At 70.2% G+C, this 55,367-nt stretch carries 53 protein-coding genes and 4 pseudogenes (1 of these 57 running past the window's edge); 37 read left to right on the plus strand and 20 right to left on the minus strand.

The genetic code is table 11. The annotated features are described in order from the left end of the window. Positions 1 to 404: pseudogene (locus RLT59_RS22025) on the plus strand (TIGR03086 family metal-binding protein); it begins 237 nt to the left of the window's first position. Here the strand turns inward: RLT59_RS22025 and RLT59_RS22030 are convergent. The 3 genes from RLT59_RS22030 to RLT59_RS22040 all read right to left on the minus strand — a co-directional run bounded on the left by RLT59_RS22030 (position 337) and on the right by RLT59_RS22040 (position 2,506). Further along, a complete protein-coding gene (locus RLT59_RS22030) occupies positions 337 to 654 on the minus strand; it encodes a hypothetical protein (RefSeq protein WP_311304987.1) in 318 nt (105 codons plus the stop codon). The pseudogene RLT59_RS22025 and the gene RLT59_RS22030 sit on opposite strands and share 68 nt — an antisense overlap. 473 nt (positions 655 to 1,127) lie before the next feature. After that, positions 1,128 to 1,736, minus strand: coding sequence for a hypothetical protein (locus RLT59_RS22035; RefSeq protein WP_311304988.1), 609 nt, complete (start codon positions 1,734 to 1,736; stop codon positions 1,128 to 1,130). Positions 1,737 to 1,912: 176 nt separating this feature from the next. Continuing rightward, entirely contained in the window at positions 1,913 to 2,506 is a 594-nt protein-coding gene (locus RLT59_RS22040; RefSeq protein ID WP_311304989.1) for a hypothetical protein, read from the minus strand. Between the two features lie 130 nt (positions 2,507 to 2,636). Between RLT59_RS22040 and hemL the strand changes: the two genes are divergently transcribed. The 7 genes from hemL to ccsB all read left to right on the plus strand — a co-directional run bounded on the left by hemL (position 2,637) and on the right by ccsB (position 10,532). Continuing rightward, a complete protein-coding gene (gene hemL, locus RLT59_RS22045) occupies positions 2,637 to 3,953 on the plus strand; it encodes a glutamate-1-semialdehyde 2,1-aminomutase (protein ID WP_311304990.1) in 1,317 nt (438 codons plus the stop codon). Further along, positions 3,950 to 4,675 (plus strand): histidine phosphatase family protein, encoded by a 726-nt coding sequence (locus RLT59_RS22050; RefSeq protein WP_311304991.1) that lies wholly within the window; start codon positions 3,950 to 3,952, stop codon positions 4,673 to 4,675. Before hemL ends, RLT59_RS22050 begins: the two co-directional genes overlap by 4 nt. A 293-nt stretch (positions 4,676 to 4,968) precedes the next feature. Continuing rightward, positions 4,969 to 6,222: a polysaccharide deacetylase family protein gene (locus RLT59_RS22055; protein ID WP_311304992.1), complete on the plus strand. Its 1,254-nt coding sequence runs from the start codon at positions 4,969 to 4,971 to the stop codon at positions 6,220 to 6,222. Positions 6,223 to 6,289: 67 nt separating this feature from the next. Then, entirely contained in the window at positions 6,290 to 6,898 is a 609-nt protein-coding gene (locus RLT59_RS22060; protein WP_311304993.1) for a TlpA family protein disulfide reductase, read from the plus strand. Positions 6,899 to 6,941: 43 nt separating this feature from the next. Then, positions 6,942 to 7,664, plus strand: a complete 723-nt coding sequence (locus RLT59_RS22065; protein WP_311304994.1) for a cytochrome c biogenesis CcdA family protein — start codon at positions 6,942 to 6,944, stop codon at positions 7,662 to 7,664. A gap of 7 nt (positions 7,665 to 7,671) precedes the next feature. After that, on the plus strand, positions 7,672 to 9,453 hold the full coding sequence (locus RLT59_RS22070; RefSeq protein ID WP_311304995.1) for a cytochrome c biogenesis protein ResB: 1,782 nt from the start codon (positions 7,672 to 7,674) through the stop codon (positions 9,451 to 9,453). Continuing rightward, on the plus strand, positions 9,450 to 10,532 hold the full coding sequence (gene ccsB / locus RLT59_RS22075; protein WP_311304996.1) for a c-type cytochrome biogenesis protein CcsB: 1,083 nt from the start codon (positions 9,450 to 9,452) through the stop codon (positions 10,530 to 10,532). Before RLT59_RS22070 ends, ccsB begins: the two co-directional genes overlap by 4 nt. Positions 10,533 to 10,600: 68 nt before the next feature. On the opposite strand, the gene RLT59_RS22080 is transcribed toward ccsB, so the two are convergent. Next, positions 10,601 to 11,926, minus strand: a complete 1,326-nt coding sequence (locus tag RLT59_RS22080; protein WP_311307813.1) for an aldehyde dehydrogenase family protein — start codon at positions 11,924 to 11,926, stop codon at positions 10,601 to 10,603. Next, a pseudogene (locus RLT59_RS22085) lies at positions 11,912 to 12,604 on the minus strand (type 1 glutamine amidotransferase domain-containing protein); the annotation flags it as partial. The pseudogene RLT59_RS22085 and the gene RLT59_RS22080, both read right to left, overlap by 15 nt. A gap of 136 nt (positions 12,605 to 12,740) precedes the next feature. Between RLT59_RS22085 and RLT59_RS22090 the strand changes: the two are divergent. Further along, positions 12,741 to 13,208 (plus strand): MarR family winged helix-turn-helix transcriptional regulator, encoded by a 468-nt coding sequence (locus RLT59_RS22090; RefSeq protein WP_311304997.1) that lies wholly within the window; start codon positions 12,741 to 12,743, stop codon positions 13,206 to 13,208. A gap of 12 nt (positions 13,209 to 13,220) precedes the next feature. On the opposite strand, the gene RLT59_RS22095 is transcribed toward RLT59_RS22090, so the two are convergent. From RLT59_RS22095 to RLT59_RS22110, 4 genes are all read right to left on the minus strand, one after another. After that, a complete protein-coding gene (locus tag RLT59_RS22095) occupies positions 13,221 to 13,625 on the minus strand; it encodes a PLD nuclease N-terminal domain-containing protein (RefSeq protein WP_311304998.1) in 405 nt (134 codons plus the stop codon). A gap of 132 nt (positions 13,626 to 13,757) precedes the next feature. Next, the gene (gene galE / locus RLT59_RS22100) at positions 13,758 to 14,756 is read right to left on the minus strand and encodes a UDP-glucose 4-epimerase GalE (protein ID WP_311304999.1); all 999 of its coding nucleotides are present in this window, start codon (positions 14,754 to 14,756) and stop codon (positions 13,758 to 13,760) included. Between the two features lie 47 nt (positions 14,757 to 14,803). Next, positions 14,804 to 15,694: a formylglycine-generating enzyme family protein gene (locus RLT59_RS22105; protein WP_311305000.1), complete on the minus strand. Its 891-nt coding sequence runs from the start codon at positions 15,692 to 15,694 to the stop codon at positions 14,804 to 14,806. Position 15,695: 1 nt separating this feature from the next. Continuing rightward, positions 15,696 to 16,952, minus strand: coding sequence for an SDR family NAD(P)-dependent oxidoreductase (locus RLT59_RS22110; RefSeq protein ID WP_311305001.1), 1,257 nt, complete (start codon positions 16,950 to 16,952; stop codon positions 15,696 to 15,698). A gap of 581 nt (positions 16,953 to 17,533) precedes the next feature. Here RLT59_RS22110 and RLT59_RS22115 point away from each other — a divergent pair. The 4 genes from RLT59_RS22115 to mqnP all read left to right on the plus strand — a co-directional run bounded on the left by RLT59_RS22115 (position 17,534) and on the right by mqnP (position 21,232). Next, on the plus strand, positions 17,534 to 17,797 hold the full coding sequence (locus tag RLT59_RS22115; protein WP_311305002.1) for a hypothetical protein: 264 nt from the start codon (positions 17,534 to 17,536) through the stop codon (positions 17,795 to 17,797). A 604-nt stretch (positions 17,798 to 18,401) separates the two neighbouring features. Further along, entirely contained in the window at positions 18,402 to 18,770 is a 369-nt protein-coding gene (locus RLT59_RS22120) for a GNAT family N-acetyltransferase (protein ID WP_399125868.1), read from the plus strand. Positions 18,771 to 18,872: 102 nt separating this feature from the next. Beyond that, positions 18,873 to 20,330: a menaquinone biosynthesis decarboxylase gene (locus tag RLT59_RS22125; protein ID WP_311305003.1), complete on the plus strand. Its 1,458-nt coding sequence runs from the start codon at positions 18,873 to 18,875 to the stop codon at positions 20,328 to 20,330. Positions 20,331 to 20,392: 62 nt separating this feature from the next. Next, positions 20,393 to 21,232: a menaquinone biosynthesis prenyltransferase MqnP gene (mqnP, locus tag RLT59_RS22130; protein WP_311307814.1), complete on the plus strand. Its 840-nt coding sequence runs from the start codon at positions 20,393 to 20,395 to the stop codon at positions 21,230 to 21,232. Here the strand turns inward: mqnP and RLT59_RS22135 are convergent. Beyond that, positions 21,168 to 21,809, minus strand: a complete 642-nt coding sequence (locus tag RLT59_RS22135; RefSeq protein WP_311305004.1) for a rhomboid family intramembrane serine protease — start codon at positions 21,807 to 21,809, stop codon at positions 21,168 to 21,170. The genes mqnP and RLT59_RS22135 overlap by 65 nt on opposite strands. A 116-nt stretch (positions 21,810 to 21,925) precedes the next feature. Here RLT59_RS22135 and RLT59_RS22140 point away from each other — a divergent pair, with 116 nt between their 5' ends. Beyond that, positions 21,926 to 22,591 carry a UbiX family flavin prenyltransferase gene (locus RLT59_RS22140; protein WP_073737181.1) on the plus strand — a complete coding sequence of 222 codons (666 nt, stop codon included), beginning with the start codon at positions 21,926 to 21,928 and terminating at the stop codon, positions 22,589 to 22,591. Positions 22,592 to 22,602: 11 nt separating this feature from the next. Here RLT59_RS22140 and RLT59_RS22145 read toward each other — a convergent pair whose 3' ends face one another. Next, complete coding sequence (locus RLT59_RS22145) at positions 22,603 to 22,737, minus strand: hypothetical protein (protein WP_260255715.1); 135 nt, start codon at positions 22,735 to 22,737, stop codon at positions 22,603 to 22,605. Positions 22,738 to 22,869: 132 nt separating this feature from the next. Between RLT59_RS22145 and RLT59_RS22150 the strand changes: the two genes are divergently transcribed. The 6 genes from RLT59_RS22150 to RLT59_RS22175 all read left to right on the plus strand — a co-directional run bounded on the left by RLT59_RS22150 (position 22,870) and on the right by RLT59_RS22175 (position 28,217). After that, positions 22,870 to 23,325 carry an Lrp/AsnC family transcriptional regulator gene (locus RLT59_RS22150; protein WP_073737182.1) on the plus strand — a complete coding sequence of 152 codons (456 nt, stop codon included), beginning with the start codon at positions 22,870 to 22,872 and terminating at the stop codon, positions 23,323 to 23,325. Between the two features lie 78 nt (positions 23,326 to 23,403). Further along, entirely contained in the window at positions 23,404 to 24,567 is a 1,164-nt protein-coding gene (gene mqnE, locus RLT59_RS22155) for an aminofutalosine synthase MqnE (protein ID WP_073737183.1), read from the plus strand. Between the two features lie 144 nt (positions 24,568 to 24,711). Continuing rightward, complete coding sequence (locus tag RLT59_RS22160) at positions 24,712 to 25,236, plus strand: GNAT family N-acetyltransferase (RefSeq protein WP_311305005.1); 525 nt, start codon at positions 24,712 to 24,714, stop codon at positions 25,234 to 25,236. Between the two features lie 155 nt (positions 25,237 to 25,391). Continuing rightward, on the plus strand, positions 25,392 to 25,646 hold the full coding sequence (locus RLT59_RS22165; RefSeq protein ID WP_311305006.1) for a DUF4229 domain-containing protein: 255 nt from the start codon (positions 25,392 to 25,394) through the stop codon (positions 25,644 to 25,646). Positions 25,647 to 26,083: 437 nt separating this feature from the next. After that, positions 26,084 to 27,430, plus strand: coding sequence for a dicarboxylate/amino acid:cation symporter (locus tag RLT59_RS22170; RefSeq protein ID WP_311305007.1), 1,347 nt, complete (start codon positions 26,084 to 26,086; stop codon positions 27,428 to 27,430). Positions 27,431 to 27,554: 124 nt separating this feature from the next. Further along, positions 27,555 to 28,217: a TetR/AcrR family transcriptional regulator gene (locus tag RLT59_RS22175; protein ID WP_311305008.1), complete on the plus strand. Its 663-nt coding sequence runs from the start codon at positions 27,555 to 27,557 to the stop codon at positions 28,215 to 28,217. Between the two features lie 40 nt (positions 28,218 to 28,257). On the opposite strand, the gene RLT59_RS22180 is transcribed toward RLT59_RS22175, so the two are convergent. From RLT59_RS22180 to RLT59_RS22190, 3 genes are read right to left on the minus strand one after another with little or no spacing between them, the layout of a single operon-like run. After that, positions 28,258 to 28,614: a hypothetical protein gene (locus tag RLT59_RS22180; protein WP_311305009.1), complete on the minus strand. Its 357-nt coding sequence runs from the start codon at positions 28,612 to 28,614 to the stop codon at positions 28,258 to 28,260. Continuing rightward, on the minus strand, positions 28,611 to 29,243 hold the full coding sequence (locus RLT59_RS22185; protein ID WP_311305010.1) for an Asp23/Gls24 family envelope stress response protein: 633 nt from the start codon (positions 29,241 to 29,243) through the stop codon (positions 28,611 to 28,613). Before RLT59_RS22185 ends, RLT59_RS22180 begins: the two co-directional genes overlap by 4 nt. Further along, positions 29,240 to 29,830, minus strand: coding sequence for an RNA polymerase sigma factor (locus RLT59_RS22190; RefSeq protein WP_311305011.1), 591 nt, complete (start codon positions 29,828 to 29,830; stop codon positions 29,240 to 29,242). Before RLT59_RS22190 ends, RLT59_RS22185 begins: the two co-directional genes overlap by 4 nt. Before the next feature lie 232 nt (positions 29,831 to 30,062). Between RLT59_RS22190 and RLT59_RS22195 the strand changes: the two genes are divergently transcribed. From RLT59_RS22195 to RLT59_RS22215, 5 genes are all read left to right on the plus strand, one after another. Further along, positions 30,063 to 30,563 (plus strand): Asp23/Gls24 family envelope stress response protein, encoded by a 501-nt coding sequence (locus RLT59_RS22195; RefSeq protein ID WP_311305012.1) that lies wholly within the window; start codon positions 30,063 to 30,065, stop codon positions 30,561 to 30,563. Between the two features lie 123 nt (positions 30,564 to 30,686). Then, the gene (locus RLT59_RS22200; RefSeq protein ID WP_311305013.1) at positions 30,687 to 30,872 is read left to right on the plus strand and encodes a hypothetical protein; all 186 of its coding nucleotides are present in this window, start codon (positions 30,687 to 30,689) and stop codon (positions 30,870 to 30,872) included. After that, positions 30,869 to 31,183: an Asp23/Gls24 family envelope stress response protein gene (locus RLT59_RS22205; protein ID WP_311305014.1), complete on the plus strand. Its 315-nt coding sequence runs from the start codon at positions 30,869 to 30,871 to the stop codon at positions 31,181 to 31,183. Before RLT59_RS22200 ends, RLT59_RS22205 begins: the two co-directional genes overlap by 4 nt. Then, positions 31,180 to 31,878 (plus strand): DUF6286 domain-containing protein, encoded by a 699-nt coding sequence (locus tag RLT59_RS22210; protein WP_311305015.1) that lies wholly within the window; start codon positions 31,180 to 31,182, stop codon positions 31,876 to 31,878. Before RLT59_RS22205 ends, RLT59_RS22210 begins: the two co-directional genes overlap by 4 nt. After that, the gene (locus RLT59_RS22215; protein ID WP_311305016.1) at positions 31,875 to 32,456 is read left to right on the plus strand and encodes a hypothetical protein; all 582 of its coding nucleotides are present in this window, start codon (positions 31,875 to 31,877) and stop codon (positions 32,454 to 32,456) included. The genes RLT59_RS22210 and RLT59_RS22215 overlap by 4 nt, the downstream gene beginning before the upstream one ends. Before the next feature lie 33 nt (positions 32,457 to 32,489). Here the strand turns inward: RLT59_RS22215 and RLT59_RS22220 are convergent, their stop codons facing one another. Both RLT59_RS22220 and RLT59_RS22225 read right to left on the minus strand, forming a co-directional pair. Further along, positions 32,490 to 33,317 carry a MaoC family dehydratase gene (locus tag RLT59_RS22220; RefSeq protein ID WP_311305017.1) on the minus strand — a complete coding sequence of 276 codons (828 nt, stop codon included), beginning with the start codon at positions 33,315 to 33,317 and terminating at the stop codon, positions 32,490 to 32,492. A 4-nt stretch (positions 33,318 to 33,321) separates the two neighbouring features. Further along, positions 33,322 to 34,641, minus strand: coding sequence for a 3-oxoacyl-ACP reductase (locus tag RLT59_RS22225; RefSeq protein ID WP_311305018.1), 1,320 nt, complete (start codon positions 34,639 to 34,641; stop codon positions 33,322 to 33,324). Positions 34,642 to 34,717: 76 nt separating this feature from the next. Between RLT59_RS22225 and RLT59_RS22230 the strand changes: the two genes are divergently transcribed. The 9 genes and pseudogenes from RLT59_RS22230 (at position 34,718) to RLT59_RS22270 (ending at position 46,817) form a co-directional block, all read left to right on the plus strand. Beyond that, positions 34,718 to 35,995, plus strand: coding sequence for an acetyl-CoA C-acetyltransferase (locus RLT59_RS22230; protein WP_311305019.1), 1,278 nt, complete (start codon positions 34,718 to 34,720; stop codon positions 35,993 to 35,995). Positions 35,996 to 36,071: 76 nt separating this feature from the next. Further along, the gene (locus RLT59_RS22235) at positions 36,072 to 37,976 is read left to right on the plus strand and encodes an AMP-dependent synthetase/ligase (RefSeq protein WP_311305020.1); all 1,905 of its coding nucleotides are present in this window, start codon (positions 36,072 to 36,074) and stop codon (positions 37,974 to 37,976) included. A gap of 423 nt (positions 37,977 to 38,399) precedes the next feature. Next, positions 38,400 to 39,344 (plus strand): LLM class F420-dependent oxidoreductase, encoded by a 945-nt coding sequence (locus tag RLT59_RS22240; protein ID WP_311305021.1) that lies wholly within the window; start codon positions 38,400 to 38,402, stop codon positions 39,342 to 39,344. 10 nt (positions 39,345 to 39,354) lie between these two features. Further along, positions 39,355 to 40,140: an SDR family NAD(P)-dependent oxidoreductase gene (locus RLT59_RS22245; RefSeq protein WP_311305022.1), complete on the plus strand. Its 786-nt coding sequence runs from the start codon at positions 39,355 to 39,357 to the stop codon at positions 40,138 to 40,140. A 126-nt stretch (positions 40,141 to 40,266) separates the two neighbouring features. Continuing rightward, the gene (locus tag RLT59_RS22250; RefSeq protein WP_311305023.1) at positions 40,267 to 41,388 is read left to right on the plus strand and encodes an LLM class flavin-dependent oxidoreductase; all 1,122 of its coding nucleotides are present in this window, start codon (positions 40,267 to 40,269) and stop codon (positions 41,386 to 41,388) included. A gap of 161 nt (positions 41,389 to 41,549) precedes the next feature. Next, positions 41,550 to 43,289, plus strand: a complete 1,740-nt coding sequence (locus tag RLT59_RS22255; protein WP_311305024.1) for an N-acyl-D-amino-acid deacylase family protein — start codon at positions 41,550 to 41,552, stop codon at positions 43,287 to 43,289. Beyond that, positions 43,286 to 44,749: an aldehyde dehydrogenase family protein gene (locus tag RLT59_RS22260; protein ID WP_311305025.1), complete on the plus strand. Its 1,464-nt coding sequence runs from the start codon at positions 43,286 to 43,288 to the stop codon at positions 44,747 to 44,749. Before RLT59_RS22255 ends, RLT59_RS22260 begins: the two co-directional genes overlap by 4 nt. Before the next feature lie 112 nt (positions 44,750 to 44,861). After that, a pseudogene (locus tag RLT59_RS22265) lies at positions 44,862 to 45,498 on the plus strand (phosphotransferase family protein); the annotation flags it as partial. After that, positions 45,456 to 46,817 carry an MFS transporter gene (locus tag RLT59_RS22270; protein WP_311305026.1) on the plus strand — a complete coding sequence of 454 codons (1,362 nt, stop codon included), beginning with the start codon at positions 45,456 to 45,458 and terminating at the stop codon, positions 46,815 to 46,817. The pseudogene RLT59_RS22265 and the gene RLT59_RS22270, both read left to right, overlap by 43 nt. 163 nt (positions 46,818 to 46,980) lie before the next feature. Here the strand turns inward: RLT59_RS22270 and RLT59_RS22275 are convergent, their stop codons facing one another. From RLT59_RS22275 to RLT59_RS22285, 3 genes are read right to left on the minus strand one after another with little or no spacing between them, the layout of a single operon-like run. Further along, positions 46,981 to 47,295 carry a hypothetical protein gene (locus tag RLT59_RS22275; protein ID WP_311305027.1) on the minus strand — a complete coding sequence of 105 codons (315 nt, stop codon included), beginning with the start codon at positions 47,293 to 47,295 and terminating at the stop codon, positions 46,981 to 46,983. Beyond that, positions 47,292 to 51,626, minus strand: a complete 4,335-nt coding sequence (locus RLT59_RS22280; RefSeq protein ID WP_311305028.1) for an RHS repeat-associated core domain-containing protein — start codon at positions 51,624 to 51,626, stop codon at positions 47,292 to 47,294. The genes RLT59_RS22275 and RLT59_RS22280 overlap by 4 nt, the downstream gene beginning before the upstream one ends. After that, on the minus strand, positions 51,623 to 52,000 hold the full coding sequence (locus tag RLT59_RS22285; protein ID WP_311305029.1) for a WXG100 family type VII secretion target: 378 nt from the start codon (positions 51,998 to 52,000) through the stop codon (positions 51,623 to 51,625). Before RLT59_RS22285 ends, RLT59_RS22280 begins: the two co-directional genes overlap by 4 nt. A 106-nt stretch (positions 52,001 to 52,106) precedes the next feature. On the opposite strand from RLT59_RS22285, the pseudogene RLT59_RS22290 reads away from it, so the two are divergent. From RLT59_RS22290 to RLT59_RS22300, 3 genes and pseudogenes are all read left to right on the plus strand, one after another. Further along, a pseudogene (locus RLT59_RS22290) lies at positions 52,107 to 52,338 on the plus strand (LLM class flavin-dependent oxidoreductase); the annotation flags it as partial. 246 nt (positions 52,339 to 52,584) lie between these two features. Next, positions 52,585 to 53,082: an eCIS core domain-containing protein gene (locus tag RLT59_RS39405; protein ID WP_399125879.1), complete on the plus strand. Its 498-nt coding sequence runs from the start codon at positions 52,585 to 52,587 to the stop codon at positions 53,080 to 53,082. An 11-nt stretch (positions 53,083 to 53,093) separates the two neighbouring features. Beyond that, positions 53,094 to 53,624: a hypothetical protein gene (locus tag RLT59_RS22300; protein ID WP_311305030.1), complete on the plus strand. Its 531-nt coding sequence runs from the start codon at positions 53,094 to 53,096 to the stop codon at positions 53,622 to 53,624. A 28-nt stretch (positions 53,625 to 53,652) separates the two neighbouring features. Here RLT59_RS22300 and RLT59_RS22305 read toward each other — a convergent pair whose 3' ends face one another. Then, positions 53,653 to 55,164 carry a CehA/McbA family metallohydrolase gene (locus RLT59_RS22305; protein ID WP_311307815.1) on the minus strand — a complete coding sequence of 504 codons (1,512 nt, stop codon included), beginning with the start codon at positions 55,162 to 55,164 and terminating at the stop codon, positions 53,653 to 53,655. Positions 55,165 to 55,367: the final 203 nt, after the last annotated feature.

Below are 55,367 nucleotides of genomic sequence, written 5' to 3' on the forward strand. Positions count from 1 at the left end.
GCCGCGCTGGTCGAGGCGTGGGCGCGGCCCGGCGCGGAGGACGGGACCACGGGTGCCATGGGGTTCCCGGCGCGGACCGTCGGCCACATGGTGCTCGGTGACCTGACCGTCCACGCCTGGGACCTGGCCCGCGCGACCGGCCAGGAATTCGTACCGGACGCGGAAGTGGTGGACGAGCTGGCCCCGGCGATGGCCGCGATGGCGCCGAAGGCCAGGGAGGCGAAGGTGCCAGTACAGGGGTCTGGGGCCGGCACGCCGATAGCACGCACCTGACGCCGCCCGGCCGCCCTTCGGGCAACGACGGCAGTTTGAAGAACGGCAGTTTGAAGACAGGCCCTAGCCCCTTCGCGCGGGTGCCGGCGCTGACCGGCCGGGACCCGGACTGGCGGCCGGCCCGGGGGTGACATCCGTGGCCGAAATATGTGCGCCCGGCGCACTCGGCCCGTCGTAGAGCGCCCCGACGCGTCCGTACGCGCCGTCCACGATCCTCTCGGCGTCCACCAGCATCGCGCGCTCGGCCAGCCGCGCCGCCTGGTGGGTGTACGGGGACGGCGGCGCCGGATGCCGACGCCGCCACCAGCTCTCACCTGCGGCGTAGATGCCGGAGGCGAAGACCAGCACGGGGATGGACAGGGCCGGCAGAATGTCGCCCATGGCAGGCCTCCCTCAGTTTCTGTGCCTCCTGCATCGGCAGGTCCGGCAGGTCAGCTGAAGATCATTCTTCGGCCAATGAATGGCCGGATATGGCTGGCCGGCGGGCGCCCGCCGTGCAGGTGGGCGCGCGTTCGGCGGGCAGGTGTTCAGCGGTCGCACCCGCACGCCTTGTTTCCGTGGTCTCTGTGGTCTCTGCGGCTCCCCGGCACCAGTGCCCCTGGATGACCGGGGTCCGCGCGCCCGGCAGATCCGGGGTCGCGAAGAGCGGGAGAAGATCCGGGCCGAGGAGCTGCCGGGTCGGTGTCATGGTGCTCACCTGCTGTGCGGGCCGGGCCCGCCGGGAGTGACTGTCGTGGTGACGTGCCGTCGCGGGAGTGCGGCCGGCCCACGTGAATGGTTCGGCACGGGCGGCCCGCCGGATTGGTCCGGCGGACCGTCGCGGGCGGGTGGCGGGGTGGCGGGTTGCGGGCGGTTCACGCCGCCAGGAGGACCTCGCAGGAGCAGTGGCGGAATTCCAGGCCGAGCTCGTGGTCCACGGCCGCGCTCGAACGCGTGGCGGCTTCGACGACCTGCTCCCAGGACCCGTACTTCAGGTAGAGCTGGTCCACCGTCGGGCCGAGCGGGTTGCCGTACTTCTTCTCGTTGCGCGCCTCCAGCTCCGCGACCTGCTCCGGGGTCATCCCGGCGCGAACGATGTCCTTGGCGTCGTTGCGCATCCGCACCAGCGTGCGGGCGATGTCCTCCTCCGAGCGCCCCTCGGCGCGCATGGCGCACTCCTCGCGCTCCATGTCCTCAAGGAGCTGGTGGTAGTGCATCCGCTGGTCGCGGGCGACCTCGCGCTGCTCCGGGGTCTCCCGCCGGATCAGGCAGACGACCGGCTCCGGGCTGGTGCAGTCACCGTCGTCGGGCGCGGCCTGGGAGACCGGCGCGACGACGACCGAACCGCAGCCGGCGGACGAGCCGCACGGGTGTGCCACGTGTTCGGCGGCGGAAGCGGGCTGGAGCGGGAGGAAGACGGCCTGGGCGAGCAGCAGCGCGGGAACGACGCGGCCGGCCAGCGAACGAATAGGGGTCAGTGACATGCGCCCATCGTCGGGCGGCCCGCGACGGGAGCGGAGCATGGCGAGGCCGAAGTCCCCCTCGCGGGCGGCCGACTCCACTCCGTGGAGTGAAGCGACGACCCCGGAGGTGCCGCCCGCCCGGACTCCTGCCCGTCCCCCTCAGACGTCGGGCCAGGGCCACACCGGCAGACCTTGGATCAGGGCCACACCAGGCAGTACGCCTGATGCCCCGCGTCATGCAGCCGGTGCGAGAAATCCTGCCACTCGTGCAGCAGTTGGTAGACGTTGTACGCGTCGCGCGGGCCGCCGCGGTCCGGGACCGTGGACCAGATGAAGGCAGCGGCACCCACCGACTCCTCACCGACTCCGCGCAGCGGGTCCACGACCGTCATCGGGAGCCTGACCACCGCGTAGTCGGGGTGCAGGACGACCAGCTCCAGCGGCGGGACCTTGTGCAGGGGTATGCCCTGTATGCCGGTCAGGACCATCGCGGCCACCGTCTCCGGCTTGATCTTGCTGAACATGCCGCCCATGCCCAGCTCATCGCCGCCGAGCTCCTCCGGGCGCATGGAAATGGGCACGCGTGCGGCAGTCGCGCCGTCGGGGGCCCCGAAGTACTTGTAGGTCACCCCCACCCGGCCACTACTCCTGCTTCCGGCTCCGTCTCCCACCTGCGCACCACCGGCCTGTATGCCCTGTCTGCGCTCAGCCTCGCGCCGGTGCCGACCCCGCCGGGCAGGCTCGGGCCCCAGGTCGTCGGTCCCTTCGCCCACTCCGCCACCGCGATGCATATCTCATCCACCCGACTACTAACTAGGAAACACAGCCCCCGCCGCGCAACCCGATCATCGTGTCAGTGACCTCCCCCACGGGCGTGCGGTGAAACACCTGTCCGCGAATACCGTCCGTGGCTCTGACACCATGGCATGTGTGAGCTTTCCCTATGACGCCCCAGTTTCGCAGACGCTTTTCGACCGCGCGTCCCTCGTGACGCCCGGCGGCGTGAACTCTCCGGTACGTGCCTTCCGGGCCGTGGGCGGTACACCCCGCTTCATGGTGTCCGGCACCGGCCCGTATCTCACCGATGCCGACGGCCGTGAGTACGTCGACCTCGTGTGCTCGTGGGGGCCGATGATTCTCGGTCATTCCCACCCGGAGGTCATCGCCGCAGTCCAGGAGGCTGTCGCCCGCGGCACCTCGTTCGGTACGCCCGGTGAGGGCGAGGTCGCGCTCGCGGAGGAGATCGTAGCCCGGGTCGAACCGGTGGAGCAGGTGCGGCTCGTGTCGTCCGGCACGGAGGCGACCATGTCCGCGATCCGCCTCGCCCGCGGTTTCACCGGCCGGGCCAAGATCGTGAAGTTCGCCGGCTGCTACCACGGGCACGTCGACGCGCTGCTCGCCGCCGCCGGGTCCGGGGTCGCGACCTTCGGGCTGCCGGACACGCCGGGGGTCACCGGCGCCCAGGCCGGCGACACGATCGTGGTGCCGTACAACGACCTGGAGGCCGTGCGGGCCGCGTTCGCCGCGCACCCCGGCGAGATCGCCTGTGTGATCACCGAGGCGTCGCCGGGCAACATGGGCGTCGTACCGCCGCTGGACGGTTTCAACGCCGGGCTCAAGCAGATCTGCGCGGCCGACGGCGCGCTGTACATCTCCGACGAGGTCATGACCGGTTTCCGTACATCGAAGGCCGGCTGGTTCGGCATCGACGGGGTGCGGCCCGACCTGATGACCTTCGGCAAGGTGATGGGCGGCGGCTTCCCGGCCGCGGCCTTCGGCGGGCGCGCCGACGTGATGGCGCACCTGGCCCCGGCCGGCCCGGTCTACCAGGCGGGCACCCTCTCCGGTAACCCGGTCGCGACCGCCGCCGGGCTCGCCCAGCTGCGACTGCTGGACGACGCCGCCTACGCGAAGGTCGACGCGGTCTCCGCGGAGATCCGGGGGCTGGTGAGCGAGGCCCTCGCGAAGGAGGGCGTCGCGCACACCGTGCAGGTGGCGGGCAACATGTTCTCCGTCTTCTTCACGGACCGGCCGGTCCGCGACTACGAGGACGCCAAGCGGCAGGAAGCGTTCCGCTTCACCCCGTTCTTCCACTCGATGCTGGCGCAGGGCGTCTATCTGCCGCCGTCGGCGTTCGAGTCCTGGTTCGTCTCCACCGCCCACGACACCCGGGCCGTCGAGCGGATCGCCGCCGCGCTGCCCGCCGCGGCCCGCGCCGCATCGGAGGCCACCGCATGAGCGAGAACGGCAGCGAGAACAGCAGCGAGAAGAGCGGCGACACCGGACGCAAGGACATCACCGTCGTCCATCTGATGCGCCACGGAGAGGTGCACAACCCGGACGGCGTGCTGTACGGACGCCGCCCCGGCTACCACCTCTCCGAGCTCGGCCGGGAGATGGCCGACCGGGTCGCCGAGCACCTGGAGAAGCGCGACATCACCCATGTCGTCGGCTCCCCGCTGGAGCGCGCCCAGGAGACGGCAACCCCGATCGCCAAGGCCCACGGACTGGACCTCGCCACCGACGGGCGGCTCATCGAGGCCGCCAACGTCTTCGAGGGCAAGACCTTCGGCGTCGGTGACGGGGCGCTGCGCAAGCCGGACAACTGGAAGCACCTGACGAACCCGTTCCGGCCGTCGTGGGGTGAGCCGTACATCGAGCAGGTCGTCCGGATGATGGGCGCCCTGGACGCGGCGCGTGACGCGGCCCGCGGGCACGAGGCGGTGTGCGTCAGCCACCAGCTGCCGATCTGGATCGTGCGGAGCTTCGTGGAGCGGCGGCGGCTCTGGCACGACCCGCGCAAGCGGCAGTGCACGCTCGCCTCGCTGACCAGCTTCACCTACCAGGGCGACAAGATCGTGTCGGTCGGGTACTCGGAGCCGGCGCGGGATCTCGTACCCGCGCACCTCCTCGCGGGCGCGAAGCCGGTGAAGGGGGCGTCCAAGGGGTTCGGCGCCTAGCCGGCCTCCGGGCCGGAGGACTCCGGCCCGGGTCGGCCGATGGGCGGGCCCGGGGCGGACCCGGCGGTGATCGCTGACCAGGAGTAAGCCAACCGGATGAAGTTCTCTCGTCCGGGGTTTCGGTATGCCCTTTTTGGCATATCTTCAGGGTCGATCTTATGTTCGACCATGGTCGGGGTCTGGATCCGTAAAGAATTGTGTGCTACTTCGAGGAACCCCCGTGTTGCTTCGCCCATCTAAGCCTTCGGCAGTTTGTATGGACTTAAGGCAAAACGACCGCAGATGGGAACCGCATGCGTGACATCAGCCGAAGGGGTCTGCTCGGAGCCGGGCTTGGGGCCGCGGCCGCCATCGGGGTGGCGGGCTGCAGTTCGTCCGACTCCCCCGACACCGGCCGGGCGGGGCCGGGCAAGGGCGAGAAGGGTGCCGACGGGACCGCCAAGGGGACCGGGCCCGCGAAGAAGGACGTGAGGTCCATCGGGGACGGTTCCACCGCCGACACCGGAAAGCAGCCGCACCAGCCGGCCGCGCCGGTCCCGCTCGAACCGGGCCAGAAGCCGCCGCAGTTCGTGATCTTCTCCTGGGACGGTGCCGGCGAGGTCGGCAACGGGCTCTTCCCGCGCTTTCTGAAACTCGCCAAGGAACACGACGCGGCGATGACCTTCTTCCTCTCCGGGCTCTATCTGCTGCCCGAATCGAAGAAATCGCTCTACCGCCCGCCCAACAACCCCGTCGGCGCCTCCGACATCGGATATCTCACCGACGAACACCTCAAGGCGACGCTGACGAACGTCCGCCAGGCCTGGTACGACGGCCACGAGATCGGCACCCATTTCAACGGGCATTTCTGCAGCGGCTCCGGATCCGTCGAGAACTGGTCCTCCTCCCAGTGGCAGAGCGAAATCGACCAGGCGATCTCCTTCGTCACCGAATGGCGCACCAACACCGGCTGGACCGACGAGGATCCACTGCCCTTCGACTACCGCAAGGAACTCATCGGCGGCCGCGCCCCCTGTCTGCTCGGACAGGAGAATCTGCTTCCGACGGCGAAGAAGCTCGGCTGGCGCTACGACGCCAGTTCGCCGGGCGGCACCCAGGTCTGGCCCAAGAAGCGCATGGACGTCTGGGACCTGCCGCTCCAGGGCATGCCGTTCCCCGGCCACACCTTCGAGGTCCTCTCGATGGACTACAACATCCTGGCCAACCAGTCGCAGAATTCGACCAAGGGAGTGCCGTCCCGGTATCCGGGCTGGCGCGAACAGGCCACCCAGTCGTATCTCAACGGTTTCAAGCGCGCGTACGAGACGAACCGCGCCCCGTTCTACATCGGGAACCACTTCGAGGAGTGGAACGGCGGCATCTACATGGACGCCGTGGAGGAGACCCTCAAGCACATCGCGGGGAAGCCGGATGTGCGCCTCGTCTCATTCCGGCAGTTCGTCGACTGGCTCGATGTCCAGGACCCGGCGGTGCTCGCGAAGCTCCGCACGCTTGAGGTCGGACAGGCACCCGAGGGCGGCTGGAACACCTTCTTTAAACAAGCCTGACAACGGGCTTTACGGGCACCGAGGGGGGTGCCCAAGATCCCCGAAACCGCCATGCGAAACTTTTCACATGAGCCATGGCCGCGCACCCCGACGCCGCTTCACCCTGCTCGCCGCCCCCGCGGTGGCCGCCGCGCTCGCACTGACGCTGAGCGCGTGCGATTCCGGCAACAAGACCAGTGGCGGTGGCGACACCAACTTCGTCACGGGCAACAGCGGAATCTCCACCGCGGCCAAGGGCGAGCGCGCCGACGCCCCGAAGCTCGACGGCAAGAGCCTGGACGGCAAGCAGCTCGACCTCGCGGACTACAAGGGCAAGATCGTCGTCCTCAACGCCTGGGGCTCGTGGTGTGCCCCCTGCCGGCTCGAAGCGAAGTACTTCACCAAGGTGGCCAAGGCCACCGAGGAGCAGGGCGTCCAGTTCGTCGGGATCAACACCCGCGACCCGGAACCGGCCCAGGCGGTCAGCTTCGAGAAGGACTTCGGCGTCACCTACCCGAGCTTCTACGACCCGACCGGCAAGCTCCTGCTGCGGTTCCCCAGGGGCACGTTCAAGCTCCAGTCCATCCCGTCGACCGTCATCATCGACCGGGACGGCAAGCTGGCCGCCCGGTACGTGGGCCCGCTCGACGACACCCAGCTGCGCAAGATGCTCGACCCGCTGATCGCGGAGAAGTGATCAGGTGACCGCCCTCGCCGCCGCCACACATAACGAGACGGTCATGAGCGGAGCCCTTCTGGTCTCCCTGCCCATCGCCCTGATCGGCGGGCTCGTCTCCTTCTTCTCCCCGTGCGTCCTGCCGCTCGTCCCCGGTTACCTCAGTTACGTCACCGGGGTCAGCGGCGCCGATCTGGCCGAGGCCAGACGGGGGCGGATGGTCGCGGGCGCCTCGCTCTTCGTGGCCGGGTTCACCGCCGTGTTCGTCTCCGGCGGCGCGCTCTTCGGCTTCTTCGGCGACACGCTCCAGGCGAACAGCGGCCCGCTCACCAAGGTCCTCGGCGTCCTGATGATCCTCATGGGGGTCTTCTTCATGGGCCTGATGCCGTGGATGACCCAGCGCGAGTTCCGCATCCACAAGAAGCCGGTGACCGGCCTGGCGGGCGCCCCGCTGCTCGGCGCGCTCTTCGGGATCGGCTGGACGCCCTGCCTCGGCCCGACACTGAGCTCGGTGAGCATCCTCGCGATGAACGAGGGCACCGCCGGGCGCGGGGCGATACTGACCGTCGCCTACTGCCTCGGCCTCGGCATCCCGTTCGTGCTCGCCGCCGTCGCCTTCCGCAAGGCACTCGGCGCGTTCGGCTGGGTCAAGCGCCACTACGTCTGGGTGATGCGCATCGGCGGCGGGATGATGATCGTGACCGGGCTCCTCCTGCTGACCGGAGCGTGGGGCAACATGATGCAGGAACTGCAGGGCTGGTCCGCCGGCTTCCAGGTGGGGATCTGAGTACCGAATGAGCAACACCAAGTCCAACCCGTCCCAGGAGCGCGAGCGCCCCGACGAGCGGGAGGTGCGCGCGGAGCAGGACCGCGAGATCGCCCGGGAGCTCGGCGCCGCCGGCTCCCAGCTCTCCACCGCCCCGCGCGAGGAGGCCCTGGCGAACCTTCCCGCCATGGGGATCATCGGCTGGATCCGCTGGTTCTGGCGGCAGCTGACCTCCATGCGGGTCGCCCTGATCCTGCTCTTCCTGCTGTCGCTCGGCGCCATCCCCGGCTCGCTGATCCCGCAGAACAGCGTCGACGAACTCAAGGTGCAGACCTTCAAGGGCCTCCACACCACCGTCTCGCCGATCTACGAGAAGCTCCAGTTCTTCGACGTCTACAGCTCGGTGTGGTTCTCCGCGATCTACATCCTGCTGTTCGTCTCGCTCATCGGCTGCATCGTGCCGCGCACCGGCACCTTCATCGGCCAGCTGCGCAGCCGCGCCCCGGGCGCGCCGAAGCGGCTGACCCGGCTGCCCGCGTACACCACCTGGCGCACCGAGGCCGCGCCCGAGGACGTCCGCGAGGCCGCGCGGGTCATGATGCGCAAGCGCCGCTACCGGGCGCATGTCGACGGGGACGCGGTCGCCGCCGAGAAGGGCTATCTGCGCGAGGCCGGGAACCTGATGTTCCACATCGCGCTGATCGTGATGCTGATGGGCTTCGCCTGGGGGCAGCTCTTCAAGTCGGAGGGCGCCAAGCTGATCGTCGAGGGCGACGGGTTCTCCAACACGATCACCCAGTACGACGACTTCAAGTCCGGCTCCCTCTTCGACCAGGACTCGCTGGCCCCCTTCAGCTTCACCCTCGACAAGTTCATCGGCACGTACGAGCGCAGCGGCCCGCAGATCGGCACCCCCCGGACGTACGAGGCGCACGTGACGTACGCCGACGGCGCCTACGGCAAGCCGAAGAAGACCGTGATCAAGGTCAACGATCCCCTTGTCGTCGATGGTACGAAGGTCTATCTCAACGCCCACGGCTACGCGCCCGTCGTCTCCGTCAGGGACGGCCGGGGCAAGCAGGTCTACAAGGCCGCCGTGCCGCTGCTGCCCCTCGACAACAACGTCACGTCGAGCGGCGCGATCAAGGTCCTGGACGGTTACCGGGACAAGGACGGCAAGACTGATCAGCTGGGCTTCCAGGCCTTCTTCGTGCCGACCTTCGCCGGCAACGGCAAGGGCACGATGTTCTCGCAGTTCCCGGCCGCCGACATGCCCGTCCTCGCGCTCAACGGCTACCACGGCTCCATCGGCGTGAACTCCGGCATCGCGCAGAACGTGTACCAGCTGAACACGTCGAAGATGAAGGAGTTCAAGGACTCCAAGGGCAAGCAGCTCAAGCAGCGCCTGCTGGTCGGCGAGACGATGAAGCTGCCCGACGGGGCCGGCTCGATCAAGTTCGAGGGCATCCAGGAGTGGGCCAGCTTCCAGATCTCGGAGCAGCCCGCCAGCGGCTGGGCGCTCGTCGGGGCCATCGGCGCGATCGCCGGTCTGGCCGGCTCGCTGTTCATCCAGCGGCGCCGGATCTGGATCCGTGCGGTGCGCGGCGCCGACGGCGTGACCGTCGTCGAGATGGCGGGGCTCGGCCGCAGCGAGTCCGCGAAGCTTCCGGAGGAGCTGGCCGATCTCGCGGTCACGCTCAACGCCGCGGCGCCGATGGCGCCCGGCCCCGACAACGACCCCGACACCGATCCGGACCCCGACGTCGTCGCCGCGTCCTCCGCAGAACCTTCCGAAGGGGCTGAGAAGTGAATCTCGCCGCCGCAACCAACGAGAATCTGGCACACACCAGCAATGTGCTGATCTATTCGTCGATGGCTGTCTACACGCTGGCCTTCTTCGCGCACATCGCGGAGTGGGTGTTCGGCAGCCGCAGCAAGGTCGGCCGCACCGCAGCCGCGCTGACCGCGCAGGAGGCCGCAGCCGCGACGGTGAAGGTCGAGGTCGCGCAGAAGTCCGGCGGTACCGCCGTGCTGGACCGGCCGAAGATCGTCACCCGTTCCGCAGCCGGCTCCCGCGACGTCCCGGACGGGCCCGGCGCGGCCGGCGGCACGTTCAAGGGCGACCTGTACGGGCGGATCGCGGTCTCCCTGACCGTGCTGGCGTTCCTCGTCCAGGCCGGCGGGGTCGTCGCCCGCGCGATGTCCGTGCAGCGTGCCCCCTGGGGCAACATGTACGAGTTCTCCATCACGTTCTCCGTGGTGGTGGTGGCCGCGTACCTGGTGCTGCTCGCGCTGAAGAAGAACGTCCGCTGGATGGGGCTGCTGCTGGTCACGGCCGTGCTGCTGGACCTCGGCATCGCGACGACCCTGCTGTACACCTCCAGCGACCAGCTGGTGCCCGCGCTGCACTCGTACTGGCTGTGGATCCACGTCTCCACCGCGATCATCTGCGGTGCGGTGTTCTTCATCGGCGGGGCCGGCACCCTGATGTACCTCTTCCGCGACAGCTACGAGAGCAAGCTCGCCAACGGCGGCAAGCCGGGCGCGTTCGCGGAGTCCGTGCTCTCCCGGCTGCCCGCCGCGTCGAGCCTCGACAAGTTCTCGTACCGGATCAACGCGGCCGTCTTCCCGCTGTGGACGTTCACGATCATCGCGGGCGCGATCTGGGCGGGCGACGCCTGGGGCCGCTACTGGGGCTGGGACCCCAAGGAGGTCTGGTCCTTCATCACCTGGGTCGCGTACGCCTGCTACCTGCACGCCCGCGCCACCGCCGGCTGGAAGGGCCGCAAGGCCGCCTACCTGGCGCTGATCGCCTTCGGCTGCTGGATCTTCAACTACTACGGCGTGAACATCTTCGTGACCGGCAAGCACTCCTACGCCGGAGTCTGACCGCCGGGCACACGGCGACGGCCCGCACCCCTTTCCGCTGGGGGTGCGGGCCGTCGCCTTTTCGCTCCTCAGGGCATCGGAGTGTCCAGGACCGCCTTGCGGTGGCTGAACGTCTCCAGCGAGTAGCGGCCGTGGTAGCTGCCCATGCCGCTCTCACCGACCCCGCCGAACGGCAGGTCGGAGACGGTCAGATGGGCCAGCGGCAGCCCGATGCCGACGGCGCCGGAGGACGTCTCCGCGACCAGCCGTTCGCGTACGGTGTCCGATTCGGTGAACGCGTACAGCGCCAGCGGCTCGTCCCGGTCGTTGATGAACGCGATGGCCTCGTCGAGGCCGTCCACCGTGACGATCGGCAGGACCGGCCCGAAGATCTCCTCCCGCATCACGGGCGCGTCCGGTGCCACATCGGCCAGCACGGTCGGGGCGATGTACTTGGCGTCCCGGTCGTAGGTGCCGCCGGTCACGGTGCGGCCCGAGCCGAGGAGCCCGGTCAGCCGGTCGAAGTGGCGCCGGTTCACGATCCGGCCGTACTCCGGGTGCGTCGAGGCGTCCGCCCCGTAGAGCCCCTCGACGGCGGCGGCGAGCGCGTCCGCGAGGGCGGGGGCGGTCTCCGGGTCTGTCAGTACGTAGTCGGGGGCGACGCAGGTCTGGCCCGCGTTCAGGAACTTGCCGGCCGCCAGCCGTCCCGCGACGGCTTTCAGGTCCGTGTCCCGGTCGACGAAGACCGGCGACTTGCCGCCCAGTTCGAGGGTCACCGGGGTGAGGTTCTTCGCCGCCGCGGTCATCACGATCCGGCCCACCGTGCCGTTGCCGGTGTAGAAGATGTGGTCGAAGTGCTCGCTGAGCAGCGCGGTGGTCTCGGGGACGGCGCCCTCCACGACGGCGACGGCGTCCTCGTCCAGATAGCGCGGCAGCAGCCGGGCCACGGCGGCGGAGGTCGCGGGCGCCAGTTCGCTCGGCTTGGCCACCACGGTGTTTCCGGCGGCCAGCGCGCCGACGACCGGGGCGAGCAGCAGCTGCACCGGGTAGTTCCAGGGCGCGATGACCAGGACGACGCCGAGTGGGTCCTGCACGGTACGGGCGGTGGCCCCGCCCAGCCGGGCCGGTACGGGGGCGGGCTCGGGCCGCAGCCACTCGGCCAGGTGCTCCAGGGTGTGGTCGATCTCGCGGACCGTGAAGTCGATCTCGGTGCGGTAGGCCTCCTTGCGGCTCTTGCCGAGGTCGGCGTGGAGCGCGTCGGCCAGTTCGTCACCGCGTTCGGTGAGCAGAGCGCGCAGCTGCCGGAGCTGGCCGGTGCGCCAGTCGAGGCTCTTGGTGTGGCCGGTACGGAAGGTGGTGCGGAGGCGGTCGACGGTCTCGGCCGGGGTCTCGGCGGGGGCGAGCGCGGCGACGATCTCCCGGGCGAGCCGCTCGGAGGAGGCGGGGTTCTGGCCGGTGTGCAGGGTGCGGTCGGTGACGGTGTGCGGGGCGAAGGCGGCGGCCGCGGTGTAGTCGGCGCCCAGCTGGACGAGCCGGTCCTCCAGCAGCCAGGGCGCCTTGTCGGCGAGCCCGCCGATGGACTCCTCGGCGTTGCTGAACCCGGTCATGCGGTATCCGGCGAAGGGCCAGGAGCCGTCCTCGCGGCGGGCGGCGAGGAGTGCGGCCGGCGCGTGGCAGAGCACGCCGAGGCGGGCACCGGCGTCGAGCGCGGCGGTCAGCAGCCGCCCGGAGAGCTCGCTCACGGCCAGGTCCTCCATGGGCCCGTGGCCGCCGGGGTAGAAGACCGCGTCGTACCGGTCGGGGCGGACGTCCTCCAGCCGGGCCGGGGAGCGCAGCTCGGGGCCGATCGCGTCGAGGTACGCGGCGACGGCGTCGGCCTGCTGCTGCCCGCCGTTGGCGGCGGCGGTCAGGCTGCCCGCGTCGACGGTGGGGGTGACGCCTCCGGGGGTGGTGAGGGTGACGGCGTATCCGGCCTCGGTGAAGACCCGGTGCGGTGCGGCCAGCTCCTCGGCCCAGAACCCGGTGGGGTGGGTGGTGCCGTCGTTGAGGGTCCAGTGGTCGGCGCCGGTGAGAACGAACAGTACGGAGGGCATGGGGGTACTCCCTGCAGAGCTGGCGAGCGGGTCTGGCTCAGAACTTGATATGCTCAAGCAATCCGTTTCATGTAACTGCCAAATATTGAGCATGTCAAATAAATGTCGGCGGATGCCGATCGAAGAATGGCCGACCATGACCACCGAACCGACGCCCCGCGCCGACACTGCTCCGGACGATCGGGCCGCCCCCACCCCGGAAGACCTCCTGGAGCCGCTGGCCCTCGTCGTGCGCGGCCACCACGACGACCTCACCGCCGTCGCCGCCCGCCACGGACTGTCCACCTCGCAGGCCCGCGCCCTGATCGCGCTCAACGAGCCCATGCCGATGAGCGCCCTGGCGGCTCATCTCGTCTGCGACGCGTCCAACGCCACCGGCCTCATCGGCCGCATGGAGACCCGGGGCCTGGTCGTCCGCGCCCCCGCCCCCGGCGACCGGCGCTCCAAGGTCGCGAGCCGCACCCCGGAGGGCACCCGGCTCGCCCACACCATCCGCGCCGAGATGCGCGCCGTGCACGGCGCGCTCGAAGCGCTCACGCCGGAGGAGCGCACAGCACTGCTGCCCCTGCTCAACCGGCTGGGACAGCTGCTGTACGCCCGATGACCGCGGAACGCGTTACGGAGCGGGCGGCGCCGACTCCTCCGGACCCGCCCCGCTCTCCCGCCGCTTGAGCTCGTCCTCGCGGCGGCGCAGGTCCGCCTCCCAGTCCTTGAGGACGGCCTCGTCCTGCTTGTTCTCTTCCCGCAGCGACTTCAGGAAGTCGGGATTGTCATCCGGCGCCACCCACCGGGAACGCCCGTTGCGGTGCCACTCGGAGGGCGTACGGCCATCGGCCGGCACCTCGCGCACCTTGCCCGCGGCCAGCCACACGATCGGGCCGACGATCCAGAACAGCAGGATGATGAAGACCCAGGCGATCTTCGGCAGGTGCTTGGCCTCGTCCTCCGGGGTGTTCAGGCAGTCGATGAACGCGAAGATCGTCAGCGCCAGCGGCAGGAGATAGATCAGGGCCCGGAGCATGGTGGAAGTTTCCCCCCGAGGAGAGTTGGCGGGGCAAAGCCCCGCCCCGGTGACGGGCCCAGGGTAACCGGTGTCAATTATGCCCCACGGCGAGCAGGTGGGAACTGGCTGCGAGGGCGGTGGCTGGTCTCGTCAGAGAGAGGAGAGGCGTTCGTCGCGCAGGGCAGCCCAGTGCAGGGAATCGCGAATGCCTTCCTCGGTCGTGTACTGCGGGCGCCAGTCGAGGAGCCGTTCGGCGCGGTCGCTGCGCGTGTACGCCCCCGCGACATCACCGGGACGTGCGGCGCTGTCCTTCGTACGGACCGGGGTGTCGACGATCGTGTTGAACGCTTCGACGAGTTCGCGCACGGTTGTGCCGGTTCCCGTGCCCAGATTGATGGCTGTCGAGGACTCGCCGCTGTCCAGGATGGTGTCGAAGCGCTGGAGCGCGGCCACGTGAGCGGCGGCGAGGTCCCAGACGTGGACGTAGTCGCGGATTCCTGACCCGTCCCGGGTGGGCCACTGCGTCCCGGTGATCTCGAAGGGCACTCCCGCTTCATGGGCTGAGATCAACTTGCCGAGGGCGTGGCTCGGCTGACGCAGTTGCAGACCGGTCCGCATCTTGGGATCCGCGCCGATCGGGTTGAAGTAGCGCAGGGACAGGATGCGGATGGGCTGGGTCGCCGCGATGTCGGAGAACATGCCTTCGCAGACCGTTTTGGTTCGGGCGTACGGGCTTTGCGGGGCGTGGGCGGAGTCCTCGTCCACGGTGAAGTCCTCACCGGTCCGGTAGATCGATGCCGACGAGCTGAAGATCATGCGTTCGCACCGGTTGCGCAGCAGATGCCCGACGAGGTCGAGACCGGCTGTGACGTTGTTCCGGTAGTAGCCGACGGGGTCGCTCACCGAGTCCGGTACGACGATCAGTGCCGCGCAGTGGACAACCGCGTGAATGTCGGGGTGCTCGGAAAACACGCGGTCGATGAGCGATCCGTCGGCGATGTCTCCCTCGTAGAAGATCCTGCCAGAGGTGAACTCCCGTCGTCCGGTGGACAGGTTGTCGAGGATGACCGGTTCGATGCCGGAGTCCAGGCAAGCGGAGGCGATGGTGCTACCGATGTACCCGGCGCCGCCGGTGATGAGTACCTTCATGCGCCGAGCTTAGGGGCTGAGGCAGCGGGGGTTCGGTCGCCTCGATTTCAGGGGCTGTCGAGTGCGCAGCGGAACCCGAGGGCGTGGTTGGAATAGTCGGGCGCGGCGGCGAATCGTTCGGTCGTGCGCACCTGGTAGCGAAGGTGCATCCAGCCTCCGCCCCTGACGGAGATGTACCGTTCGGCGGCTGCGTGATATATCGCGTCGTACGCGCGGGTGCTGCCGTAGAGCCTGTAGGTGCTGGATGTCCATTGCGAGACGTTGCCGGCCATGTCACACACCCCGAACGGGGAGTCTCCGCCTGGAGAACGTGTACCTACCGCTGCGGTACCGGGTCTTGTGCCGTGTCTGGTGAAGTGGTCGTTCCACCAGCTTCTCCACTGGGTGAGACCGTTGACCGAGTCCATGTCCTGGGGGTCGGCGCACAGGGCCCTTGAGGAGTCCCAGGACGTTCCCCAGGGCCATGTGCGCCAGGTGTGGCCATGGGCGGCGTACTCCCACTCGGCTTCGGTCAGGAGCCGTTTGCCTGCCCACTCGGCGTAGGCGGTGGCGTCGGAGCGGTCGACATGCACAACTGGGTGATCGGACCGGTTGTGGGCGTTGTCGTCCGGCCCGCCTGGGTGGCGCCAGTCGGCGCCCGGCAGCACCTCCCAGTCGTGACTTCCGTAGACCGCGCCGGCTCCCCGGCACTCGGCGGCCGTGCGATACCCGGTGGCGTTGGTGAATCGGGCGAATTCCGCGTTCGTGACGGGGTAGCGGTCCAGGCGAAAGGCCGGGATTGTGACCGAGTGCTGGGGTGACTCATCCTCGAACCACGACCGGCGATAGTGCTGTTGACGTACAAGGTCGTCTAGGTGGCTCTCCGGCGAGCCGATGAACGCGGTTCCGCCAGGGATGCTGATCATTCCGGACGTGGCCAGTGCGGTGGTGTCGGGCATGTCAGCCTCCGGCCAGAGCGGGCAGAGCGGGCAGAGCGGGCAGAGCGGGCAGAGCGGTGAGGATGACGTCTCCGGTGAGCACCGTGTCCAGTCCGTCCAGGTGGCGAATGTTGTCCCGTGCGAGGTATACGTTCGTCCACGGGACCAGCTCCCCCGCAGGCGACAAGATGCGAGGGGCGAGCGCTGGGCAGCCATCGGTCAGCCACTTCAGTGCGGTTCGGACCGAGTCGGCCCGGCACTCCAGCCCGAAGCCATCGGGGATCAGAGCCATCCACGCGGACGGGACGTCGAAGGCAACGGCCGCCCGGCTCTCCAGCATCGCGCGCATGCTGTCGGCTGTGGCCCGGATACCGTCGTCAAGCGGTGTACTGGGCTCCCAATTGAGCGTTCCCCGGGCGAGTCCGATGCCGGGGCAGCGCGCAGCGCCCCCCGTCTCCGGGCTTTGGCCGACACGGACGGTGCCGGTCCCGACGGTGGAGACCACGAGCTCGGCCAAGTAGCCGATAGCCGTACCCTCGGGTGCGCCAAGGTTGATCGGGCCTGCTGCGTCCGACTCCATCATGGCGATCAGGCCCTTCACGAAGTCGTCGACGTAGCAGAGGCTCCGGACCGCATGAGGACCGTTCACAACGAGTTCTTGCCCGGCCAGAGCGGCCGCGACGAAGGCCGCGACGACACGCCGGTCCGAAGCCAGCATCCCAGGGCCGTAGACGTTGAAGGGGCGGATGATCCCGGTGTTCACGTCGTACTCGCGGCGGTATGCCATAGTCATCGCTTCCAGGAACCGCTTGGCTTCCTGATACCCGGACATCGGCCCGGTGGGATCGACGTTTCCCGAGTATGTCTCGGCCTGTGGCTGTACCGGCGGATCTCCGTAGACCTCTGCGGAGGACATCACCACGATCCGAGCCCGGTGTCGGCGTGCGATCTCCAGGGCGTTCACGGTCCCGACCGAGCCAGCCATCAGCGTGCGCACCGGGTGATCACGTACGTGAGCCGGTCCGATCGGGCTGGCGAGGTGTACCACCGCAGACACTTGGCTCTCCCAGTCGAGCGGGACAGTGATGTCGTGCTCGATCAAACTGAACCGCTTGTGCTGCCGGAGCCTGGCCAGGGCTGGTAGGAGGCCGGCCGTCAGACTGTCCACAGCTGTGACGTGGGCCCCGCGTTCCAGTAGCGCAGCACATAAGTGAGTGCCGATGAACCCGGCTCCTCCGGTAACGAGAATGTGTTCAGACACGCATTCCTCCGTGGTCACGAGTTCATTCCCTCCGGCGTGAGACGGCTGGCGCCGGCCGGGGGCGTGGCGAGCTCTCCGCCACTGATATCCAGTCAACGGGACGGTGCGAAGAGGGGACAGGAAGGTCCGGGGGAAGTGCGTGGTCATCAACCGGAAGACTTTGCTTTCGTATGACCCAGGCCTGAGCGGTGAGGTGGGGGTGGCGCTACATTCAGCTCATGGGAGCGAACCTCGTCCTCCAGGAGCGGACCAATCAACTGGGTCCCAACCAAGACGAGTTGGCTGAACGACTCAACAGGGCGCTTCACGAAATCACCGGCCGACCGGGAGGAATGTCCTCGCGTACGGTCCGCAACCTGCTTAACGGGTCAAGCAGCCGCCCAATCAGTCGCACGTGCGCCGCTCTTGAACGCGTGTTCGGCTGTTCTGTGGCGGAATTAGGGTTCAGCGCACCCAGCTCCATGCACCATCCCTCGGAGGGTCTCGTGCGCCGTCGCGACTTTATTGTCTCAACCACAGGCACGGCAGCCACCGCTGTTCCGATCTCGAAACAACGCAGATCAGTTGGCATGTCGGATGTAGCTCGCGCATCTGCCGGAATGAACGCACTTGTTGAGGCTGACGATCGGCAAGGCGGGCATCTATCGCTGGCGACCGCAGCTCTCGAAGGTCGTGCCGCGATTCCGGACCTCCAGCAGCGGAACGCCGGCGAGCGGGTGCGCCGCGCTCTGTACGCACTCGCAGCCGAGTACACCAGCGTCGCGGCATGGTCCTGCATCGACCTGCGTGAACTGGATGCCGCCCAGCGATACGTGCACGAGTCTTCGACACTCGCCGGTCTGTCCAGGACCCGCCTGCTGTAATGCATGTGTGGATTCTGATGGCGATGCTCGCTTACCAGAAGAAGAACTGGCCGGAGGAGCTGGCTGCCGCGCAGGCTGCCCATGCCTCCGCAGCAGCACGCAGGGACCCGTTCTTCGGCTCCATGGGGCGGGTGAGGCTTGCCCTGGCCCATTCGTCACTGGGTGATTCGGCGGCTGCCCACAGGGCCCTCCGATCAGCGCAGGACGGTTTTCGCAAGGTCACGGCGGAAGAACGTCCGCGATGGACGGCCTTCTACGGAGCGGCCGAACTCAATCACCTTGCGGCGGTGATCCTCAATAGCAACGGAGAGTCTGCACACGCCGAGGCGATGGCGCACCGTGCCCTGGCCAAGATCCCGGCAGGGTTTCAGCGCAACCGCGCGCTGGCTACCTGCCAGCTCGCGCTCGCGCAGCTACAGCAGGGGGAGGCCGAGCAGGCCACGACCACCGCAGCCTCGGTATTCGCCATCATGGATGGCGCTCCACTGCCTGGACGGATGCGCACGCTCATCGGAGACTTCCACCGGGACCTGTTCCGGCTTGCGCCGTCCACCACGACGAGTTCAATCAGCGGTTCCCCTGGTTCGTCGACCACTGGTCTCGGATGGATGGCTTCACCCGCGTCGTCGGCTTCGACGGAGACGAGCCGACCGGCTTCGCCTACGGCGCTCCGCTCCATCCCGGTCGCGAGTGGTGGCGTTCCACCAAGTTTGTGCCTGACCGCGATGCAGCCTCGACTTACGCAGTATCGGAGGTCATGGTCCGTCCGAAGTGGCGGAAGCAGGGCGTCTCGGATCTGCTGCACGGGGCACTCCTGAAAGAGCGGGACGAAGACTTGGCTGTGCTCCTGGTCGATGTGAGCCACCCGAAGGTCCAGGGGCTGTACGAGACGTGGGGCTACATGAAGGCGGGTGAGCAGCGACCGTTCGCCGACTCTCCGCTGTATGCGGTCATGGTGAAGAGCCTTTCTTAACGGCCTCCCCGACCCGCGGCCGGTCCTTTGTTCCTGATGGCCGATGGCAAAGGTGGGGGAGCCCTGGCAGCTGATGCCAGGGAGGGTGTCAAACTGGACGGCATGGCTTACGACGATCTTCGATCCCTCCTCCGGGCTCTGGAGCGCGAGGGCGAGCTCAAGCGCATCAAGGCCGAGGTCGACCCCTACCTGGAGGTCGGTGAGATCGTCGACCGGGTGAACAAGGCCGGCGGGCCCGCGCTGCTCTTCGAGAACGTCAAGGGCTCCGCGATGCCCCTGGCCATGAACGTGTTCGGCACCGACAAGCGGCTCCTCAAGGCGCTCGGGCTGAAGTCCTACGCCGAGATCAGCGACAAGATCGGCGGGCTGCTCAAGCCGGAGCTGCCGCACGGCTTCGTCGGCGTCCGGGAGGCCTTCGGCAAGCTCGGGACGATGGTCCACGTGCCGCCGAAGAAGGTGAAGGCGGAGAACGCCCCGGTGCAGGAGGTCGTCCTCACCGGCGACGACGTGGACCTGGACCGGCTGCCCGCGCTCTTCACCTGGCCCAAGGACGGCGGCTCGTTCTTCAACCTCGGGCTCACCCACACCAAGCACCCCGAGACCGGCGTGCGGAACCTGGGGCTCTACCGGCTCCAGCGCCATGACCGCCGCACCATCGGGATGCACTGGCAGATCCACAAGGACAGCCGCAACCACTACCAGGTCGCCGCCAGGCGCGGGGAGCGGCTGCCGGTCGCCATCGCGTTCGGGGCGCCGCCCGCGGTGACGTACGCCTCCACCGCGCCGCTGCCCGGGGACATCGACGAGTACCTGTTCGCCGGGTTCATCCAGGGCAAGCGGATCGAGATGGTCGACTGCAAGACCGTCCCGCTCCAGGTGCCGGCCAACGCCGAGGTCGTCATCGAGGGCTGGCTGGAGCCCGGCGAGACGCTGCCCGAGGGGCCGTTCGGTGACCACACCGGCTTCTACACGCCGCAGGAACCGTTCCCCGCGCTGACCATCGACTGCGTGACCATGCGGAAGCGTCCGCTGCTCCAGTCGATCGTGGTCGGCCGGCCGCCGACCGAGGACGGGCCGCTGGGCCGGGCCACCGAGCGGTTCTTCCTGCCGCTGCTCAAGATCATCGTGCCGGACATCGTGGACTACCACCTGCCCGAGTCCGGCGGGTTCCACAACTGTGCGATCGTCTCGATCGACAAGAAGTACCCGAAGCACGCCCAGAAGGTGATGAGCGCCATCTGGGGGGCGCACATGATGTCGCTGACCAAACTGATCGTCGTGGTGGACTCCGACTGCGACGTCCACGATCTGCACGAGGTGTCCTGGCGGGCGCTCGGCAACACCGACTACGCGCGGGACCTGACCGTCGCCGAAGGCCCCGTCGACCATCTCGACCACGCCTCCTACCAGCAGTTCTGGGGCGGCAAGGCCGGGATCGACGCGACGAAGAAGTGGCCCGAGGAGGGCTACACCCGGGACGGGGGCTGGCCGGACATGGTCGAGTCCGACCCGGAGACCTCCGACCGGGTCACCCGCCGCTGGAAGGAGTACGGACTGTGAGCGCCTCCGCCGCTGCCGTGCCGCAGCCCCGCAGCAAGCCCCGCGCGTTCCTGCGGCTCGTCATGATCGAGCACTCCGTCTTCGCGCTGCCCTTCGCCTACATCGCCGCCCTCACCGCGATGTTCCACGACGACGAGTCGATCCACTGGGTCACCCTGCTGCTCGTCACCGTCGCCATGGTCGGGCTGCGCACCTTCGCGATGGCCGCGAACCGGATCATCGACCGGGAGATCGACGCCCGTAACCCGCGTACCGCCGACCGTGAGCTGGTGACCGGGGCGGTCTCCGTGCGCTCCGCGTGGACGGGGGCGCTCATCGCCGTCGTCGTCTTCCTCGGCGCGGCGGCGCTGCTCAACCCGCTCTGCCTGGCGCTGGCGCCGCTCGCGGTGATCCCGATGGTCGTCTACCCGTACGGCAAGCGGTTCACGAACTACCCGCACGCGATCCTGGGCATCGCCCAGGCGATGGGGCCGGTCGGCGCCTGGCTGGCGGTGACCGGGAGCTGGTCGTGGGACGCGGTGATCCTGGGGCTCGCCGTCGGCATCTGGATCGGCGGCTTCGACCTGATCTTCGCCTGCCAGGACGTGCAGGCGGACCGGGCCCACGGGGTGTTCTCCGTCCCGGCCAGGTTCGGCGTGCCGGCCGCGCTGTGGGGCGCGCGGGTCTGCCACGTGGTGACGACCGGGCTGCTGGTCTGGTTCGGCCTGGCCACGGAGGCGGGGCTCTTCTACTGGATCGGCATGGTGATCGTCGCCGTCGCCTTCGTGTACGAGCACCGGGTGGTGCGGCCGCACGATCTGTCGCGGCTGAACCGGGCGTTCTTCTCGGTGAACGGGTTCATCGGAATCGCCCTGTTCGCGTGTGCGCTGCTGGATCTGCTGCTGCGGGGCCTGACGGTCTGAGCGGCCGGGCGCCCCGGCGCAGGACGAACGCGGCGAGCGCGCCGCCGGTCAGGCCGAAGAGGTGGCCCTGCCAGCTGACGCCCGGACCGGTCGGCAGGACGCCCTGGAGCAGCGAGCCGTACACCGCCGCGACGAGCACGCCGATGACCACGTCCAGCGGGCGGCGGTCCACGAAGCCGCGGACCAGCAGGTAGCCGAAGAGGCCGAAGACCACGCCCGAGGCGCCGAGCGTGACGGTGTGCGCCGGGGCGGTGAGCCAGACGCCGAGACCGCCGACCAGGATCACGGTGAGCACCACGCCGGCGAAGCGGCGCAGACCGCCCAGCGCGGCGATGAAGCCGAGGACCAGCAGCGGGACGCTGTTCGACGCGACGTGCGCCCAGCCGCTGTGCAGGAAGGCGGCGGGCACGATGTCGAGCAGCTCGCCCGGTTCGCGCGGGCTGATCCCGTGACCGTCCAGGCTGTGGCCGGTCGCGAGGTCGATGCCCTCCAGCACCCAGAGCAGCCCGACCCAGCCGAGCATGACCGCGCCCGCCGCGAGGGCACGGGATCCGGTCGTCATGCGCATGCTGCTCATGGAACGCCCCCTTCATACGTCGCGACGTATTCACACCTCGCAACGCACGGAGCCCCTGGCTCGGTTCCGGGTGGTGCGTGCCGGATAGGCTCGGTTCTGTGGATTCCGGGATTTCAGTGAGTCAGCAGCAGCGGCAGCCTTGGATTGTCGGGGTTTCGGGCGCTTCGGGCACACCATTCGCCGCCGCGGTGCTGCGTGGTCTGCTGGCCGCGGGCGAGAGCGTCGATCTGGTGGTGAGCCGGGCGTCGCGCCTCACGCTGCTGGACGAGACCGGGATCGCGTTCCGTGACGCGCACTGGCAGGAGGACCTGCGCGGCTGGCTGGCGCGGGGCGCGGACGGCAAGCCGCACACCTTCGACGTGGACGTGTCCGGCGTACGGCACTGGCCGGCCGGTGACTTGGCGGCCGGGCCGTCCTCGGGGTCCTATCCCGCGAAGGGGATGCTGATCGTCCCGGCCTCGACGGCCTGCGTGGCCGGAGTGGCGCTCGGGCTCTCGAAGGATCTGTTGCAGCGGGCCGCGAGCGTGACGCTCAAGGAGCGGCGGAAGCTGGTCGTCGCGGTGCGCGAGACCCCGCTCAGCGGGCAGACACTCAAGGCTCTGGTGGCCCTGGACGAGGCGGGCGCGGTCGTGCTGCCCGCCTCTCCGGCGTTCTACGCGGGTGCGACGCACATCCAGGATCTGGTGGATTTCGTCGCGGGACGGGTGCTGGACGCGGCAGGGGTGCCGCACCAGCTGTACCGCCGCTGGGAGGGAGAGCTCGGTGGCGGCTCCCGTGGCTGATCCGGGCGGGGTCAGCGCTTCTTGGGCGCGCGCGGGGTGCGGGTCCGGTCGACCCGGTGGGCGGCGGCGGGCTGATGGGCACGCGAGCGGTTGGCCAGGTCCTGCAGCTCGCGCATCCGGGCGTAGGCCATCTCGATCGTGTACACGGTGTTTTCACTCCTGAAGATTCGAAAGCTTTTTTTGGATGTTCGGGAAGATCTGCAGGCTCCAGAGCCTGCATGCCTTAGATTCTACACATAGACTCGCGATACTGCTGATTAATGGAAGGTTCCATTCACATGGACGCGGTGGACAGGCAGCTCATCCAGGCCCTCAGGGAGAACGGCAGGGCCTCGTACGCCGAGCTGGGCCGGCTCGTCGGGCTCTCCGGGCCCAGCGTCACCGACCGCATCAACCGGCTGGAGTCCGCCGGAGTCATCACCGGCTACCGCGCCACCGTCGACGCGGCCTCGCTCGGGCTCGGCGTCACGGCCCTGATCGGCATCTCGCTCTCCGACGCCGCGGACCACGAGGACGTCGCGCACCGGCTCAAGGACCTCGCTGAGATCGAGGACGCCTGGTTCATCGCGGGGGACGACTCCTACATGCTCAAGGTGCGCGTCGGTGACGTGGACGGGCTGGAGAAGACCATCCGCCGGCTCAGCGGCACCCGGGGCGTCTCGCGCACCCGCACCACGATCGTGCTGTCCACCAAGTGGGAGAACCGGGTCGGCGAGCTGCCGGAAGAGGGCTGACGGGGGGTCCGCAGGGCGCGCCCTGCGGGGGAGTACCGTGAGCGAAGTCTGTTACGCAGAGAAATGGGAGGCGCCCTAGTGGACGCGGGACTCAAGCGCGAGCTGGAGCAGAAGGTCCGGGCCGGCGAGCGGCTGACCCGCGAGGACGGGATCGCGCTCTACGAGTCCGACGACCTCGCCTGGCTCGGCGGTCTGGCCCATGAGGTGCGTACGCGCAAGAACGGCGACGTCGTCCACTTCAACGTCAACCGCCACCTCAACATGACGAACGTGTGCACCGCGTCGTGCGCGTACTGCTCGTTCCAGCGCAAGCCGGGCGAGAAGGACGCGTACACGATGCGCATCGAGGAGGCCGTCCGCCTCGCGAAGGCGATGCAGGGCGAGAACCTCACCGAGCTGCACATTGTGAACGGGCTGCACCCCACCCTGCCGTGGCGCTACTACCCGCGCTCGCTGAGCGCGCTCAAGGAAGCGCTGCCGGAGGTCTCCCTCAAGGCGTTCACCGCCACCGAGATCCACCACTTCGAGACCATCTCCGGGCTCTCCGCCTCCGAGATCCTCGACGAGCTGATCGACGCCGGTCTGGAATCGCTGACCGGCGGCGGCGCCGAGATCTTCGACTGGGAGGTCCGGCAGCACATCGTGGACCACGCCACCCACTGGGAGGACTGGTCGCGGATCCACCGGCTCGCGCACGAGAAGGGTCTCAAGACCCCGGCGACGATGCTGTACGGGCACATCGAGGAGCCCCGCCACCGCGTCGACCACGTGCTGCGGCTGCGTGAGCTCCAGGACGAGACCGGCGGCTTCCAGGTCTTCATCCCGCTGCGCTACCAGCACGACTTCGTGGACATGAAGGACGGCAAGGTCCGCAACAAGCTCCAGGCGCGTACGACGATGGCGACCGGCGCGGAGGCGCTCAAGACCTTCGCGGTCTCCCGGCTGCTCTTCGACAACGTCCCGCACGTCAAGGTCTTCTGGGTGATGCACGGCGTGCAGACCGCCCAGCTCGCGCTCCAGCACGGCGCGGACGACATGGACGGCTCGGTCGTCGAATACAAGATCACGCACGACGCGGACAACTACGGCACGCCCAACAAGCTCGGCCGCGAGGACCTGCTCGACCTGATCCGCGACGCCGGCTTCCGGCCCGTCGAGCGCAACACCCGGTACGAGATCCTCCGCGAGTACCCGGGCCCCGACGCGGACCGGCGCGAGTCGCCGCAGCCGATGCGGGTCTGACCCGGCGCGTGCCCCCGGGCGCGCGTATCGCTCTCCTGCTCCACGAAAGCTCCGGCCGCCGTCCCCGGCCGGAGCTTTCCCGCGTTTCCGACGGGGTTTCCCGACGGGATTGAGCGCAGCGCCCGTAATGGTTAATCTGCCTCTATGACACTTACCTTTGAGTTGGACCCTCCCTTTGACGGGCCCCTGCGGGACGGCATCACCGCGCTCTGGGCCGATGTGTCCAACGCGGGCGGCGCGGTGGGCTTTGTACCGCCCGTCACGGCAGAGGACGTCCGGCCCGAACTGGTCAAGCACCTCACCGCCATCACGGAGGAGCGCACCCGGCTCCTCGTCGGCTACGACGAGGAGGGCGCCGTCGCCGCCACCGCCTTCCTGACCCGCAACACGCACCGGCTGATGTCGCACTGGGTCTGGCTCTACACGGTGATGGTCCACCCCCGCCACCAGGGCCGGGGCTTCGGGCGCGACCTGATGGCCGCGGCCGCCGACGCCGCGCGCTCCATCGAGGGCATCGAGGCCATCCGGCTCACCTGCCGGGGCGGCACGGGCGCCGACCGTTTCTACGCCGCCTGCGGCTACAAGGAGGTCGGGCGGGTGCCGGGGGCGATCCGGGTGGCCGACGGGGATGACCGCGACGACATCATCATGCTGCTGCCGCTCGGCTGACAGCGGTGGTCCGAGGCCGCCGCGCGGACCCTTGGCGGAGCCCTCCGGACCGCTCGATTACGGGGCATGCTTCACTGGACGGGCAGGACTGTCACGTAGAGAGAAGGCGAGCTGTGTCCGCTGCAAAGCCGAGCGCAATGATCCGGTACACCGCGATGCGTCTCAGTATCTTCGTCGGCTGCTTCGCGCTCGCCGCCGTGGCGGTCAACTTCGGGCTGCTGCCGTCCGGAGCGGGGGGCTCGAACGTCATCTGGGTCATCCTGCTCGCCCTGGTGCTCTCCGCGCCGCTCAGCTACGTGCTGCTGCGCAAGCAGCGCGACGAGATGTCGGAGCAGATCATCTCCAAGGTCGACCGGACCAAGGCCCGCCTTGAGGCGAACCGCACCCGCGAGGACGGCGTCACCCAGTAGGGGACAGCCAGGGACTGTAAGGGAAATGTAAGCTCCCTCACACCCGTACCAATTCTTCCCGAAGCCCCAGCGCCGGAGCGAACGCTCCTGTATTGGGGCTTTCGCGTTGCCCGGGGCCTGCTGGGGGATTCCGCCGACCATTCGCGGGCTCCGCCGGGTGTGCGGGCGCAGTCTCATACCAAAGAAGACCTTTGAGGTTCTCAAAGTTCAAGTGTTAACGTGTTCGACATGAAGACAGCTGTGCGCATCCGACCTGCCGCGAGCATCCCGCTCGTGGCGCGCCTGCATGTCGATCTCTGCCGCTGTATGTCCGCGGTCTGTTGCCGCACCGTCTGATACCGGCATCACAGCGGCGCCGCCCCTGACGCGGGCGCCGCACCCCCGTCCCCCGCACACCGTCCCCGTGCGTCCCGATGCGTCACATCTGGAGTGTGTCCGTGTCCGCGAACCCCGCGTCCGCCACCACCGAAGAGCCCTCGGGCTCCGGTTTCCGCATACCCAAGGTCCCGTTCTGGGCCCAGATCGTCGCCGGTCTCGTCCTCGGTGTACTGCTTGGCTGGCTCGCCCGCAGCCAGGACATCGACTGGCTCTACACCACGCTCGACAAGGTCGGCCACATCTTCGTCCAGCTGCTGAAGCTGGCCGTCGCGCCCCTCGTCTTCTTCGCCATCCTGGTGTCCATCACCAACCTGCGCAAGGTCAACAACGCCGCCAGGCTGGCGGGCCGCACCGTCCTCTGGTTCATGATCACCTCGCTGATCGCGGTCGCGATCGGCCTCGCGATCGGCCTGATCACCAACCCGGGCTCCGGCACCGGCCTCACGCCGAAGGACGGCAAGGCCCCCGAGCACGCCGGCTCCTGGCTCGACTTCCTGACCGGCATCATCCCGGAGAACGTGATCACACCGTTCGCCGAGCTGAACGTCCTCCAGATCGTCTTCATGGCCGCCGTCGCCGGTATCGCCGCCCTCCAGCTCGGCGAGAAGGCGCAGCCGATCCTCACCCTCAGCGAAGCCGTCCTGGAGCTCCTCCAGAAGGCCCTGTGGTGGGTCATCCGGCTCGCCCCGATCGGCACCATCGGCCTCATCGGCTACGCGATCGCGGACTACGGCTGGGACCTGATCGGCAAGTACGCGACGTTCACCGCCGACGTCTACATCGGCTGCGCCCTGGTGATGTTCGGCGTCTACCCGCTGCTCCTCGCCACGGTCGCCAAGGTCAGCCCGCTCCAGTTCTTCAAGGGCGCCTGGCCCGCGATCCAGCTCGGCTTCGTCTCGCGCTCCTCGGTCGGCACCATGCCGGTCACCCAGCAGGTCACCGAGCGCCTCGGCGTCCCGAAGGAGTACGCCTCCTTCTCCGTCCCGTTCGGTGCGACCACCAAGATGGACGGCTGCGCCGCGATCTACCCGGCGCTGGCCGCGATCTTCATCGCGCAGATCTTCGACGTCCAGCTGGGTGTCGGTGACTACATCCTGATCGCGTTCGTCTCGGTGATCGGCTCGGCGGCCACCGCCGGTCTCACCGGCGCCACGGTCATGCTGACCCTGACGCTGTCGACGCTGGGCCTCCCGCTGGAGGGCGTCGGCCTGCTGATGGCCATTGACCCGATCCTGGACATGATGCGGACCGCGACGAACGTCGCGGGCCAGGCGCTGGTCCCGGTGCTCGTCTCGGCGCGCGAGAAGATCCTCGACCACGACCTGTACAACTCGGCCTCCGCCTCCCCGGTGGACGACGCCGAGGTCCAGGACAGCGAGCCGGCGAAGGTGCCCGTCCCCGCCTGATCCACGCGGCCCCGACGGCTGTGCCCCGTACCCTCACACGCACCCGGGTACGGGGCACAGCCGTTTTGCGAACGCGCCGTACTCTTACCGGGGAGTGGTGCAGCGGGGGCGGGAGGAGTCCGGCATGGGTGCTGTGAAGGGCAAGCGGATGCCGCGCGCCGTGCGCGAGCAGCAGATGATGGACGCCGCGGTGCGGACGTTCGGGCGGCGCGGCTACCGGGCCGCCTCGATGGACGAGATCGCAGAGCTGGCCGGGGTGTCCAAGCCGCTGGTGTACCTGTACCTGAATTCAAAGGACGAGCTGTTCACCGCGTGCATCCGGCGCGAGGCCCGCGAGCTCCTCGCGGCCGTCCAGGCGGGTGCGGAACCGGGACTGCCCGCCGACCGGCAACTGTGGTCCGGGCTACGGGCGTTCTTCACGCACACCGCGCAGAACCCGGACGGCTGGGCGGTGCTGTACCGGCAGGCGCGTACGCACGGGGAGCCGTTCGCCACCGAGGTGAGCGTGATGCGCGACGAGATCGTTGCATTCGTGACGGGTCTGATCGGGGCGGCGGCCCGCGAGGCCCATCACGACCCGGCGCTCCCCGACCGCGACGTGGCGGGGCTCGCGCAGGCGCTGGTGGGCGCCGCGGAGTCGCTCGCCGGCTGGGCGAACGAGACCCCGGGCGTCTCCGCGAAGGAGGCGGCGTCCACCCTGATGAACTTCTCCTGGGCGGGCCTGGAGAACCTCATGAACGGGCGCTCCTGGCAGCCGAGGGGGCCGGGGCGCGCGTGTCCGGCGTGATCCGTTCCTCCTTCCGGGCTTCCCGCCGGGGCGGCGGGTGTCAGGCCTGGCCCGTGATGGTCACGACCACCCGTACCGCGTCCTCCTCGCCCGGGAGCAGGGTGGCCAGGCAGGTGTCGGCCGCTCTGCGGGCGGCCCGTGCGACCTCCAGCGCGCGGGCGTCGCGGCGGGCGACGATCTGGATGTCCAGCCTCGGGGGCGAGGTGACGCTGCCCCGGCTCATCCGCACCCCGGCGTGACGGGTGCCGGCCGCGGTCCGGGGAGTGGAGGGCAGGGCCGAGCGCAGGAGTTGGGCGACGCCCGGTTTGAGGAACGCCACGCCCTCCACGCCCGCCACGGCCCTGGCGACCTCCTCCGTGAGCGTGGCCCTCCGGGTCCGCTCGGTGTCGTGGGTCATCGGGCGGCCCTTTCCTCGGGGGTGTCCTCTTCGGGGTCGAGCAGGTCGGTGATGCGGATGTCGAGTTCCGTGACGCCGAGGCCCAGGCCCTCGTCCACCGCCTCGCGCACCCGCCGCCGTACCCGGTCGGCGAGTTCCGTCAGGTCGTCGCTGAGCGGGACGTGCAGTTCGAGGCGTACGTCGATCCCGGCCGGGCCCCGGGAGTGCGGGGCGCCGGGGACGATCCGGCAGGACCCGGCGCGCACGCCGGGCACCGTCTCTGCGGCGGCGCGGACGGTGCGCGCGGCCACCGCCTCCATGATCCACAGGTCCTCGGCGGGTTCGCCCAGCGGCAGCGGGCGCCCCGGGCGCAGTTCGAGCCGTACGACGTCCATCACGCGCTGGGTCAGCGGCGTGGCGTCGTACGTCTCCGTCGTGTCGGTCTCCTCCCGCAGACCGCGTACCGCGGACTCCAGGCCCGCCAGCTCGTCGACGGCGCGTCGGCAGTGCGGGCACTCGCCCAGGTGCGGATCGGCCGTGCCCTGCTCCCAGAGGTCCCAGACGTGGGAGAGCAGACGGTCGCAGGGCAGTCGCTCGTCGTCCGCGTCACCGGCGGACTCGGGGTGGGGCGGGTCGGTGTGGGTGGTCATCGCCAGGCCCCCAGTTCCTGTGTCAGACAGCGTCGTGCGCGGAAGACGCGCGCCCGGACAGCCTCCTGGCTGATGCCGACCGCGGCCGCGATGAATTCGTAGGACTGGCCGTCCAATTCTCTCAGCACCCAGCAGGTGCGCTGCTCGGGGGAGAGCGAGGACAGGGCCGCCTGGAGGTCTCCGGCGGCGGCCCGCGACTCCGCGAGCCTGGTCGGGGAGACGGCGTGCTCGGGCGCCGCCACCTCGCCCGCGGCCTCCAGTGGCGCGAGTGGTCTGCGGCGGCGCAGGACGTTCAGGCAGCGGTTGGTGACGATGCGGTACAACCAGGTCCCGAACGAGGACTGGTGCTGGAACCCGGGCAGTTTGCGCCAGGCGCTGATCAGCGCGTCCTGCACCGCGTCCTCCGCCTCGGGCACGCTGCCCAGGAGCCGGGTGGCCAGGCGGATCAGCGGCGGCGCGTGGCGGCGTACGAGGGTGGCGAAGGCCTCCTCGTCGCCCTCCGCGGCGCGTACGGCGAGCAGGCCGTCACCGGTGTCGGCCCGGTCCTCGTCGGCCGCTGATGCGATCTGTCTGCGGGCCCCCGGCACAGGGCGGCTCCTCTGTTGTTCGGTCGTCGGGCGATCGTGGGGACGGTGGGGCATTGTGCTGTGCGTCTGTGGGTGGGACACATCGACTCCGGTTCTGTGACGCGCGGACCGGGCGGAAGGAAGAGCGGGAGGAAGAGCGGAAAGAAAATCCGGGATTCCGCGTCACGGACGGCGCCCGCCGGGGTCGAACGGTGTGAGAGCAGTTCACAGATCCCGCAGAGAGGACGTCCTCATGACCACGCAGACGGCACCAGTATCCAAGAACGCCTCCGCTCCCCAGGCGGTGAAGGCCCCCCAGGGCACGACCGCACTCTCCGGCGGGGCCACCGGTGCGGACGAGCCGGCCGCGACGCGCGGCCGTACCTCCATCGCCGATGTGGTCGTCGTGAAGATCGCGGGCATGGCGGCGCGGGAGATCCCCGGGGTCTTCGACATGGGCGGCGGGCTGTCGCGCACGCTCGGCGCGGTCCGCGACCGGGTGCCCGGCGGGCGCCCCGATGTCGGTCGCGGGGTCAAGGTCGAGGTGGGCGAGCGGCAGACCGCGATCGATGTCGACCTGGTCGTCGACTACGGCGTGGCCATCACCGACGTGGCCCGCGACGTGCGGGAGAACGTCATCGCGGCCGTCGAGCGGATCACCGGCCTGGAGGTCATCGAGGTCAACGTCACCGTCAACGACGTGCACCTCCCCGACGACGGCGAGAGCGCCCCGGCCGACTCCCGGGTGGAGTGATCCCGCGGCCTCGGAGCCGGTCGGGGATCGCGCCGGCCGGGCTCCGCGGGAGTCGCGCGTCGCGGCAGCCGGGCGGCGCGGGAGTTGGACATCAGCGGGCCATCGTGTGAGGGGTGAAGCAGGATGAGCAGTGCGGCCGTCGGAATGATCGCGGGTATGGCACTGGCGTTCGCCGGCTGGTTCGGCGGCTTCGGGGCGTTTCTGCTCGTGGCCGCCCTCGGCGCGGTCGGCTGGCTGGTGGGCCGCCGGCTCGACGGCGAGGGCCTGCCGGAAGATCTGCGGGCGCTGTTCGAGCGGAGCCGCCGATGACCACGCCGGGGCAACTGGGCACGACCACCGTCGCGGACCGGGCGGTGCGCAGGATCGTCGAGCGCGCCGCCGATGAGGCCACGCCCGGCCGCACCGGTCGGGCCGCGCGCGGTTCGGTCGCGGTGCACGGGCCCCGGGCACAGGTGCGGCTCACCGTCGGCCTGGGATATCCGGCGCCGCTCGCCGACACCGTGCGCCGGGTACAGGACCACGTCACCGAGCGCACCCGGCACCTCGCGGGGCTCGACGTGCGCCGGGCCGCCGTCACGGTGGACACCCTGACGCTCCGCGCGCCCCGCTCCCGACCGTGAACGCGGAGGTGGACGAGTCCGCGCGGCGCCCCTCGCGGCGCTCTTCTGGCCGGCTCCGCGCTTCGCGGCGCGGGCCCGTGGCCGGCCTCCTGCTGGCCGCCCCTCTCGGCTGCGGCGCCCTGGCCGTAGACGTGGTCCGGGTGCGCACCGGCCGACCGCCCGCCGCCTGGCGCACGGCCGCGGTGGACTGGCTGTCGGGGCACGGACCGGGGGACCTGTCCGTGGTGGTGGGCGGCTGCGTCGCGGCGCTCGCCGGGCTGTGGCTGCTCGCGCTGGCCGCCCTGCCGGGCCGGCGGAACCTGCTGACCGTCGCCACTCCGGACGCGTACCCGGACACGGCCATCGACCGCCCGGCGCTGGCCGCGCTGCTCCACGGTGCGGCGAGCGGTGTCGCCGGGGTCGGTGCGGTACGGGTGCGGGTACGGGTGCGGGTGCGGCGCCGGAGCGTCACGGTCCGGGCCGCGCTCGCCTTCGGCGCGGTGGACGCCGTGCGCGACGACGTCACCGCCGCCACCCGCCGGGTGCTGGCCGACTGCGTGCTGCGCCGCCCGTTGCGGCCCCGGGTGCGGGTCCGGCCCGAGCCGACGTGGCGCCCGCCCGAGCCGGACCTCCCGAAGCCGCGCGCGGCCGGGACGCCCGGGAGTCCGGAAACCGCCGAGGCGACGCGGTTCGTGCGGGCGGGTGGTGACACATGAGCGCGCGGCCCCGCCCCGGCGCGAACCGGGCCGTTCTGGCCGTGGCCGGACTCGCCCTCCTGCTGGGCGGTGTCTGGCTGGCCGCTACCTGGCCGGGGCTCGGTTCCCGGCTGCCCGGCTGGTGGCCGGCGGCCCGCCCCGGCAGCGTCCTGCTGGACCGGGAAGCGCTGGCCGGTCTGCGTACGCGCGGCTGGTGGACGCCCGCCGCCGTCGCCGGTCCGGCCGTGCTGACCCTGCTGCTCCTGTGGCGGTGCGCGAGCCGCTTCCGCGGCGGCGGCACCTCGCTGGACCTGCCCTCCGCAGGCGGTGCGGTGCGCGCGGGCGCGCTGGCCGAGGCGCTCGCCCAGCGGACGGCCTCGCTCGCCGGGGTCTCCCGCTGCCGTGTGGACATCACGGCCCGGCGGACCCGGCTGCACGTCCGTACGCACCTCTGGCTCGACCCGGACATGCCCCCGGCGGCCGTTCTCGGTCCGCTCGCCGCCCTGCGCGACGAGGCGGAGGAGTCGGCGGCGCCGTACCGGATCGTCGGCAGCATCCGGATCAATAGCCGGGCCCGCCCGGCGCCCCACGTCCGCTGAACCGGCCGGGCCGGGGGGGCGGGTCGTCCGCGGTCAACTCCGGTGCGCGGCCGTCCCGGTGAGGTGGACGCGGTCGCCGCCGCGGAGCTGGAAGCGGGTCCCGTCGGATGCGTAGGTGACGGTGCCGGGCAGCAGGGCGGGAGCCCTGAAGTCGGCCCGCACCGTGTGGATCAGGTCGGGCCGAGGGGCCTGGGCGAGGCAGTGGGCCACGGTCCACATGCCGTGCGCGATGGCGCGCGGGAAGCCGAACAGCCGTGCCGTCACCGGATACAGGTGGATGGGGTTGCGGTCGCCGGAGGCTGCTCCGTAGCGCCGTCCCAGGTCTGCGGGAAGCCGCCACTCCGCGACGGCGGGGAGCGCCGGCCCGGGGGCGGCGGGGGCGGCGGGGGCCGGAGCCGTGCCCGTACGTGTCGGGTGCCGGGACAGGTAGCCGCTGCGGGACTCCCACACCAGCTCCCCCGAGAGCCGGGCCTCGGTGACCACGGTGACCTCTGTGCCGCGCCGATGGGGCGTCAACTCAACTGCACACACCGTCAGTTCAAGTGCGTCCGTGGGGTGCAGGGTCCGGTGTGCGGTGATCTCGATCCAGGTGTGGACGAGTCCGGTGACCGGCAGCGGGAAGCGGCGCCGGGTCATCAGCCGCATCGCGAGCGGGAAGGCCAGGACATGGGGGTAGGTGACCGGCAGGGCGTCCGGCTCCGTGAAGCCGCAGATCCCGCGGTACGCGGCCAGCGGGCCGGCCGCGGGGCGTGCGGGCGGAGCGGTCGCGCGGTCGGGCGGCAGTGCGGCGTCCGGGCGACCGGGCCGTTTGAACGGGGACGTTACGGCGCCGCGCGCCAGCGAGAGGAGCAGGCTCGGCACCGGGTCACGCCCCTAGCAGGCTCTGGCCGCAGACCCGGACGACCTGGCCGTTGACGGCGCTGGAGGCGGGCTGGGCGAACCAGGCGGTCGTCTCGGCGACATCGACCGGGAGCCCGCCCTGCGAGAGGGAGTTCATCCGGCGGCCCGCCTCGCGGATGAGGAGCGGCACGGCTGCGGTCATCTTCGTCTCGATGAAGCCGGGGGCGACCGCGTTGACCGTGACGCCGTGCTCCGCCGCCGCGCGCGGGGCGAGCGAGCGGACCAGGCCGATGATGCCCGCCTTGCTGGCCGCGTAGTTGGTCTGGCCGTTGTTGCCGGCGATGCCCGCGATGGAGGCGGTGGCGACGATCCGGCCGCCCCGGTTGACGGTGCCCGTCTTCAGCAGCGCGTCCGTGGTGCGCAGGACGCTGTCCAGGTTGACGTCGATGACCGGGGCCCAGCGGTCGGCGGGCATGTTGGCGAGCCGCCGGTCGCGGGTGATGCCCGCGTTGTGGACGAGGACGTCGAGGCCGTCCGGGGCGGCGGCGGTGATCCGGGCCGCCGCGTCCGCCGCGGTGATGTCCAGCGGCAGCGCGGTCGCGCCGAGCCGGGCGGCGGTGCGCTCCAGGTCCTCCCGCGCCTGCGGGACGTCCAGGCAGATGACGTGGGCGCCGTCCCGGGCCAGCACCGAGGCGACCGAGGCGCCGATGCCGCGCGCCGCCCCGGTGACCAGCGCGGTGCGCCCGGCGAGCGGGGCGGCCCAGTCGTCGACCGGGTCGGGTGCGGCCGAGGTCACCTCGATGACCTGGCCGCTGATGTACGCGGACCGGGGCGACAGCAGGAAGCGCAGGGTGGATCCGGCCCCGGAGAGCGCGCCGGGCACGACGCGGACCAGCTGCGCGGTCGCGCCCTTCCCGAGCTCCTTGCCGAGGGAGCGCACGAAGCCCTCCAGAGCCTGCTGGGCGGCGGCCTGGTGGTGGTCGTCCGGGGACGGCCGCACGCCGAGGACGACGACGCGGCCGCCCGGTGCGAGGGAGCGGACGACGGGGTGCAGGGCGCCGTGCACGGCCCCGAGCCCGGCGGCGGTGTCGACGGCCGTGGCGTCCAGGACGAGCGCGGCGGGCCGTTCCGCGCCCGCCCTCACCTCCAGGCCGGTCGCGGCGAGGACCGCGCCGAGCTCCTCGGTCACGGTGGAGTCCCCGGCGGTGAGGTGGAGGACGGGGCCGGTCAGTGCCGGGGTCTCCAGGGACCAGCGGCGCAGCGGTGCGGGCTGCGGCAGGCCGGTCCGCCGGGTCAGGAACCGGCCGGTCGCTGTGCCGGAGAAGTGCAGATAGCGGTCGGCCATTGTCCAGACTCCCTGCTCGGTCTTAGATTTACTCCAGAGTAAGGTTACTCAAGAGTCAGGAGTTGGTCGAGATGAGTTGGTCGAGTTGATCCCCCTCGCACTCCCGCAGCCCCGCAGGGTCGCGGTCATCGGCGGCAGCCGTATCCCCTTCGCCCGCTCCGACGGTCCGTACGCGCAGGCTTCCAACCAGCAGATGCTCACCGCCGCGCTGGACGGACTGGTCGAGCGGTTCGGCCTCCAGGGGCAGCAGGTCGGGGAGTTCGCGGCCGGCGCGGTCCTCAAGCACAGCCGGGACTTCAACCTGGCCCGGGAGACCGTGCTCGGCTCCCGGCTCGACCCGCGCACCCCCGCGTACGACATCCAGCAGGCCTGCGGCACCGGCCTCCAGGCCGTCATCGCCGCTGCCAACAAGATCATGCTCGGGGCGGTCGACTCGGCGGTCGCGGGCGGCGCGGACACCACGAGCGACGCGCCCCTCGGCGTCAACGACGAGCTGCGCAGGCTGCTGCTCTCTGCGCGGCGCGCGAAGTCGGCGGGCGGCCGGGTGAAGGCCCTCGCGGGCGTACGCCCCCGCCATCTCGTCCCGGACATCCCGCGCAACGCGGAACCCCGCACCGGTCTCTCGATGGGCGACCACGCGGCGGTCACCGCCCGGCAGTGGGACATCGCCCGTGCGGACCAGGACCTGCTCGCCGCCACCAGCCACCAGCGCCTCGCCGCCGCCTACGAGCGGGGGTTTTTGGACGACCTGGTCGTCCCGTACCTCGGCCTGGACCGGGACCAGAACCTGCGCCCCGGCTCCACGGTGGAGAAACTCGCCACCCTGAAACCGGTGTTCGGCACGGACCACCCGGACGCGACGATGACCGCGGGTAACTCCACCCCGCTCACGGACGGCGCCGCGACGGTGCTGCTGGCGAGCGAGGAGTGGGCCGAGCGGCACGGGCTGGAGCCGCAGGCGTATCTGTCCCTGTACGAGACCGCCGCGGTGGACTACGCGGGCGGCGGGGACGGGCTGCTGATGGCGCCCGCGTACGCCGTGCCGAGGCTGCTGGAGCGGGCCGGCCTCGGCGTCGAGGACTTCGACCTCTTCGAGGTCCATGAGGCCTTCGCCTCCCAGGTGCTCGCCACGCTGGCCGCCTGGGAGAAGGCGGGCCTGGCCCCCGTCGACCGGGAGAAGCTCAACGTGGCCGGCTCCTCGCTCGCCACCGGCCACCCGTTCGCCGCGACCGGCGCCCGGATCGTCGCCACCCTCGCGGGGCTCCTCGCGGAACGGGACGCCCCGGGACGCGGGCTGATCTCGATCTGCGCGGCCGGCGGCCAGGGCGTGACGGCGATCCTCGAACGCGCCTGACCCGTAACCCGCCGCACGCGTAGGCACGTACCGACCCGTTCAGAGCCCGCCCGACCCCGATGCCGAGGAGCCGCACGTGTCCACGCCACCCGCCACCACCACCGCGCCCGTCCTGGTCGAGCCGACCAGGGTCAGGGCCGCCGACGGCACCGTCCAGCAGGTCTCCGTACCGGCGTTCGCCCCGCCCGTGCGGCGCGGCTCGCTCGCGGAGATCCCCTTCGACAACGCCCGCGAGGCCCCGGCCGACGCCGTCCTCAGCCGCAAGCAGCAGGACGGCAGCTGGCAGGACGTGACGGCGGCGGAGTTCGCGGCCGAGGTGCTCGCCGTCGCCAAGGGCCTGATCGCGGAAGGGCTGCGGGGCGGCGACCGCATCGCGATCATGGCCCGTACGACCTACGAGTGGACGCTGCTGGACTTCGCGGCCTGGGCCGCAGGGCTGGTCACCGTCCCCATCTACCCGACCTCCTCCGCCTTCCAGGCCCGCTGGATACTCCAGGACTCGGGCGCCGCCGCCTGCGCGGTCGAGACGGCGGAGCAGGGCCGCGTCATCAGCCAGGAACGCAGACAGATCGGCGGCCTCACCCACCTCTGGCAGTTCGACACGGGCGTGCTGGGGCGGCTGAAGACGGCCGGCCGGGACATCCCCGACGACGCCGTCGCGGCCCGCCGCGCCACCCTGGAACCCGAGACCCCCGCCACCCTCATCTACACCTCCGGCACCACCGGCCGCCCCAAGGGCTGTGTGCTGACCCACGGCAACTTCTACGCCGAGGTCGACAACGCCATCGAGCTGCTGCACCCGGTGTTCAAGTCGGTCAGCAAGTACCCGGCGTCCACCCTGCTGTTCCTGCCGCTGTCACACGTCTTCGGCCGGATGGTCGCGATCGGCTGCCTGCGCGCGAGGGTCCGGCTCGGCCACGCCCCGTCCATCCGGACCGAGGACCTCCTCGCGGACCTGGCCGGTTTCGGACCGTCGTTCCTGCTGGCCATCCCGTACGTCCTGGAGAAGGTCTACAACACCGGCCGGGCCACCGCGGAGAAGATGGGCCGCGCCTCGTCCTTCGACCGGGCCGCCCGGATCGCCCAGCGCTACAGCCAGGCCGTAGAAGCCGCGGAACACGGCACCGGACCGGGCCCCGGACTCGGCCTGCGGGCGGCCCGCGCGCTCTACGACCCGCTGGTCTACCGCCGCATCAGGGCCGCGCTCGGCGGCCAGGTCCGGTACGCGATCTGCGGCGGCTCCCCGCTCGGCAGCCGGCTCGCCGCCTTCTACGCGGGCGCCGGCATCGAGATCTTCGAGGGCTACGGACTGACGGAGACCACCGCTGCCGCCACCGTGACCCCGCCGCTGAGGCCGCGGCTGGGCACGGTCGGCTGGCCGCTGCCGGGCACCGCCGTCCGCATCGCACCCGACGGCGAGGTGCTGCTCAGAGGCGGCCAGGTGTTCCAGGGCTACTGGGACGCGGAGCGCGGCGAGGCCGTTCCCGCGCTCGACGGCGGCTGGTTCGCCACCGGGGACCTGGGCGCGCTCGACGAGGACGGCTACCTCACGATCACCGGCCGCAAGAAGGACATCATCATCACCTCTGGCGGCAAGAACGTCACCCCGGCCCCGCTGGAGGACTGGCTGCGCGCCCATCCGCTGGTCAGCCAGTGCATGGTGGTCGGCGACAACCGCTCGTTCATCACCGCCCTGATCACCCTGGAGCCGGACGGGCTCGCCCACTGGCGCCGGATGCGGAAGAAGGAGGGCGTCCCGGTCCGCGAACTGATCCATGACGAGGAACTGCACACCGCGCTGCAACGCGCGGTCGACGAGGCCAACCGGCTCGTCTCCCGCGCCGAGTCGATCCGGAAGTTCAGCGTGCTCCCGGTGGACTTCACCGAGGAGCGCGGCCATCTGACCCCCTCGCTGAAGCTGAAGCGGGACGCGATCACCCGGGACTTCGCGGCGGAGATCGAGGAGCTGTACCGCAAGTAGGGGCGCGGGGCTCCGTCCTCAATCTCCCCCATAGCCTTAAGGGCATGGGGCCCCCTCGACGGGCTCGGTGGTGCGGGTGCTCCGCGACTCGGGGCGCCCGCCCGGTGGTCCCGCGTCTGCGACGGTCGTATCGCCGGTGTTCAGACGCACGCGAGAGCGGGTGGGGTCGTGCAGGGGAGTCCCCGCAGAAAAATGGCGTCATACCCGGCCCCCGCAACGTCTCCGGTCGTCACGCCAGTTTTTGAGGAGTCTCCCCGGAGGGACCCCACCCCACCCACCGGACAGAGGCGAACCCCCCGGGGCAGCACCCGCACACCCAGCCCGGACCACCTCTTGCCTGATGATGCGTCAGGTACGACGATGGCCCCGCGCGCCATCAAGTGACGGTGCGTCAGATCTGGTCCAGGGGAAGGAGGCCGGACGGTGCCGATACTGCCCGCCGGGCCGCTGTCGTACGGGATGCAGCTCCCGATCCAGTCTCAGAGTGCCATCTACGCGGAGCCGTGGGAGGCCGGGGCGACCCCGGGCGATCTCGCCGAGATCGCCCGCACCGCCGACCGTACCGGGTTCGCGTACCTCGCGAGCTGTGACCACGTCGCCATCCCGCGCCGGCTCGCGGAGGGGATGAGCACCGTCTGGTACGACCCGGTGGCCACGCTCGGGTTCCTCGCCGGGGTCACCGAGCGGGTGCTGCTGATGAGCCATGTCGCGGTCGTCGGACTGCGGCATCCGCTGGCCACCGCCAAGCAGTACGCGACCCTCGACCACCTCAGCGGCGGCCGGCTGATCCTCGGGGTCGGGGCCGGGCACGTGCGCGAGGAGTTCGAGGCGCTCGGGGCGGACTTCGACGGGCGGGGCGGCGTGCTCGACGAGACCGTCGACGCGCTGAAGGCCGCGCTCGGGCCGGAGGAGTACCCGGAGTTCGCGGGGGAGCGGTTCTCCTTCAGCGGGCTCGGCCAGCTGCCCAGGCCCGTCCAGGAGCGGGTGCCGATCTGGGTGGGCGGCTCCTCGCCCGCCGCGGTGCGCAGGGCTGCCGTACGGGGGGACGGCTGGCTGCCGCAGGGTGATCCGCGCGGGAAGCTGCCGGAGCAGATCGCCCGGCTGCACGCGCTCCGGGAGGCCGCCGGGGTGGCGGAGCCGATCGTCGTCGGGGCCATCACGGAGCCGCTGTACGTGGGCGAGCCGGACTGGTCCGTGGGGCGGCGCACCCTCAGCGGGAAGCCGGAGGCGCTCGCGGAGTCGCTGCGGGAGTACGCGGCGATGGGCGTGCACCAGATCCAGGTGCGGTTCCGCAGCCGCAGCAGAACCGAACTGACCGATCAGATGGCGGCGTTCGCCGCCGATGTCGCACCTCACCTCGACAGGTAGGAGTCAGGTCATGGGGAAGCTGGACGGGCGGACCGTGCTGATCAGCGGCGCGGCGCGCGGGCAGGGCGAGCAGGAGGCGCGGCTCTTCGCGGCGGAGGGCGCCCGGGTGGTGATCGCCGATGTGCTCGACGAGCAGGGCGAGGCGCTCGCGAAGGAGCTGGGGGAGGGGACCGCGCTCTTCGTCCACCTCGATGTGAGCCAGGAGGCGGACTGGCAGGCGGCGGTCGCCGCGGCGAAGGGCGCCTTCGGGCGGATCGACGGGCTGGTGAACAACGCGGGGATCCTGCGGTTCAACGAGCTGGTGACCACGCCGCTGGAGGAGTTCCAGCAGGTGGTGCAGGTCAATCAGGTGGGCGCGTTCCTGGGGATCAGGACCGTCGCGCCCGAGATCGTGGCGGCCGGCGGCGGGACCATCGTCAACACCTCCTCGTACACCGGGCTCACCGGCATGGCGTTCGTCGGCGCGTACGCCGCGACCAAGCACGCCGTGCTGGGCCTGACCAAGGTGGCTGCGGTGGAGCTGGCGCCGAAGGGGGTCAGGGTCAACGCCGTCTGCCCCGGAGCCGTGGACACCGCGATGTCCAATCCGGCGATGCTGGACCCGGACGCCGACCAGGAGGGGGCGAAGGGGGCCGTGGACGCGCTCTACCGCAAGCTCGTCCCGCTCGGCCGGATCGGCCGCCCCGAGGAGGTGGCCGCCCTGGCGCTGTTCCTGACCTCGGACGACTCCTCGTACATCACCGGGCAGCCGTTCGTCATCGACGGCGGGTGGCTGGCCGGGGTCAGCCTCTTCTGATTCCGGCCCGGCCGGGGAGCTGCGCTGACGAGGCGTCAGCTATTGACGGCTCGTGGTGTCGGTGGAACAGTCGGACACATCCAGATCTGACGGTGCGTCAGAAACGATTGAGGACGGTGAACACCCTTGGAATTCGGGCTCTTTGTACAGGGGTATGTGCCCGCCGCGCGGGCCAAGGCGGACCCCGGGGCAGAGCACAAGGCGCTGATCGAGGAGACCGAGTACGTCATCCAGGCGGACAAGTCCGGCTTCAAGTACGCCTGGGCCTCCGAGCACCACTTCCTGGAGGAGTACTCGCACATCTCGGCCAACGACGTGTATCTGGGCTACCTCGCCCACGCCACGGACCGCATCCACCTCGGATCCGGCATCTTCAACCCGCTCGCCCCGGTCAACCACCCGGTGAAGGTGGCCGAGAAGGTCGCCATGATGGACCATCTCTCCGAGGGGCGCTTCGAATTCGGCTCCGGGCGGGGGGCGGGCAGCCACGAGATCCTGGGGTTCATGCCGGGCATCACCGACATGAACCACACCAAGGACCTCTGGGAGGAGACCATCGGGGAGTTCCCCAAGATGTGGCTCCAGGACGAGTACGCCGGCTTCCAGGGCAAGAGCTGGTCGCTGCCGCCGCGCAAGATCCTGCCCAAGCCGTACGGGAAGTCGCACCCGGCGATGTGGTACGCGGCCGGCTCGCCGTCCTCGTACGCCATGGCGGGCAAGAAGGGACTCGGCGTGCTGGGCTTCAGCGTGCAGAAGGTCTCCGACATGGAGTGGGTCGTCGAGTCCTACAAGACCGCCGTCAAGGACGCCGAGCCGATCGGTGACTTCGTCAACGACAACGTGATGGTCACCTCGACGGCGATCTGCGCCGAGACCCACAAGAAGGCCGTCGAGATCGCGGTGGGCGGCGGGCTGAACTACCTCCAGTCGCTGCTGTTCCGCTACCACGACACGTTCCCGCGCCCGGAGGGCATCCCGGAGTGGCCCGAGCTGCTGCCGGAGTACTCGGAGGAGATCATCGAACTCCTCATCGCGGAGGAGCTGATGATCTGCGGCGATCCGGACGAGGTGCTGGCGCAGTGCCGGCGGTGGGAGCGGGCGGGGGCCGACCAGCTGAGCTTCGGGCTGCCGATCGGGATCAGTCCCGAGGACACGCTGAACTCGATCAAGCTGATCGGTGAGCACGTGATCCCGAAGATCGACACGGACCCGGTCCACCGGACGACGCGGTTCCGCGACGCGGCATAGGTGCGGGGCTCTGCCCCGCACCCCGCTCCTCAAGCGCCGCAGGGCCTTGAGTGCGCGGGCGGCGTCTTCCCGGACCGCCGCTCCGCGAGAGCCGAGGTGCGTACCGCGGCCGTACGCACCCCGGCACACATCCAGTTCTGTACACACGGAAGGGACCCCTCATGCTCGACCACCTCATCCGCGGAGCGACCGTCGTGGACGGCACCGGCGGGCCCTCCTACGTCGCGGACATCGGCATCCGGGACGGCCGCATCGCCGTCATCGCGGAGCCCGGGACCGCCCCCGGTCCCGCCGCGACCACCGAGGACGCCACCGGGCTCGTCCTCGCGCCCGGGTTCGTCGACCCGCACACCCACTACGACGCCCAGCTCTTCTGGGATCCGTACGCCACCCCGTCGATGAACCACGGCGTGACCACCGTCGCCGGGGGCAACTGCGGGTTCACCCTCGCCCCGCTCCACCCGGACCGGCCGGAGGACGCCGACTACACCCGGCGCATGATGTCGCGGGTCGAGGGCATGGCGCTCAAGGCGCTGGAGGAGGGCGTGGACTGGACCTGGTCCAGCTTCCGCGAGTACCTCGACGCGCTCGACGGGCGGATCGCCGTCAACGCCGGGTTCATGGTCGGGCACTGTGCGCTGCGCCGGCACGTCATGGGCACGGAGGCGGTCGGTGGACAGCCGACGCCCGCCCAGATGGACGCCATGCTGGCCCTGTTCCACGACGCGATGGACGCCGGGGCATGGGGCCTGTCCACCACCCAGTCCTCCACCCACGCCGACGGCGACGGACAGCCGGTCGCCTCCCGGCACGCGCTGCCCGAGGAGCTCCTCGCGCTCTCCCGCGCGGTCGGTGAACACGAGGGCACCCAGATCGAGGCGATCGTGGCGGGCTGCCTCGACCAGTTCTCCGACGAGGAGATCGAGCTGTTCGTCGACATGACGGCGGCCGCCGGACGCCCGCTCAACTGGAACGTCCTGACCATCGACGCCGCCGTCCCCGAGCGTGTGCCGCGCCAGTTGGTCCCCAGCGAACGCGCCCGCCGCGCGGGCGGCCGGATCGTCGCGCTGACGATGCCGATCCTGACCCCGATGAACATGTCGCTCGGCACGTTCTGCGCCCTCAACCTGATCCCCGGCTGGGGCGACATCCTCGCCCTGCCCGTCCCCGAACGCGTCGAGCGGCTCCGGGACGCGGACACCCGCGCCGAGATGCTGCGCCGCGCCAACAGCAAGGAGGCCGGAGTCTTCCGCCGTCTCGCGAACTTCGGCCGGTACGTCATCGGGGACACCTACAGCGCCGCCAACGAGGGCCTCAGCGGCCGGGTCGTCAACGACATCGCCGCCGAACGCGGCCAGGACCCCTTCGAGTGCCTCGTCGAGATCTGCGCGGCCGACCAGCTGCGCACGGTCCTGTGGCCTATGCCCACCGACAACGACCCCGATTCCTGGGCGCTGCGGCAGCGGACCTGGGAGCACGAGGACGTCATGCTCGGCGGCTCCGACGCGGGCGCCCACCTGGACCGGATGTGCGGAGCCCCGTACACCACCCGGTTCATCGGTGACTGCCTGCGCGGCCGCAAGCTCGTCCCCCTGGAGCGGGCCGTCAAGATGCTCACCGACGACCCCGCGCGCCTCTTCGGACTGCGCGACCGGGGCCGGATCGCGGAGGGCTACCACGCCGACCTGGTGCTCTTCGACCCCGAACGCATCGACGCGGGCCCGGCCACCCTCGTCCACGACCTGCCGGGCGACAGCCCCCGGCTCGACTCCAAGGCCCTCGGCATCGTGTCGGTCCGGGTCAACGGGGTGGAGACGCTGCGCGACGACAAGGTGACCGGCGCGGTCCCGGGCACGGTGCTGCGCTCCGGACGCGACACCCGGACGGTGAGTACGCAGTGACCACGACACCCCAGCGCCTCTTCATCGGCGGCGAGTGGACCGAGCCCGCGAACGGCCACTACGAGGTGGTCAACCCGGCCACAGAGGACGTCGTCGGCCTCGCCCCGGAGGCGAGCCGTGCGCAGGTGTACGAGGCCGCAGCGGCGGCCCGCGAGGCGTTCGCCACCTGGTCCCGCACCCGCCCCGAGGACCGCGCCGCGATCCTCGACCGCGCCGCCGACCTGATGCAGCGCGACTTCACCGCCAACGCCGCGCTCGCCCAGGCGGAGAGCGGCGCCACCACCGGCACCGCGTGCGGGATGCAGGTGGCGGTCGGCGCCGCCCGGTTCCGGCGGTACGCGAAGGGCGCCCTGGAACCAGCGGAGGAGGCGGTCCCGCCGCAGATCAACGAGGCCGGTCCGATGGGCCGGGCCGGGATCTTCGGGGCGCTCGCGGTCCGCCAGCCGGTGGGCGTCGTCACCTGCGTCACCTCGTACAACAACCCCTGGGCCAACCCGGCGGGCAAGATCGCCCCGGCGCTCGCGATGGGCAACACGGTCGTCGTGAAACCCGCGCCGCAGGACCCGCTCTCCGTCTACCGGATGGCCGAGGCACTCGCGGAGGCCGGTGTGCCACCGGGCGTCGTCAACGTGATCAGCGGCTCGGGGGCGGAGGCGGGCGAGGCCGCCGTGGACTCGCCCGACGTCGACATGGTCAGCTTCACCGGCTCCACCTCGGTCGGGCAGCGCATCGCGGAGGTCTGCGGCCGGTCCATGAAACGGCAGCTGATGGAGCTGGGCGGAAAGGGCGCCGCCGTGGTCCTCGACGACGCCGACCTCGACTCCGCGGTGGCGGGCATCGGCACCACGTTCTCGTTCTACAGCGGCCAGATCTGTACGGCTCCGACCCGCGTCCTGGTCCAGCGGGCGGCGCACGACGCCCTGGTCGGGAAACTCACGGCGTATGCGGGATATCTGACGGTCGGGGACCCGACGGCGAAGGGCACGGTCGTCGGCCCGGTCATCTCCGCCGCCCACCGGGACCGCGTCGAGTCGTACGTCGAACTGGGCCGCAAGGAGGGCGCCCGGATCGTCACGGGCGGCGACCGCCCGGACCCGACCGGCAGCGGCTTCTACGTGGCGCCCACGCTGCTGGCCGACTGCACCAACGACATGCGGGTGGTGCGGGAGGAGATCTTCGGCCCGGTCGTGGTGGTCGTCCCCTTCGACGACGAGGAGGAGGGCATCGCGCTGGCCAACGACAGCGACTACGGGCTGATCGACTACGTCTGGTCCGGCGATGTGGCCCGCGCCTTCCGCGTCGCCCGCAGGCTGCGGGCCGGCGGGGTCGGCGTGAACACCATCGGCCGGAACATGGAGGCACCGTTCGGCGGGTTCAAGCGCAGCGGTGTGGGACGCGACGTCGGCTCGTACGCCCTGCACGCCTACAGCGAACTCCAGGCGGTCGTCTGGCCGGGGTGAGGCGGGGGCCACCGGCCGCTGAACCACGGCTGGTGGGCTGCCGGTTCGAGGGGTGGCCGCGTCGGCCGGTAGATCAGCCCAGCACGGTCGCGACCCGTGCCAAGATTCACGGGTGGATACGACCGATGTCACGCGTGCTGTCGCTGCCGCTACTTCGGTCGCCGCGTCGCTCGGCCTGCCGGCCAAGGACGCGATCGTTCTCCACAACTCGAACAAGCCGGCACTGCGGTTGACGCCGTGCGACGTCTTCGCCCGGGGCGCCCCTGTGGGGCAAGAGGTCGCACACCTCGCCGGTCGAATTCGCCCGAGCGCTGCGGCAGTTGTACGCCGGTATGCGCGAGGTCGAGTTCCTGAGCCCGAGGTTCACGGACCGGATCACGGAGGCGGAAGACGTTGTCGCCGACCCGGGTCGTTCTCCGGAGCTCGCTGCCGCAGACCGCGTGTTCCTCAGCGGCAGGCTGGCGGGTCTGCGACGGGCGATCGACGAACGCGGCGCCGCCGAGCAGCTGCTCCACGGCGAGCCGCATCCGGGCAATGTGCTCAGCACGGAGATCGGCCCGTTGTTCATCGACCTTGAGACGTGCTGCCGAGGACCTGTCGAGTTCGATCTCGCCCATGTTCCCGAGGCGGTCTGCGAGCACTACCCGAACGTCGACCACGGACTGCTGGACGAGTGCCGGCAGCTCGTCCTCGCTATGGTCGCCGCGTGGCGCTGGGAGCTTGGCGACCAGTTTCCGAACGGGCGGCGAAACGCGGGCCGGGGCTGCTGGCGCAGCTGCGTAACCCGCCGGGCGGCCGTAACGCCCGGATCATGCTGCTCGCCCTGTCGGTCGACCGCACCGGATCAGGACTGTGGGCCGCGTCCTCGGTTCTCTACCTCACCTTCGCGACGCATCTCAGCGCCCAGCAGATCGGGGTGCTGCTGGGCGTGGCCGGGGTGGCGGGCATCGCCGGTTCACCGCTGGCCGGACGGCTGGCCGGGCGCTTCCCGCTGCGTCCGCTGCTGATCGGCTGCCATCTGCTGCGACCGGTGACCCTGACCCTGGTGCTGCTGTGCCCGGGGTTCGAGGCGCTGCTGCCCGTCGTCGCCGCGACCTACCTGGGGGACAGGGCGGCCAAGACGCTGGAGATGCTGTTCGCCACCCGCGCGGCGGGCGAACGGCGCTCCGCGTACCGGGCGTTGTCGCGCAGCGCGGCCAACGCGGGGTACGGAGTCGGCGCCGGGATCGCGGCCGTCAGGCTGGCCGTGGGCACCACGGGCGCCTACCGCGCACTGATCCTCGGCAACGCGCTGTCCTTCGTCGTGGCGGCGGTACTGGTGTGGCGCACCGGCGAGCTGCGGGAGGCGACGGTCGAGGTGGCGCGGTCGGCGGCGGGGCCAGAGGCGGTGCCGGCGTCCGCCGCGGGGCGCACCTCCGCCCGGCCGAAGAGCCGCTGGCGCGACCGCGGTTACCTCAGGTTCGTCCTGCTCGACATCCCGATGAACCTCGACGACTCCGTCCTCGGCGTCGGACTGCCGCTGTGGCTGGTCAACCGCACCTCCGCGCCGCACGCCCTCGTACCGGCCTTCCTGGTCATCAACACCGTGCTGGTCGTCGTGCTCCAACTGACCGTTTCCAGAGGGGCCGAGGGCCCGCGCCGGACGGTCCGGACACTGCTGCTGTACGGCGGCCTGATGTTCGCGTGCTGCGCACTCCTGGCCGGGGCCGTCCGGTGCGGTACCTGGACGGCCGCGGCGGTCCTGCTCGGCGCGGCGGTGCTGGTCACGCTGGCGGAGCTGATGCGCTCGGTGAGCTCGTGGGAGCTGGCCGTCCTGCTGGCACCCCCGGAGGCGCGGGCCGCCTACCTCGGGGTGGCGGGCATGTCGCAGTCCATCCAGAAGTCCGCCGGGCCCCCGCTGCTGACCGGCGTGGTGATGGCCGCCGGACCGGCGGGGTGGCTGGTGCTCGGCACGGTGGTCGCCGGACTGGCGGTGGCGCAACGGCGCTCCTGCGCCCAGCGGTTCCGCACCCTCGCCCCACCCGCCCCGGACCTGGAGTGCTCTGCGACTGACAGCAAGGTGGGATAACTCCCTGTCGCAGCCGAAGGTGACCGCCGCCGGCTCGAACCCGGCGGGGGCTTGATGTGGACTCATACGGGCACACACCTGATCGTCCTCCACATCCGGAACTGAGCGCCTGATTCCCGGGGGCGGCTTTACGGCGTAGACGGGAGCAGCTTCACGGCGGACATCAGGGAGTCCCCAGAAGTTCCATTACGCGCTCGCGTACTTGATCGCCAAAGTTGACGACGGCCTGTCGCTCCGCACCTTGTTTGGCCACCTCATCGATTTGCCATTCGGTGAAGATGGGGGCAAACCAGATGAGTCGCACAAAATCTGCATGCAGTGGTTCGCCCTCCGGGATCTCGATGCTGTTCAGAAGTGCGACGTATTTTGCAGCCAGCTCCGCATCGAAGATTGCAGATCGGAGCTTTCCGAGGATCCCTTCATCAGGGTCCCAGGCCAGATCCAGGGACTCGAGCGCTGCGGGGTCGTCATGCCTCATGGCCAGTATCCAATGATTGCTTCAGGTGGTATGTGTTGGTAGACGAGGACTTCTTGGTCCTTCCTGGCGTAGACGTCGATCCTACCCTTACCGGGGAACCCGCCGGAGACGTCCTCGACGCGGCCGGGGATCTTTGACAAGTCAATTGCGACCACGCCGTGCTTCGCTCCGTATTTACCGAATGCCGTTTCCGGGAGCTTCGTCGTGGAGATCCACGGGCTCTGCCTCTTTCCGGCGACGTGAGACAGCGGGCTGACGTCGGTTGACCCGGGAGAGCGTGCCGCCAGGCCGAGGGCTGGGTCCTCGCCCTCGGACAGGGATCTGAACACCACGCCCGGCACGGCGTCTTCGTTCGTGGGGATGCAGGGGGTGAGGCCCGAGGGGTCCATCCACCGATGCGGATCTCTCACGTAACTGTAGTGATTCGGCCCCGGCGCGATCCCCAGTGGGTCAGGGGAGATGTACCGGGCGGTCTCTGGATCGTAATAACGGAAATGGTTGTAGTGGAGACCCGACTCTTCGTCTTCGTACTGTCCGGGAAAGCGCAACGGACATTCTGTTGCCGTCCCGGTGGTACGTATTGCTGGACCAGGGACGGCAGTGCCCCACAGTGTTGTGCGCCTGCTCCAGGAGATTCGGCCGCGGAGGTCGACGAGCTCTACCGGGGTCCCCACCGAATCCGTGATGATGGCGTAGAATCGGATGGCATTCTCTGCGTCGGCGCCTTCGACGAATCGTGCGTAGAGGGAGGGCTCGGCGGTCTGTGTCGGTGGATGCTCAATTTGAGTGAGTGGGCGGTGTGTTCCTGGCTCGTATTCCCATGCGGTCACCCTTCCGCTGGGGGTGATCTGTTCTGCTATTCGAGTATGGTCCCAACTGAAGAGCGTAAGGTCGCCTGTTGAACCATCTTGATTTGCAATGCACTTGGATATTCGCCGGCCCAGGGGATCGTATGCGTAGTGCCAGCAATCTCCCTGTGGAGTGATGACCTCGACTAGGCGGTCCTCCCCGCTCCAGCGGTAGTGCCACTCCTGTCGCCGGCCGTTGAGTAGGCTCCGGGTCTTTCGGATGAGGCGACCTTGGCCGTCGTAGGCGTACGCGGTCCGGCCCGCGCTGCGCACCAGGACGCCGTCGGTCTCGCGGTCGCCTGCGGCCTCATGCTCCGGGGCCTCGGCGCGTGTGATGTTGCCGGCCACGTCGTAGACATAGGCCTCGGACCAACCGTGTGCCCGCACTCTGGAGACGCGGCCGAGTTCGTCATGTTCGAAATGGCGGGTTCCGAAAGTCAGATCTTGGATCTCACCGACCGTCCCAGCGGCCCCGTACGCATAGGTGCGATGCTGAAGGAGAGTCTCAGGCTCGGAAACGGTGGAGCGTCGGGTGAGTGACTGGGCGGTGAGGCGGCTTCTGCTGTCCCACGAGTGGCACAGCGACGTGCTGTCACCTATTCGCCGCTCGGTTTCGCGGCCTGCTGCGTCGTAGCCGAAGGAGATTTCGCCTGCGCCGTGTTGTAGCTGCTCCACTCGGCCGGCCGGATCGTAGGCCCAGTGGGAAGTGAGCCCTGACGGTGTCGTGCGCGACGTGCGACGGCCGACGGCATCGTAGGTGTACGACGTTGCGCGGCCGTTCGTGGTCTCGGTGAGGACGCGACCCAGAGCGTCGTACCTGAACTCGACTCGGGAGTCGGTGTTGTTGGCAGCGGAGAGTCTGCCGCCCGGCGTAAATACGTAGGACGTGCGCTCGTTGGCGTTGTCACGTTGCTCGGTGATGCGGCCTTGCGCATCTCGGGTGAAGTGCAGCGTTTCGTCTGCGCCGTTCGTGCGCGATGCGAGCTGTCCTGCTGCGTCGTACGTGTAACTGATGGTGCGGCCGTTGAAATCCGTCTCAGCGGTCAGTCGGCCTGCGGCATCGTAGGTGTAAGTCCAGGTTCGACCCTGGCTGTTTGTCACCCCGGTCAGGCGCAGCTCGGTGTCATGGGAGAAGGCGTAGCTTGTCCCATCGGCTTCGGACCGGGCCGCGAGTATGTCAAAGGCTCCGGGGCTGTATTGGGTGGATCTCCCGGAGGGGTCGATGTGGGCGAGGAGATTTCCCTCCGCGTCCCAGTTCCATGACTGCTCATTTCCGTCGGGCAATTCACACCGGAGTGGCTTGCCTTCCAGGGTCCAGGACGTTCGCGTGATGTGGCCGAGCGGATCGATGGACTCGACGACGCGGCCGAAACCATCACGGCGCAGCGTGGTGGTGTTCCCCAACTCATCCGTCACAGCAATAGCGAGCCCCGCCGCATTCACTGTGTGGCGACGGGTGGCGCCCATGGGATTTGTGATAGCCGTCCGATGCCCGGTCATGTCGTAGGCGATGCGGGTCTCCGCGCCGAGCGGATCGGTCGTGACTGTCCGGTTGCCGCGCTCGTCGTAGGCGTGGAGCCAGCGTGCACCATCCGCTTCGGCGACCTCGACCGGGAGCGTTGAATCACCTTCGTAGCGGGCTCGGGACGCGGAGCCGTCCGGCAGGGTGAGTTCGGTGAGACGCCCCAGGCCGTCGTAGGTGTAGCGGGTGGTGTTGCCGAGCGGATCAGTGGTCGTCAGTGGTTTGTCGCCACGTTTGTCCCAGGTGGTGCGGGTGGTGTTGCCGAGTGCGTCGGTCCCTTCGACCACTTGGCCGGCGCTGTTGTAACGGTGGGTGGTGGTGTGACCGAGGGAGTCTGTGTAGGTGGTGGTGGATGCGGCGTCGTCGTAGGCCAGGGTGCCGGAGAGAATGCCGCCGATGCCATCGGTGCGGGTGACACGGCCGCGTTCGTCGTAGGTGTAGGAGAACCAGGAACCGTTACGGTCGGTCCACTTGGTCATCCGGCCCGCGTCGTCGTGGGTGAAGGTGAGCGGCAGGCCACTGGAGTTGATGACCTTGCTGAGGTGGCCCGCCTCGTCGTAGCCGTAGCGCATCACCACGGTGCCGCCCTCCCGGGTGGTGTCCGGGGCGTAGACGTCCGGGGCCTGGTCGAGCAGCCGCAGAGCGGTGACGCGGGGGCCGTCGGTGTCGACGGCGACGTAGTAGCCGCCCGAGTGGCGCAGCCCCGTCGGGGTTCCGGTGTCGGTGCGGTCGACGTCGATGCGGTTGCCGTTGCGATCGGACCAGGAGTCGACGGGCAGGTGGAAGGTGCCGAAGGAACTGGAGGGCAGGGGGGTGGTGAAGGTCCGGACGACGCCTGTGTGGGGGTCGGTGACCGTCATGTTGCCGTCGGGCTTGCCGTCCCATTCGAGAGGCCAGCGTGGGCCGGTCACCGGCAGGGTCGGCACATCGGGTTCGGGGACAGGGTAGACGAGGCGCATGCCGTCGGCGGCGGCGAACACCACGCCCTCGCCGTCGATCTGTGCACACTCGTCCAGGGTCGATGTCCAGGTGGGGCCGAAGCAAACGCCGCCGCGGTAGGAGGACAGGTGGGTACGCTGGAAGACGAGCGGGAGCGTGGCGGGCAGGGTGAGGTCCGTGGCCGTCATCAGCATCGCGCCGGTGGCCACATCGATGGGCTCACCCACGCATGGCGTGCGCTCCGCGTTGCGCGCAGCGGGGCCGATGTTCACCAGGTCCGGGCGGAGCGAGGGCGGGCGCATGAGCAACTCGGCTTTGGACAGGTTCTGCGACACCCCGGCCCTCAGCACGCCGCTGCCTGCGCCGAGCACGCCTCCGTAGAGCATGCCGTCCTGGGCTGCCTGGTTGACCTCGTCCAGGCTGAAGCCATGCTGTAGGCTGGCGGCCATCTTCAGAGGCTGGGCGACCGCCGCGTCGATCGTCACGGACTCGATGCTGCCGAAAGCAGCAGCGACCAGTGTCTCGGCCGCGATCTCGGCAATGGTGGTGGACACGGCGACACCGAGCGAGGCGCCTAGCTCGATGATGGCGTCCGCCGCCGCGACTGCCGCCCCCGAGGCGAGACCGGCCGTGATGAAGGCGAGTGCAACGCCACCGCCGATCACGGCTGCGTCGATGCAGATGTGCTCCCAGAGTCTGTGGATCGCGTCGTCGACGGCGTCAGCGAACTTCTCCAGGGCCTTCGCCATGGCCCGCGCCGAGGCGGAGAGATCGCTGAGCCAGCCCGCGTCCTTTCCCTCGGCATACTGGGACCAGAATGTGTCGAACGCGTCTATCGATTCACCCTTGTTGTGGTGAATGAGGGAGAGTGCTGTCGAGTTCGCCGGGCTCCGGGTGTCGTCGACCGCGGCGGCGAAAGTGCGCCAGGCTGTCGCGGCGCTGCGCAGTGTCCCAGAGTTGGCGTCAGGCCACCACAGGCCCATCTTCAGCAGGATGCCCTTGGCCTTGTCCTCAATGCTCACCGCTCACCCGCACTGTCGCCGCCGTGCGGGACCTTCTTCTTGGTGAACATGCCCTTGATCAGTTCTTCGTTGTCGACATGCCCGTCGGAGAGGTCGACCAACGCCTCGTGGATGCTGGTGAGTCCCAGCACGAGGACTCCCGCCGCGCTCTCGATCTTCTTCTGCTGGGGCGTGTAGACGTCCTCGAACGCCTGGCCCTGCTCATCGTCACCCCACGGCTTGCCCAGCCCGTCAAGCGTCGTGACCAGCGTGGTCAGCGCCGCACTGAGGTTCTTGGCCTGCTCCTTGAACACCGGCGCGGCGCTCTTGATGTCCGCTGTACTGATGCGCAGAACCGTCGTGGGGACCTTGTCGCCCCCATTTCCGCCACCCATGCGGACCCCCCCCGTCGTATGCGCGTAGGGCAGCTACCGTAGGGCGTCGAGTTCAAGAGCGAGTCATGAAGATCTCACGCAAGGGCAATGAACCGTTCCGGGGTCGGTGGTCGCATCAGTCGAGACGATCACGCTGGTATGGCTCGCGCGCCAGCTCGAACAGTGCGGGTTCGCCGGGCTGTACGTCTCGGAGCACATCCATATGCCGGTGAGTAGGCCGCCGCCGTCACCGAACGGCTGACGCTTGGTGCCGGCGTCATCCTGATCGCCCAGCACGACCCGATCGACCTGGCCAGGCAGATCGCCACCCTCGACCCCCTCTCGGCGGCCGCTTCACCTCGCCCCACCCGCCCCGGACCGCGCGCGGACCGCCGCGCCGGTCGCGCGGGCCGTGCCGGAATAGCGGCGGCCAGGCGGGCGGTCGGCCGGGCGGGCGGTGTCCGAGGAGGGCAGTGGTGGTGCCCCGTGACCACCCCGGGGGTCCCTTGGCCGGTCGGGCGTGACGCGGTATCAATGGCAGGGACCGATGGCTGGAGGCACTGGGCACGACGGGCCGTCCGCTCGACCGGCCGGTGCGCGAGGACATGGAGGCCAGGTTCGGTACGGACTTCTCCGATGTCCGGCTGCACACGGACGCCACCGCCCAGCGCTCCGCCGCCGAGATCGGCGCCCGCGCGTACACGTCCGGCAGCCACATCGTCCTGGGCGGCGCGACGACCGACGCGCACACCCTCGCCCACGAACTGACCCATGTGGTCCAGCAGCGCTCGGGCCCGGTGGCGGGCACGGACAACGGGACCGGGCTGAAGGTCTCGGACCCCTCCGACCGCTTCGAGCGGGCGGCGGAGGCCGACGCGCACCGCGTCATGGCCGCACCGCACGCGCACGACGACGCCGAGGCCGGGGTGCAGCGCAGCACCGCGACCGCCGCACACGACCACGCCGTGCAGCGGGCCCCGGGGCCACCGGCGGGCCCGCACCGGTCCTCGGTGCGGTCAAGTCCGGTCAGGACGAGGAAGGGCTCTGCGGCAACTTCTCCCGGAGGCGGGACTGGGCGATCGCCAACCCGCAGCAAGGGGTGATCATCCAGCATGTGACCAGGCAGTTCGCGGTGGAGCGTCACACCGGCCAGGGCTGGGCCCCGATCGACGGCCCCGGACTGGACGCCTATGTGTCGGCCTCCGGCGGGACGGCCAACGGGAGCGAGCTCCAGTACTGGGAGCTGTGGGTGGTCAACGCGGACGGCACGATCAGCGACCAGGGTGACGACACCTTCGGCATGACCTCGCTGATCCAGAACGCGGGACAGATCCACAACACCACCCGGGGAGCCTTCACGATCGGCGGTGAGGCGTACTTCTTCGCCACGAACCAGGCTCCGGCGGCCATGGGGTTCCAGCGCGGCGGGGCCGTCTCGGCGGGAGGCCTGTACAGCCGCACCACCGATCCGCAGTCGGACCTGACCGCCCTCGGCCTGACCCCGGCGGCCGGGCCGGTCCGGTACACCGCCCGGTCCACCTGGGACAGCTCGGACCTGCGGACGCCCGCGGCGGCGGCCAAGCCGAGGAACACCGTGTACACCCCGAAGGCGGCGTGGTCCAAGGTGCAGGAGAGCACGACCTGACCCGGGGGACACGGGGGACGGCCCCGCCTCAGCCCTCCAGGAACACCGGATTGGTCAGCGCCGCCAACGCTCCGGGCAGCCCCGCTACCGTCGCCGGATGCCGGACCTCGGCCCGCCCGTAGGCGGCGTTCGCGGGCGTCGTACGCCACTGGGCCGTCCCCGTACCCGACTTCGGGAGCGTCGAGGTGAACAGCGTGCCCTGGTCGGTGACGAAGTGCGCGGTGCAGTCCGGGACGCCGCTGACCTCCAGCCGTACGGTGACCGGGGTGTCGTCCCCCGGGGCCCGCAGCCGCTCACCGATCCCGGCGTGGTGCCCGCGCCCGTCCGAGACGCCGAAGGAGAGGCTGACGGCGGACGACTCCGCGATGTAGGAGCGCCCGGCCCGGATGCCCGCCACGATCGCCTCGCGGGACAGCTCCTCCGCCAGGACGACGGTCTGCGGGAGCCCGATCCGGTCCGGCTCCCGGTGTGCGTCGCTGTTGCCCATCGCCGGAACCCATGGCGTGGACGAACGGGCCGCCGCCACCAGGGAGTTGTCCCACTCGGCCAGGGCGATCTCGTCCTCCGGGGTGTAGGCCCCGTTCCAGACCTCCACCGCGTCCGCCTCGCCGAGGCCGAACTTCCAGTGGCAGCCGATGCAGGTGGCGTGCGGATGGGCGGGCACGACCAGACCACCGGCCCGGCGGACGGCCTTCGCGTAGCGGCCGAAGCGGTTGTCCCTGGCCCGGTAGCGCCAGTCGATGAACGTGCCGGGTTCGGTGGCCGGCGCGAGCACATGGCCGTTGCGGGTGGTGACCTCCTCTCCCGTCAGGACGAGCAGATCGTCACCCCACAGCCCGCCCCAGGCGCCGTGCGCGGACGTGGTGTTGTGGTCGCTGCTGTTGATGAAGTCGAGCCCGGCGGCGCGGGCCCCGGCGGCGATCCGGTCCGGGGTCCGCCCACCGTCCGAGTGCACGGAGTGCAGGTGGCAGTCCCCCCGGTACCAGGCCCGCCCACGCCCCTTCGCGCGCTGCGGCGGATACCCGGGGCGCGGCGTGGGCGCCGTGGGCCCGGAACGCAGGGTGACCGTCACCTCGTACGGCAGCCCCTCGGGGGCGACGGTGTACGGGCCGAGGGCGATGTGCCAGGTCCCGGCCCGCACGGGCCCCGCGAGATAGCCGGGGGTCGCCTCGTCGCCCCGGATGAAGAAGCTGGAGCGCGCCCCGCCGGACCACCCCCGGAACCCGGGCCCGCCCAGCTCCGTACCGCGCTCGTCGAAGACGCCGATGTCCAGGGCGTTGCCCTGCGTCCCGGCCGGGACGGGCGTCTTCTCGTACGTGTAGGAGACGGCGATCTCCGCGACCCCGCGCGGGACGTCGACCGGCAGGTACACGTAGTCGGGGGCCCCGGGCGGCAGGACGCCGCGCACGGTGCTGGACCGGGTGCCGCCCTCGTCGGCGGCGGCGAAGCTCACGGTCCCCAACGTCAGGGCGGTGGCGGCCGTCCCGACGAGAAGGCCACGCCTGGCGATCGGGCGGTCCGTGGGATGTGGTGCGGTCATCGGTACCGGAGTCGGTTCGGGCATGGGCGCTCCCCGGGAGGTGGTGGACGAGACGAGGTCTGCGTACCGGTACACCGTGCTGGAGAGCGGTGAATGGCTGATGAACGCGGTGAGTTCGGGGAGGGGGCGGACCGGGGTCGGTCCGGACCGGTCCACCGCGCCCGGCCTCACCACCCGCTCGGTACGGTGGCTGTCCACCGCGC

The sequence above is a fragment of the Streptomyces sp. ITFR-6 genome (genome assembly GCF_031844725.1).
Lineage (GTDB): Bacteria > Actinomycetota > Actinomycetes > Streptomycetales > Streptomycetaceae > Streptomyces.

What these genes read in the sequence shown, in the direction of transcription:
- RLT59_RS22095 (WP_311304998.1), bottom strand. Translation starts at nt 13,625, where the DNA reads ATGCTCCGGGCCCTGATCTATCTCCTGCCGCTGGCGCTGACGATCTTC.
- RLT59_RS22070 (WP_311304995.1), top strand. Translation starts at nt 7,672, where the DNA reads ATGAGCAACACCAAGTCCAACCCGTCCCAGGAGCGCGAGCGCCCCGAC.
- RLT59_RS22160 (WP_311305005.1), top strand. Translation starts at nt 24,712, where the DNA reads ATGACACTTACCTTTGAGTTGGACCCTCCCTTTGACGGGCCCCTGCGG.
- RLT59_RS22165 (WP_311305006.1), top strand. Translation starts at nt 25,392, where the DNA reads ATGCGTCTCAGTATCTTCGTCGGCTGCTTCGCGCTCGCCGCCGTGGCG.
- RLT59_RS22275 (WP_311305027.1), bottom strand. Translation starts at nt 47,295, where the DNA reads ATGAGGCATGACGACCCCGCAGCGCTCGAGTCCCTGGATCTGGCCTGG.
- hemL (WP_311304990.1), top strand. Translation starts at nt 2,637, where the DNA reads ATGGCATGTGTGAGCTTTCCCTATGACGCCCCAGTTTCGCAGACGCTT.
- RLT59_RS22150 (WP_073737182.1), top strand. Translation starts at nt 22,870, where the DNA reads ATGGACGCGGTGGACAGGCAGCTCATCCAGGCCCTCAGGGAGAACGGC.
- RLT59_RS22060 (WP_311304993.1), top strand. Translation starts at nt 6,290, where the DNA reads ATGAGCCATGGCCGCGCACCCCGACGCCGCTTCACCCTGCTCGCCGCC.
- RLT59_RS22305 (WP_311307815.1), bottom strand. Translation starts at nt 55,164, where the DNA reads ATGACCGCACCACATCCCACGGACCGCCCGATCGCCAGGCGTGGCCTT.
- mqnP (WP_311307814.1), top strand. Translation starts at nt 20,393, where the DNA reads ATGATCGAGCACTCCGTCTTCGCGCTGCCCTTCGCCTACATCGCCGCC.
- RLT59_RS22215 (WP_311305016.1), top strand. Translation starts at nt 31,875, where the DNA reads ATGAGCGCGCGGCCCCGCCCCGGCGCGAACCGGGCCGTTCTGGCCGTG.
- RLT59_RS22180 (WP_311305009.1), bottom strand. Translation starts at nt 28,614, where the DNA reads ATGACCCACGACACCGAGCGGACCCGGAGGGCCACGCTCACGGAGGAG.
- RLT59_RS22245 (WP_311305022.1), top strand. Translation starts at nt 39,355, where the DNA reads ATGGGGAAGCTGGACGGGCGGACCGTGCTGATCAGCGGCGCGGCGCGC.
- RLT59_RS22115 (WP_311305002.1), top strand. Translation starts at nt 17,534, where the DNA reads ATGAACGCACTTGTTGAGGCTGACGATCGGCAAGGCGGGCATCTATCG.
- RLT59_RS22175 (WP_311305008.1), top strand. Translation starts at nt 27,555, where the DNA reads ATGGGTGCTGTGAAGGGCAAGCGGATGCCGCGCGCCGTGCGCGAGCAG.
- RLT59_RS22125 (WP_311305003.1), top strand. Translation starts at nt 18,873, where the DNA reads ATGGCTTACGACGATCTTCGATCCCTCCTCCGGGCTCTGGAGCGCGAG.
- RLT59_RS22105 (WP_311305000.1), bottom strand. Translation starts at nt 15,694, where the DNA reads ATGCCCGACACCACCGCACTGGCCACGTCCGGAATGATCAGCATCCCT.
- RLT59_RS22065 (WP_311304994.1), top strand. Translation starts at nt 6,942, where the DNA reads ATGAGCGGAGCCCTTCTGGTCTCCCTGCCCATCGCCCTGATCGGCGGG.
- RLT59_RS22040 (WP_311304989.1), bottom strand. Translation starts at nt 2,506, where the DNA reads ATGCATCGCGGTGGCGGAGTGGGCGAAGGGACCGACGACCTGGGGCCC.
- RLT59_RS22135 (WP_311305004.1), bottom strand. Translation starts at nt 21,809, where the DNA reads ATGAGCAGCATGCGCATGACGACCGGATCCCGTGCCCTCGCGGCGGGC.
- RLT59_RS22255 (WP_311305024.1), top strand. Translation starts at nt 41,550, where the DNA reads ATGCTCGACCACCTCATCCGCGGAGCGACCGTCGTGGACGGCACCGGC.
- RLT59_RS22030 (WP_311304987.1), bottom strand. Translation starts at nt 654, where the DNA reads ATGGGCGACATTCTGCCGGCCCTGTCCATCCCCGTGCTGGTCTTCGCC.
- RLT59_RS22055 (WP_311304992.1), top strand. Translation starts at nt 4,969, where the DNA reads ATGCGTGACATCAGCCGAAGGGGTCTGCTCGGAGCCGGGCTTGGGGCC.
- RLT59_RS22225 (WP_311305018.1), bottom strand. Translation starts at nt 34,641, where the DNA reads ATGGCCGACCGCTATCTGCACTTCTCCGGCACAGCGACCGGCCGGTTC.
- RLT59_RS39405 (WP_399125879.1), top strand. Translation starts at nt 52,585, where the DNA reads ATGGAGGCCAGGTTCGGTACGGACTTCTCCGATGTCCGGCTGCACACG.
- RLT59_RS22050 (WP_311304991.1), top strand. Translation starts at nt 3,950, where the DNA reads ATGAGCGAGAACGGCAGCGAGAACAGCAGCGAGAAGAGCGGCGACACC.
- RLT59_RS22120 (WP_399125868.1), top strand. Translation starts at nt 18,402, where the DNA reads ATGGATGGCTTCACCCGCGTCGTCGGCTTCGACGGAGACGAGCCGACC.
- RLT59_RS22285 (WP_311305029.1), bottom strand. Translation starts at nt 52,000, where the DNA reads ATGGGTGGCGGAAATGGGGGCGACAAGGTCCCCACGACGGTTCTGCGC.
- RLT59_RS22185 (WP_311305010.1), bottom strand. Translation starts at nt 29,243, where the DNA reads ATGACCACCCACACCGACCCGCCCCACCCCGAGTCCGCCGGTGACGCG.
- RLT59_RS22090 (WP_311304997.1), top strand. Translation starts at nt 12,741, where the DNA reads ATGACCACCGAACCGACGCCCCGCGCCGACACTGCTCCGGACGATCGG.
- RLT59_RS22035 (WP_311304988.1), bottom strand. Translation starts at nt 1,736, where the DNA reads ATGTCACTGACCCCTATTCGTTCGCTGGCCGGCCGCGTCGTTCCCGCG.
- galE (WP_311304999.1), bottom strand. Translation starts at nt 14,756, where the DNA reads ATGAAGGTACTCATCACCGGCGGCGCCGGGTACATCGGTAGCACCATC.
- RLT59_RS22200 (WP_311305013.1), top strand. Translation starts at nt 30,687, where the DNA reads ATGAGCAGTGCGGCCGTCGGAATGATCGCGGGTATGGCACTGGCGTTC.
- RLT59_RS22205 (WP_311305014.1), top strand. Translation starts at nt 30,869, where the DNA reads ATGACCACGCCGGGGCAACTGGGCACGACCACCGTCGCGGACCGGGCG.
- RLT59_RS22195 (WP_311305012.1), top strand. Translation starts at nt 30,063, where the DNA reads ATGACCACGCAGACGGCACCAGTATCCAAGAACGCCTCCGCTCCCCAG.